The organism is Blautia sp. MSJ-36 (genome assembly GCF_018917985.1).
Lineage (GTDB): Bacteria > Bacillota > Clostridia > Lachnospirales > Lachnospiraceae > Blautia_A.
The window spans coordinates 1-57671 of the sequence record NZ_JAHLPQ010000009.1; the positions used below are offsets into that span (position 1 = coordinate 1).

Consider the following 57671-nt stretch of genomic DNA (forward strand, 5'->3'; position numbering starts at 1 on the left):
CCTGTGATTTAATATTTGTGGTTTGCAGACCTACATTTATTTTAACACAGGAGATTACTTATATCTAAAGATCTTCCCTCCCCCTGCATAGCAGGGGGTTTATTTTTACTGTCACACAACAAAAAATCCCCTGCCGGAAGATCACCTCTTCCTGACAGGGGATTTACTGCCTGTTTTTTATTATACTGCTGCGATCACTTCTACTTCACAGAGAACATTCTTCGGGAGTGTTTTAACTGCGACGCAGGAGCGTGCCGGTTTGTTTACGAAATATTTCGCATATACTTCGTTAAATGCTGCAAAATCGTTCATATCTGCAAGGAAGCATACGGTCTTGACTGCGTTCTCATAGCTGGAACCTGCTGTCTCAAGAACTGCACCGAGATTCTTCATTACGCGGTCTGCCTGCTCCTCGATGGTTGTTCCCACAACTTCTCCTGTTGCCGGATCAACCGGGATCTGACCGGATGTGTAAAGAGTGTCTCCATGGATGATCGCCTGAGAATATGGTCCAATGGCTGCCGGTGCCTTGTCTGTATGTACTGTCTTCATAATAAAAATCTCCTTTCGTGAGCTTATAAAATCTTCCTGTTTCGGGTCAAACATTCAGATACTGCTCGGCTGATTTTCATTTTAGCTCACAAGTCAGTCCTGGTCAAGCTGCATATTCAGATAATTATAAACAATCCCGGAAATATCCCGAATGTGTGAAACTGCATCCCCGGATTTACAGTTCTCAGACATCACACAGAGAATGTAGGTTGTCTTCTCCCCGTATACAATAGCAATATCATGCTGGTCTGTATCTGTCTCCCCGGTCTTGTTGGCAATTTCCACAGAAGCGGAAATCCCACTTGGGATCTTGGTTGTCACCTGCTGGTTCAGAAGAAGGTTCAGCATAGCATCTGAAGCTTCCTTTGATACACATTCCCCTTTATAGATCCGGGAAAGAAGCTCCCCGCAGTCTTTTACAGAAGTGGTATTCCTTCCTCCCAGCCCCGCATCTTTGGATGCGGAAGGACTTAGGGTATGCTGTACCGATGTATCCGCGAACTGATTTTCCGCAAGGAAAGCATTCACTGCCTCCGCCCCGTCTTTAAAAACACCGGATGTTGTCTGCAGACGTACCAGTTCATTAAAAGATTCATTGTCACTGACTGTGATCATATTCCAGAGAAGATCATTAACTTTCGTCGCAACTGCCGGATCGGAAACATCTTTTTTCATTTTTGCAGCCTCACTCTGAAGAACGGTGTCCATACTGGCATAGGTCTGTGCCATGACAAATGCCTTGATCAGGCTGGCAGAGTATAAGGACTGGCTGCCAAGATCAAATTCTTGATCATTGGTAAGATCTTTTACATATACACTCCATGTACCGTCATAGGAACCAAGAAGTTCCGTAAGTCTGGTTTCCAGACCTTCCATGCCCAGATCCTTTGTTTCCACTTTTCCGGTTTCATCAACCGGAAAGCCCTCCGGTGTTGTTCCCTCTTCCTGTACCAGAACTCCGTTTTCTCCGCCAAAATAATAATAACCGTCAAACATCTGTCCTGCCGCGTTCATGTTAAGATAATGAATGCCGGGATCTGTAATCATCTTTCCATATCCGTCAAAATAATACAAACCATTGTAAGTGGTTTTATCCACCACCAGATTGTCCATATACCGTACCTGCGGCGAGGCACTGAGTTTTCCAAGGTTATTTACCATATAACATCCGTCAAAGGAAACTTCCGCACCACTTCCATCCGCGGCAGGAGCACTTAAGTTTTTGATCTGAACCATATGCGGATTCCCCGCCGCAAATTTACCATTTTCATCATGATAATAATATCCGTCAAACACCGTACCATCAATCACAAAATGATCAAAATAATGAACTGCCGGTGTATTTTCTCTAGTTCCATCTTCATTCAGGCAGTAAAAACCGCTGCTTTTTAAAATATATTTCCCACTTCCATCGGGAATCGGAAGTATCTGGGACTCCTCCGTAACAGAACCAAGGCTGCCCTGTGCACTCTGCTGCAGAGCCGCCGCTGATACCGGCTGAGTAAGCATTACTGTACTGAAACACACGGCCAGTACTTTTAATATTTTTTTCTGTCTCATATACTTCTTTCACTTTTCTTATCTTTGGATTTAACAGTTTCTGATTTTATTCCGGGAGTACTCTCCCCCTTTTCCCAGTGTGGATAAAGTCTCTATCAGTATACCGGATTTCTTCCGTCTGTCAAGTAAACGATCTCCAGAACCTGCTTACTGCCTCTTCCACGGTATTCAGCCTGCAGCTGCTCCGGTCTTTCCATTCCCTTGGAAAAATTTCTCCGTAATCCCGGCCCAGAAAACGGTCATCCAGAAGCAATATCACACCTTTGTCCTCTTTGGTGCGGATCACACGTCCGGCTGCCTGGAGAACCTTATTCATGCCAGGATAACGGTAGGCATAATCAAAACCGCTCTGTTTCTTTCTGTCATAATATTCTTTCAGGATCTCCCGCTCACTGCCGATCTGCGGAAGTCCGGTTCCCACTATGATCGCTCCGATCAGACTTTCACCTGTAAGATCAACCCCCTCGGAAAAAATTCCTCCAAGTACGCAGAAACCTACCAGTGTTCCTTCCCTGCTCTGAAATTCTTCCAGAAATTCCTCCCGTTCCCGTTCGGTCATATCAGAATTCTGCCGGATACAGCGCACCCAGTCTACCGAAAATTCCTCCTCATAAACCTGATATACATCTTCCATCAGACGATAGGAAGGAAAAAACACCATATAATTCCCCTGGCGCTGCCATACACACCTGGAAATATATTCCGCAATCTTACGGTACTCTGTATGGTTTCTTCTTGTATACCGGCTGCTTACATCGCTTCCAATGAGAATTCTCCTGTTTTTTGCCGAAAACGGGGACTGCACATAAATTCCATAAGCATCTGTTTCTGTTGTAAGAAGTTCCCGGTAATACAACATCGGAAAAAGTGTTGCGGAAAAAAATACCGCACTTCTTCCCTTTTTCAGGTATTCACTTAAGTTTGCAGCTGGATTCACGCAGAACAGGCGCAGCCGGAAATCATTTTCCCCAAAGCATTCCGTATAGACCACATAGTTCTCATCCACCAGTTCTGACACATTCAGAAAATCACGCACAACAAAATAAAATTCCAGGATCTCCTTTCGAAGCTCCTCTTCCAGATTTTTTTCTTCCAGAATTTCTTCCAGCTCACCGGAAATGGTAAGAAACGTAACCGGCAGTATACCTGGGTTGGAAAGCACCTGATACGGATTTTGGGATGCCTTAAGATCCTCTTCCAGTTCCAGCATCTGCCTGCTGGCTTTATCCAATGCCCTGGCGAGTTTTGGAAAATGTTTCCGGATTTTTTTCCGCAATGTAAAAAGTGTCTGTCTGGATATCTCCGCACTGTACATTTCTCTTCCGCGTTCTACCAGATTATGCGCTTCATCAATGAGAAAAATATAATCTCCGGAAATATTTTCCCCGAAAAAGCGTTTCAGATGGACATTGGGATCAAAGGCGTAATTATAGTCACAGATCACCCCGTCTACCCAGACGGAAAGATCCAGGCACATTTCAAAAGGACATACCTGCCATTTTTCTGCATGAGCACGGATCACTTCCCTGGAATATACCTCTTCGGTAGTCCAAAGTTCATAGACTGCATCATTCACCCGGTCAAAATGTCCTTTTGCATAGGGGCATTTTTCCGGCGTACACTCCGGTGAATCCAGAAAACAGAGTTTTTCTTTTGCGGTGATGGCTGTGACCTTAAATTTCAGTCCATTTTCACGCAAAGTATGGAACGCTTCCCAGGCAACCGTTCCTGTAATGGTTTTTGCGGTAAGGTAAAACAGTGTTTCGCCCTTCCCCTCCCCGATGGCACGTACCGAAGGAAAAATTGCGGACATGGTTTTTCCCACCCCGGTAGGTGCCTGGACAAACAACGTTTTTTTGCTGGAAACTGTATGATATACACCGCTGACAATCTCTCTCTGCCCTTCTCTGTAAGGAAACGGAAACTGCAGATCTGTCATGGATGCATTCCGTTCTTTTTTCCAGGAAAGTGAATAAGCAATCCATTTATGGTAAGCATCCAGAAGTTCCTGGTACCACTTTTTCAGTTCCTCCATGGAAAAAATTTCCCGGAATCTTCTGGTATCCTCTGTATCCAGATGGGAATAGGTCATCTGGATCCCGATTTGGGAAAGGCCTTCTTTTTCTCCGTAAATCCACCCGTAACACATTGCCTGTGCACGGTGGACAGGTACCGGCATCTCCATTGCCTGGAGATTTCCATAGGTTCCTTTGATCTCATCGATCCAGACCTCCCCGTCCTCTGTAAAAATTCCATCTGCACGACCTTCCACCTGGATGATCGTATCCTCGTATTCACTTTCTCTTTTCAGGGAAACTTCCGCCTGATAATTGCCTTTCATGCTTCTCTGGATCTTCCGGTGAAGCCTTCCGCCTTTTAACATGGCTTCTTTATCTCCGGATGATCCACGGCTGTTATCCAGGTCTCCGCTACGTAATATAAATTCCACCAGGTTTCTGACAGAAATCCGTACTTTTGGTTTTTCCATAATTTCACTCCTGCAGCTTTCAGAGCTCTTTCTCCAAAAGCTGCCCTTTTCTGCAATGCTGTATTTCAGATTATACCATAAAAACTACATACAAAAATCTTTTTGCAATCAAAAAAGACGCATGTTCTGCTTTGCTTCTCATGAACTGCGCCTTTTTATTACTTTTTTTCTTTATTCATATTTCTCAGCCTACCGCGTACTTGGAAAGAACCTGGTTAAAATTTTCATCCTCTCCGTAACACTTTACTGTCAGAGTCTTTGTCAGATCCAGACTAAGAAGTCCAAGGATCGACTTCGCGTCGATGATAATGCGGTTGTAAAATACATCAATATCAAAATTGCATCTGCTGGCTGCACTGACAAACTCCTGTGCGCTTTTTTCATCCAGTTTGATCTGTTTCTCCATTGCTGACCGCCTGCCTTTCTGAAGTTTTTGTATATGTCTGTTTTACACAAAAGTTAAGTTTTTGTCAATACTGTTTATTTCCTGTCAGACGTTTTTCGACACAATGTATAATATCTTTGTTTTTCTTTTAGAAATTTTGTCGAATTTATTTGGATTATTTTTAGGTAAACCATAGATTTTGGCCAAAAAATCCGCCACAGGACGGTATGTTACATGTCCTGCGGCGGATATAATACTTCCTGATTTAATTAAAATGGATATTTTTAGATCCGTGTCAGAACAAAAATATCATAGATCGCTCTGACAGCTTTTTCGAAATCGCGGTTCTCAACGCCGATGATGATATTCAGCTCACTGGAACCCTGGTCAATCATTTTTACATTTACATTTGCATGAGCAAGAGCAGAGAAGATTCTTCCTGCAGTACCTCTCTGGGATTTCATTCCACGGCCTACGACTGCGATCAGTGCAAGGTCGGATTCCATCTCCACGAAGTCAGGCTGTACCAGACGGTGGATGCCTGCGATAACCTGCTGCTCTTTCTCCTCAAACTCATCCTGGTGAACATATACGGTCATAGTATCGATTCCGGACGGTACATGCTCAAAACTGATTCCCTGATCCTCAAATACCTGAAGAACTTTACGGCCAAAACCGATCTCACTGTTCATCATGGATTTCTCGATATTAATGGAGCAGAAACCTTTCTTTCCGGCAATACCGGTAATTGTAAATTTCGGTTTTTTGCAGGTGCTCTCTACGATCAGTGTACCTTTGTCTTCCGGGCTGTTTGTATTACGGATGTTGATCGGAATTCCCTCTTTACGAACCGGGAAGATCGCATCCTCATGAAGAACGGTTGCTCCCATGTAAGAAAGCTCACGAAGCTCTCTGTATGTAATTGCCTCGATGGGTTCCGGATTGTGTACGATACGCGGATCGGTTACAAGGAAACCGGAAACATCAGTCCAGTTCTCATAGATATCTGCATGGATCGCTTTTGCAACCAGGGATCCGGTTACATCAGAACCACCTCTGGAAAATGTCTTTACCGTACCATCTGCACATGCTCCGTAGAATCCCGGGATAACCGCATGCTGGGATTTGCTGAGTTTCTTGGAAAGGAGTTTGTTGGTCTCCTCAGCTTCCAGATTACCGTCTTTGTCAAAACGGATTACAGTAGCCGCATCCACAAAATCATATCCAAGATATGCAGCCATGATCTTACCATTGAGGAACTCACCTCTGGATGCCGCATACTGGATTCCTGCCTGTGCACGGAAATCCTCATCGATCTTCTTGAACTCGTCTTCAAGAGAAAGGCTCAGTCCAAGACCTTTGATAATCTCATAATATCTCTCTTTGATGGCATTAAGCTTCTCAGTGATATCCTCACCTTTGGATGCTGCGTCATAGCATCCGTAAAGCATATCGGTTACTTTGATATCTTCGTCAAATCTCTTTCCCGGAGCTGACGGAACTACATAACGGCGGCTCTCATCGCTGCGGATGATATCGCCCACTTTCTGGAACTGCTCCGCATTTGCAAGGGAACTTCCACCGAATTTTACAACTTTTTTCATGATAACACCTCTCACCTGTAATTTCGACTTCCAGCGCTGCATATTCACGATTCACTGCAACACTTTACCACAGAAACCTACGGCTATTTTATTGAATAATTTATAATTTTGCAAGTCTTTCCGTTACATTTCCGCAAAAAAGTCAAATTATACAAGAGAAAAGTATCTCCTGACCTGTTTCTTATGCACAGTACTGTTTCAGAATGTTCTCAAGAGCTGCAGCGCTGCTTGTGTGACAGCGGCATACAGGGATGGATTTTTTCTTTGCTTCTTCTACCGCGCAGTTTACCATTTTGTGGGAAACGGTACTTGTGAACAGGATCATCAGATCCGGCACACCGATCTTTTTCTTCATAGCTCCTTTTTCCTTGGCAAAAACTTTCGCCTTACATCCGAACCCTTTACAGATATCCTCATACTGACATATCATTCTTTCATTACCGCCTACGATTACAACGCTCATAATTCACTCTCCTTTGATCTCTGAACTTTTTTTATATAACTGTTACTGGTTATCTTTGACTAACTCTTGGTTTAAAATATTGAGTTAGCATTTGCTAACTCGTTTATTATAATACCATGCCTTAAAAAGTTTGTCAAAGGTAATTTTAAATTTTGTCAGATTTTTTATATTCTGTGATCCCACATACAGTAAGTATGCCCTCTTTTACCTGGAAATGCACATCCATTCCCGCAAAAGGCATTCCGTATATCCGCTCCGGATCTTTCTGGTAGGCAGGCCTTGGATCTTCCTTAAGTACCCCTTCCAGCGCAGAAAGTTTCTCTTCCGGGATCTTTGCCTTCCATTCTTCGGGAATCTCCACTTTCAGGAAGTGCTGCTCCACTTTTGTTGCAAAACCGCCCAGGGCTTCCGGATGGCAGTCTGCAGCCGGCAGATATGGCTTGATATCATAGATGGGGGTTCCATCCATCAGATCTGCACCGGATACGATCAGTACAGGAGCTTCTTTACTCTCCAGATCGATCTTTTCCAGTTTCACGCAGGACAGCCCTACCGGATTGGGACGGAATGGGGATCTGGTGGCAAATACACCCATCCTTTCATTCCCGCCCAGACGTGGCGGACGTACCGTAGGTGACCAGTTCTCACGGATTGCCTTAGAAAATTCCCAGAGCAGCCAGATATGTGAAAAATCTTCCAGCCCCTTCACCGCTTCACGTACCCGGTATTCCGGTTCAAAAACAATACGGGCTGTCAGTTCTTCCACACGGCCGCTCTGGCGCGGGATTCCAAATTTTGTTGGAAAATCACTTCTGATCCTTGCAATTATTTTCATATTACTCTCCCAATGTTTCGTTCATGCTTCCTGTCCGGTAGCCTGTCAGATCCATTGTAACATAGGTAAAGCCATATGTCTTAAACTCTTTTGTGATCTTTTCCCGGTTTTCCAGAACTTTGGAAAATTCTGCCGGTTCCACTTCAATGCGGGCCATCATTCCGTGGATCCGAACACGAACCTGATGAAATCCCAGATCCAGAAGAAGCTGCTCCGCTTTATCCACCATGGAAAGTTTATCCCTTGTGATCTCTTCTCCATATACAAATCTGGAAGAAAGACATGCAAAGGACTGTTTATCCCAGGTAGGAAGTCCCAGATTTCTGGACAGGATACGAATTTCTTCTTTCGCAAGTTTGGAATGGCGCAGAGGGCTTGTTACCCCAAGTTCTGCCACTGCCTGAAGTCCTGGTCTGTAATCTCCGTTATCATCCATATTGGAACCCTCTGCAATATAGGCAATCTTCTGCTCCTTTGCGATGTTGATGATCTTCTCAAACAGCTCGTGCTTACAGATATAACAGCGGTTCTTCGGATTATGGGAAAATCCTTCGATATCCAGCTCCTCGGATTCACATACAAAATGACGGATGCCCTCTTTTTCGCAGAAACGGATCGCTTCCATAAGTTCTCTCTCCGGAAAAGAGCAGGACTTTGCGGTCACGGCGATCACCTGATCTCCAAGGGTATCATGTGCTACCTTAAGAAGGTAGGTGGAGTCCACACCTCCGGAAAAGGCAACGGCCACACTTTTTAACTGACGGAGATAATCTTTCAGATCTTCTTCTTTTTTTAATGCTTCCTGTAATTTTTTATCTTCCATTCTTCTCTTCACCTCTTAAAATTCTGTTTCATTTTTATTTCCGATTTCTGTAAGACGAATACTTCGATTTATATTTTGATAAAATATCATACTTTCCCCACTAAGTCAATATGAAATATAATTGATAATTGTATTTTCAGACCTTTTATGCTATTGTATAAGTAATAATATTTTATCAGGAGGTTTCATATGGGACAGAGACGTACCAAAGTAGAAGTACTGAACGAAAAAATTTCCAAAGTAGAGTCCAAGATTGCTGCCTACACAGAGAAGATCGCAGCTCTGGAAGATGAGAAAACTGCTCTTGCAGCACAGCTGGAAGAAATTCATAAAGCAGCCAAGAAAGCAGAAGAAGCCGCAGAGTTGAAACGTCTTCTTAAACTGATGCGTAAGAAAGACATTTCTGTGGAAGATCTGGAATCCATGATTTCCAAAGAAGACTGATTACAAAAAACCGGTTTCCGAAGAATTTTTTCTTCCAAACCGGTTTTTTATTTATAATCTTTTTATTTTATATCTTTTTATGATACGATCTGAATATTTCTGCAATCCTTATATTCTCTGGAACAGTTTTCCGTCAGGATCACCGCTCCATCAAACGAAAAGAATGTCACCGCACTGATCTGTCCGAATTTGGAACTGTCGGATACTACGTATCTTTCCAGGCACTGCTCCATAGCTGTTCGCTTTACCAGTGCCTCGTTGGCCTCCGGTGTAGTAAAACCTTCTCTTAGCGTCATTCCGTTTGTTCCAAAAAAACCCTTTGTAAAATGATAGTTCTTCAGCATCTGCATAGCCTGGCTTCCAATCACCGCTTCTGTGGAACCTTTTAGTTCTCCGCCGATCAGCAGCACACGGACTCCCATCTGAGCCAGAGTCCTGGCATGGGAAACACCGTTGGTCACAAACGTCGCCCTGGAGCCATTAAGATGTTCCAGCATATATCCGGTAGTCGTTCCCGCATCCAGATATACGAAATCTTCCGGCTGGATCAGAGATGCCGCATAGGCTGCGATCTTCTTTTTTTCCTCGATATTAAGCTCGGATTTTTGGGCTACGGTAGGCTCATAGGCATTGACTGTATGCTCCAGTGCCACTGCGCCGCCAAAAACTCTGGTCAGTTTTCCCGCCTTGTAAAGCGCTGTGATATCCCTGCGGACTGTAGATTCCGATGCATCCAGGATATCTTTCAGCTCTGTTACTGTGACACTGTTTTTTTCTCTGAGAAGGCCGAGTATGATCTCATATCTCTGCTCCGTCAGCATATTTTTCCTCCTTTAAAAAAGACACCCCGATCAGACGGACCGGGATGTCTTCTGTTTACTCATTCTGAGATTACAGGTTCTCCTGCATGAATTTGCTTACTGCCTCGTATGCTGCATCCTCGTCTGCACCATCGAATGTGAAAGTAACCTCATGGCCTTTCTTTACGCCAAGTCCCATAAGTGCAAGAAGTTTTCTGCACTCTACAGTCTTACCGTCTTTCTCGATTGTGATCTTGGACTCGAAACCTTTTACAAGTTTCACAAGCTCTCCTGCCGGACGTGCATGGATTCCTTCGTTATCTGTTACTACATACTTGAATTCTTTCATTTTTTTATCCTCCAGGTTTTTATTTTTAATTTTAAAAATTTAAGCAACTTTTTTCTTCAGTACACCGAGAAGTACGGCTGAGATCAGAGTTCCCACAACCAGTGCAACCAGATACATCAGTGCGTTACCTACAACCGGGAATACGAAGATTCCGCCGTGCGGTGCCATCAGTGTACAGTTGAAGAACATGGAGATCGCTCCGGCTACTGCGGAACCGACGATACAGGACGGAAGTACATGGATCGGGTCAGATGCCGCAAAAGGAATGGCTCCTTCTGTGATAAATGCAAGTCCCATGATAAAGTTGGTCGGTCCTGCCTCACGCTCTTCTTTTGTAAATTTGTCTTTAAACAGCAGGGATGCAAGTGCGATAGCACATGGAGGAGTCATGCCTCCTACCATAACTGCTGCCATAATGTCATAGTTACCTGCCGCAATGGCCGCTGTACCAAATACATATGCTGCTTTGTTGAACGGGCCTCCCATATCAATGGCCATCATGCCACCGAGAACCAGTCCTAAAATTACTTTACTTGAATTTCCCATGCCTGTCAAGGCATTATTTAATCCTGTATTAATGCCGCCCATGATCGGCTCTACAATAAATGTCATACAAAGTCCCATAAGAAGGACACCAACAACCGGATAGATCAGTACCGGTGCGATTTTTTCCAGAGCTTCCGGAAGTTTATCACAGACTTTACGAAGTCCCAGGATCAGATATCCTGCAAGGAAACCTGCAAGAAGAGCTCCAAGAAAACCGGATTTTCCGTTTGCTGCGATCATACCGCCTACAAGGCCAACTGCAAGTGCCGGTCTGTCACCGATAGCCATTGCGATAAAGCCGGCCAGTACAGGAAGCATGAACCCAAATGCGGTTCCACCAATATTTTTCAGAACAGCCGCTACCGGTGTGATGGTACCAAAGTTTGCTCTCTGGTCTGCCGGAAGGGAACTTAAATCTACGCTTAAACCATCGATCAGAAATGCAAGGGCGATCAGGATACCACCGCCAACAACCAGTGGAAGCATATGAGATACACCGTTCATCAGCTGCATGTAGATCTTGTGGCCTGCTCCGCCGCCTGCTTTTGCATTTGAGGAAGAACTCTGGCTGCCTGCTGCCGCATGATATATCGGAACATCTCCGGAAATGGCACGGTCAACCAGTTGGTCTGCCTTGCTGATTCCGTCGGAAACCTGACATTCGATGACTTTCTTTCCGTCGAAACGGTCCATGGGGACCTTGGCATCTGCTGCTACGATAATGCAGTCTGCTTCCTGGATCTCCTGATCCGTAAGTACATTTTTTGCTCCGCCGGAGCCTCTTGTCTCTATTTTAATGAAACAGTCTTTCGCCTTCGCTGCTTTTTCCAGTCCTTCTGCTGCCATGTAGGTGTGGGCAATACCTGTGGGGCATGAAGTAACTGCCAGCAGTTTGGCTCTGGCTCCTTCGGAACTTCCTGTATCTGCCAGTCTCTCGTCGATATCTTTTTTCTCATCATCTGCCTTGTCGATGATCTCCATAAATTCATCTACAGATTTCGCGTTACGTAAGGACTCTGTAAAATTATCATCCATCAGCATCACGGAAAGTTTGCTGAGTACATCCAGATGAATGTTGTCTTCTGTATTCGGTGCCGCGATCAGGAAAAGAAGGGTGACCGGTTCATCGTCCAGTGCCTCAAATTCCACGCCGTTTTTTACTACCATGGCAGCAAGTCCCGGTTTCTTTACCGCATCACATTTTCCATGAGGAATGGCGATTCCCTCACCGATTCCTGTTGTACTTTCTTCCTCTCTTAAATACACCTGTTTCCGATAAGCTTCCCGGTCGCTGATCTTTTCACTTTTTACCATAAGATCTACGGCCATATCCAGCGCTTCGGATTTGGTCTTCGGTGCTGCATCCAGCGATATGCTTCGTTTGTCAAGCAGATCTGTGATTCTCATCTTCCCTTCTCCTTTCTTATTTACCCCTCTGTTACCTGTTTATATACCGCCTGAATCTCTTCCTTTGTGGCAAGATTTTCAGAAAATGCACTTGCGCTTCCTGCGGAAATTCCCATATGGAAAGCGTATTCGTAATCCTGTTTTTCCATCCAGCCTGCCATAAAACCTGCCACCATGGAATCTCCGGCTCCCACACCGTTTACCAGTGTTCCCTTCGGTGCCGGTTTCTCAAATACCTGTCCGTCTTCTGCTACCAGGACAGCTCCTTCACCTGCCATGGAAATCAGCACGTTTCTGGCTCCTTTTTCCTGGAGTTTCTTTCCGTAAGGTATCACATCCTGACGTGTCTTAAGCTCGACGCCGAAGATTTCTCCCAGTTCATGGTTGTTGGGTTTCACAAGGAACGGATGATATTTCAAAACATTTACAAGAAGATCTCTTGTTGCATCCACAACGATCATCACGCCTCTTCCGTCCAGTCTCGCCATGATCTTCTCGTACATGTCATCCGGCATGGATGATGGAATGCTTCCTGCCAGGAAAAGCACATCTCCTTCTTTCAGTGTGTCAAGTTTCTCCATCAGCTCCTGAACTTTTTCTGCGCTGATCTTCGGTCCCATTCCGTTGATCTCGGTTCCGTCAATGGATTTCAGCTTCAGGTTGATTCTGGAAACGCCTTCCGGGATCTTAATAAAATCCGATTTCACTCCCATCTCCTCAAGCTTTCTTACAATCTCATCTCCTACGAATCCTGCCATAAAACCAAGTGCTGTATTCTCAATTCCAAGGTTCATCAGCACTGTGGAAACGTTGATTCCTTTTCCACCCGGAAGCATCAGCTCAGAACTGGTACGGTTGGTAAGTCCAAGCTTGAAGTCCTCTACGGAAACGATATAGTCCAGAGATGGATTAAAAGTAACTGTGCAGATCATTTCTTTCTCCTCCCCATATCTTTTATTCTGCGGGTTTCTGACCGCTTTTTGTTGTTCCTCATTTGTTTAACTTAGTATACTTCCAAATTCATTCAAAGTCAATCAAACTACTTCACAAAATTCATGACTGTTTTTGGTTGAGTTTGCACAAAAAAAGTGCATCAATCCTAGTTTTTCCAGGTTGATACACTTTTATCCCTGATTATCTCAGTCATTTTCATTCATTTCAGTCATGGTCATTCACAGAATCTGGCACTCCATATCGTTTCATCTGTCTTTCTTCTTATTTATCGTCTCCTGTACCATGTCCTGATATTTTCTCATCAGCTCCTTTGTCACTCGGTCTTCCTCAAACCGAATTCCCCCAATCTGACGCACTGGCATGATTCCCATCAGGGAATTGGTAACAAAACATTCCTGATACCGCTTCAGGTCCTGAACATAGATGTCTGTCTCTTCCACATCTTCTGTTTCACAGAGATACTCCCGAAGGATCCCCGGAAGAAGGCCGCAACTGACTTGTGGCGTACAGATCACGCCGTTTCTCACAAAAAATACATTACTTACCGTACCTTCAGAAACCTGTTCTTTTGTATTGAGAAACAGCCGCTCATCCATTCCTGCTGCCGTGGCATTTCTTTTTTCCAGGATACAGTCTCCGTAATTCATGGTTTTGTGATATACCAGCGGTGAGGTTTCATTTCGTTTTACCGCACTGATATCTATGAAAAAACATTTCTCATATTTTTCCGGTGTATAGTGATTGGCACGAAGAGAATAAACCATGTTTTCCTTGGTAAGCATGATCTTTAATGCACAGTGCTCCAGGTTTCCAAATTCATTTTGTACTTCTGTGCGCATTTTCTGTTCTTCCAGATATTTTTCAATCTTCCGTGCAGTGATCCCCCGTTCTGACAAGCTTCCCAGTTTCAGGAAATCTGCGGCACGTTCCAGTCTTTTCAGGTGTTTATCCAGCAGTATGGGAATTCCCTGTTCGATCCCTATGGTTTCAAATGCTCCCAGGCCAAACTGAAAACATTCATCTAATGTTACGTTCATCTCCATCCTCCCTTTTGCATCAGGTCTCCCGGCCCGTCTGCAGAATCTTTCTTAGTCTTCCGTTATTCCGTATGTCCCCTACTGCAGTGCATCCAGGATCGCTTTCGCTTTCTGCAGTGTTTCCTCATACTCAAATTCCAGATCTGACTCTGCCGTGATCCCGCCACCGACACCAAGATGATATTTCCCGTTTTTATGAAGGGCTGTACGGATCACGATGTTAAAATCGCAGCTGCCATCCAGTGTCAGATAGCCGATGGAACCGGTATAGAGATTTCTTTTTCCATGCTCCAGTTCATCAATGATCTCCATAGCGCGGTATTTCGGTGCACCGGTAATAGAACCACCGGGGAACGTAGCTTCCAGAAGGTCCATCACATTTTTTCCATCTTCCAGTGTTCCCTCAATATCCGACACCAGATGAAATACTGTGGCATATGCTTCCACTGTAAAAAGTTCAGTTACTTTCACGCTTCCCGGTGTACATACCCGGTTCAGATCATTTCGTTCCAGATCTACGATCATCAGAAGCTCACTTTTATCTTTGCCGGAATCTGCAAGTTCCTGGCGGAGCATTTCATCTTCCTCAGGCGTTGCGCCACGTTTTCGTGTCCCTTTTATAGGACGGGTGTTTACATGGCGGTCTTTCATTTTCAGGAAGCGCTCCGGAGAGGCACAGACGATCTGATAATCTCCGAAATCCAGATATCCGCCAAAAGGAGAGGGATTGTTTTTCCGAAGATCATAAAAAACATCCAGCGGCTGTTTTTCGCTTTCAATGGTCAGCTGCTGTGTCATATTGGCAATGTAGATATCACCTTCTATAATATACCGGATCATCCGGTCCACTGCCTGCTTGTATTCCTCTTTCTCAAAATTTGGATGAACCTGGATCTCAAATTTCTCACGGTGAGAATTTTCCGTGATCATCCCATTTCCGAATTTCTTTTTTTCTCCGATTTCCGGTTCTTCCGGTTTGCCAGCCTCTGCAGATTCCAGGATTGCTTTTTCCATTGCGCCGATCTGCGCCGCGGCATTTCCGCTGATTCCATTTGACACAAGATACGTCCTTTTTTCCTGACAGTCTTCCACAACAAAACAGTCATAAAACGTCAGAACTGCTTCCGGAATCGTCACGAGATCTTTTTCCCCGGAGGGTACTCCCATCTGTTTCCTTCCGTAATCATAGGAAAAATATCCTACGGCTCCGGATACAATAGGAAGTCCGCTGTCATTTTTATCCTCATGGGTATCCAAATATTCCCGCATGTAATCTTCAAAGGTTGTTTCTGTTTCCGGTTTTCCATTGATGGTAAAGGTCTTCCCGTCTTTTACCAGTTTCAGATAGGGGCACCTTCCGATCACGGAATAATGTCCCAGTTCATTCACAAGGGAGGAATCCAGAAATGCAGCTCCCGGCTCTCTCTCGTAGATCCGGAAAATCTCCACTGCCAGGATATATGGGGTCAGTTCTTTTATGATTCGCTGATTTTTGTACATGTTTTTACTCCTGTGTGTTCCCGGTTTTATCTGTGCAGTGAGCGGATCAGGTATCCTCACTGCACCCTGTAATATTCTTATGAGTGCAGGCGAGCTGCATTCATCTCCGGGTTATTTTTTGATCTAAGCAGTTTTCTCTTCTGCCAGTTCTTCTTCCCTCTCCTGATGAAATTCCTCTGCGATCTTACAGAAATTCTCAAGAAGCTCATGGCCATATTCCGTAAGAACAGCTTCCGGATGGAACTGTACGCCGTATAACGGCAGTGTCCTGTGGGAAATTCCCATAACAGCTCCGTCATCCGAAACTGCATCCACCTGATATTCCTCCGGGATGCTGTCTTCCCGGACAATCAGGGAATGATATCTTGTCACCTTATATTTCTCCGGCAGGCCTGCAAACACGCCGGTTCCGTGATTATGGATCTCTGTTACTTTTCCATGCATGGGGCGTACTCCCTTTTCCACTACTGCGCCTGCACAGTGGCCGATAACCTGATGGCCCAGACAGACACCAAGAATGGGGATCCTTCCCTGAAATCTTTTTACTGTATCTACACAAAGCTTCGCATCCCAGGGACGTTTCGGTCCCGGCGAAAGAATAATCCCTTCCGAATTCATCGCTTCCAGCTCGTCCAGAGTAATCTCATCGCAGCGTTTAACCAGGATATCTCTCCCCAGTTCCTGAAAATATGCCTTCAGATTGTATACAAATGAATCAAAATTGTCGATCATGACATACATGTTTTTTCCTCCATATATAAAAAAAGGGATAACGATGGCATGCCAAAAAGACATGCACAGTCGTTATCCCTTACGGTCCGTAATCTGTACGTTATAACGTTATAAGATCAGTGATAATACTGATTATTTCTGGTTCTTGGTTTCCTCATAGTGATGGATGTCTGCAAGTACTACGTTTACATCAAGTCCGTGTACCATGCATGCCTCCTCAAGAGATTCGCCGATAGAAGACGGGCAGCCGATGCAGTGCATTCCTTCCTGCATAAGAATGTATGCGATCTTCTCATCGTATGCAAGCATTTCGCCCATTGTTGTTTCCTTTGTGATTTCCATGATCTATATTCTCCCTTCTGGATCTGTAATCTTACCCGGAATCCCGGTTTCCTGGTTTTTTCCGCAGTTATAATATCATTATAACTGTATCTTCCATAATTGCAAGCCCAAATTTATTCTTTTCATTTTCTGTATTATACCCACTCAGGCAGCAGTTTCCTTTTTTCCCCTGCTCCACTTTTTCATCACATAAATATAATACGGGATCAGAGGGATCAGCGCTGCGATCCATGCGGCAGGATCCGCCAAACATACACCTGCAAAACTTGTTTTTCCTGCAACAAACATAACGATCGCACTTCTTGCCGCCAGTTCAAACACACCGCCCAGCATGGGAACCAAGCCATATCCCAGTCCCTGAAGTCCGTTTCTGTAGAGGAAGATACTTCCAAGGAACGGATATGCCCAGAATACCGTATGAAAATAAGTAACAGAAACATTAATAACATCCGTCTGGGATTTGTCAATAAATAACCAGGTCATGTACTTTCCGAAAAAGAACATAATGATCATAGTGATCACACTCCAGATCAGGATCATGATCTGGGTATATTTCATTCCTGCTTTTACACGGTCCATCTTTCCGGCGCCCCGGTTCTGTCCTACATAGGTTGCCATCGTCGCACCAAAAGCTACAAATACAGTTACAATGATATTCTGTATTTTTCCCGCAGCGGAAAATCCTGCCATATATACAGAACCGTAAATATTTACCGCACCCTGCACAATAATGGTTCCGATCGCTGTGATGGAAAACTGAAGTCCCATGGGAATACCAAGGGCCAGCAGATAACGGAAGCTGGTAAAAGAAACTTCAAAGTTTTCTTTCTTCAGATGCAGGATCGGGAACTTTTTGATAATATAGATCAGGCAGCAGACTGCGGAAATTGCCTGCGCGATAACCGTAGCATAGGCACAGCCTTCCACTCCCATCCCGATTTTTACAATAAACAGAATATCCAGGAACACATTGATCACTGCTGAAATGATCAGAAAATACAGCGGAGATCTTGAATCTCCCAGTGCTCGTAAAAACGCCGCCAGTGAATTATACGCCGCAGTTACCAGAAGGCCTGCATAAATGATTCCCATATATCCTTTTACAGATCCCATCAGATCTTCCGGCGAATTCATCAGCCGCAGGATCGGCTCATTCAGAGCCTCCAGCCCAATGGTCATCACAATGGCAAATGCTGCTGCCAGATAAATGGACATGGCCACATAATGGCGCATCTTATCATATTGTTTTGCACCAAACCACTGGGATACCAGAATGGCAAAACCACTACTCAGCCCGTTAAGCCATCCGGTAACAAAAAACATCAGCGAACCGGTACTTCCGATGGCTGCCAGCGCATCCACTCCCAGAAACTGTCCCGCAACAATGGAATCCGCAATGTTGTAAAACTGCTGGAAAACATTTCCCAGGCACATGGGGATCATAAACCGGATGATCAGGCTCACCGGATTTCCCACAGTCATATCATTGGTCTTATCTTTTGCCATTTTTTAACTCAACTCCTTTCTCGTAAATATAAACATTTTTTATTTTTTAAAAACAATTAATTTACTGATTATATAATTCAATACGATCACAACCACCTGAGCGATCAGCTTCACTGCCATGCTGTTAAATCCAAGCCAGGTAATGAATACTGCAAGGATCGCTTCTTCCACAACCAGAGTAAAGAGTCTTCCTCCGAAAAACGAAGCCATCTGCTTTAAAAATCCGGCTGCCGAATCTACCTGTCCGTCGAATACCCAGGTTCTGTTTGTAAAATACTGAAACAATACACAGACTACCCAGCAGATCACATTGGCGATCAGCGCATTTATTCCGAGCATGCCATCCAGCCATGCATACAGTGCTATGTTCAGAAAAAATGTGATCCCGCCAAAGAACAGATACATCAGAACTTCCTTATGTTTTTTATAAAAAGGTTCAAATATGTTCAATACAGGAAGATGCATCAGTCTGTCAAAAATGTCTTTCTTTTCCTCCATATTCCAATTCCTTTCTTCTCATCCGTACAAACTTATATACCATAGCAAAAAATATCCTGGATGTCAACGCATTCCAGGATATTTCTGTTTCTGTGTTTGTATCTGCATCAGAACTGCTTTTTTGCTCTTTACTTAAGCTTTCACAGCCCAGCGCATCTTGGTGGATCTGGCACGTCCGTTCTGGGCACATTCCTGTGCGGAAGGCCGGATCACATCTTTGGAATAATCGGAATAGATGCCTTCTTTGTAACCCTGTTTTAAGGCTTTCTTTACCAGCTTGTCTTCTCCGGAATGGAAGGTAAGGATTGCCACACGTCCGCCTGGTTTCAGGGCTCCGGGGAGTTTTTCCATAAAATCATAAAGAACTTCGAATTCCCGGTTCACATCAATACGCAGTGCCTGGAAGACTCTCTGGCATGTTTTTTTGACCGTGTCTTTTTTCTCTTTTTCCGGAAGGAAATCCAGAGTCTTTTCGATCACTTCCCGAAGTTTCGTGGTGGTATCTATGCGGTTGCCCTTACGAATCTCATCGGTGATGGCTTTGGCGATCTCCTCACAGTACGGCTCATCGGAATTCTCATCCAGCATTCCGGCAAGTTCTTCTCTGGAAATGGTATCCAGACGCTCCGCCGCACTGATTCCTGCCTCCTGATTCAGTCTTAAGTCCAGAGGTCCGTCCACTTTAAAGGAAAAACCTCTCTTTGGATTGTCAATCTGCATGGAAGATACGCCGAGATCCGCCAGGATAAAATCAAATCCCCCGATTTCTTTCGCGATCTCATCAATGGTACAGAAATTCTGGAGTTTAATTGTCAGGATATCTTCCCCGAAACCCTGCTCTGCCAGACGTTTTCTGGTCTTGGCGGATTCTTCCGGGTCCACATCTGTCGCATACATATGACCCTGGCCTTTCAGACATTCCAGCATGGCTCTGGTATGTCCACCATATCCAAGTGTGGCATCAAATCCAACCTGCCCCGGTTTGATCTCCAGAAAATCAATGATCTCTTTCACCATAATGGAAATATGCATTCCCGCCGGTGTATTCCCCTTGCTGATCACATGTTCAATGGTATCTTTATACTTCTCAGGCTGAAGCTCTTTATATTTCTCCTCGAATTTCTTCGGATATTTTCCTTTATATCGTACCCGCCTCTTATGCGGTGTCTGTGATTCCTGATTCATAAAATTCTCCTTATCCTCTGGCATGATCTGCCCTGTTTCTTTCATGATACCATGAATCCCTTTTTTCGTAAACTGCTGGAATCACCGCAGACGGAAAACTTCCAGCTATGCGGCAGAAAATCTCTCTGTATAATACTTCTCCAGATACTCATAAAAATGATCTCTGTCTATATGATATTCCTCCGGGACGTCAAAGAGGAGTTTTTCCAGCATCTCATCCATAATCCCTCTGGCTTCTTCCAGACTCATCCCTGCGTTCAGATGTTTTCCCAGATACATGTTGGAAATATAATCATAGATCGGGTAATATTTTTCCGGGTTCTCCGCTGTCTTTTCATCGTAGTAATCGTGGTACTGCTCATCCATCAACGTCAGGATCGTGGTTGCATAGTTGTCATCCTGATTATATTCATCCAGCTGTTTTGCGTAATATCCCAGACTGTGATTCACATAATCATCCAGAGAATAATTGTCCATACATTCGATCATTATTTTATGAGCATTGCTCTGCATCTGATAGGCAATATCCTTTTCCTCATAATCAAAAAGGCTGACCGCAAACAGGGAATTGATTGCCTCCGCATTGGGAACATCATAATAATTCAGTCCCGCAAACTGAATGTATACTTTGTTTCCGTCTTCATCTGTATAATGGCTGTCCCGCAGACAATGACTCAGTTCATGGAAGATCACCTGATAATCCCAGGTTCCTTCTTCGTATTCTTTATCTTTCAGCACATAAATCTTATTCTCTGATTTCACGTAACATCCGCAGGAATAAACATCCCAGCTGACTTTTAACAGTTCATCCTCTGTACATTCCACAACTTCCAGGCTCTGAAGATTCTGATAAAAAGGACGAAGTTCCACATCCGGATATTTTTCAAACACACATTTGCAGTATTCTTCCATAAGTGGTTTGAATTTATCCGGGATTTTCGGATTCTGCCTGATCACCTCCTCAAAATCCTGAAGGCTTTTTTTCTCAAAGGAAATGGCCTTTTCAATATAATCCATGTCGTAAATATACAACCGGTGAGTCATATCTCTGTGATCCAAATACGTATCCAGCTCAAACGCTTTCTTCTCTTCTTCCTCTGAAACTTCTTCGTTCTCCGCAGCTGGCTCATCTTCAGAATCTATCCCCGCAGAATCTGCCCCGGAATTGGCGGATGCATGAAAATCTTTTTCAAATTCTTTTACTGCCTGTCTGGTTCTGATCACGGAAGGCACGATAACTATTCCTGCCAGGATACACAGAATCATTCCTGTGATAATAAAAATTTTCTTTTTCATGGTTCTTTCCCCTGTATAAAAAAAGCTCCTGACAATCTGTATTTCTACAGACTGCCAGAAGCTTTCTATGCTTGATCAGGCTGAAGTTTCAGCCTTGAAGCAATATGAAGTTCTGCTTAGGCGTTCTTCTTAGCGATTGCTGCCTGTGCTGCTGCAAGACGAGCGATCGGTACACGGAACGGTGAGCAGGATACATAGTCAAGTCCGATCTCGTTGCAGAACTCTACGGAAGACGGATCTCCGCCGTGCTCACCGCAGATACCTACGTGAAGTTTCGGGTTAACCGGTTTTCCAAGCTGGATTGCCATCTTCATAAGTTTACCAACGCCAACCTGATCAAGTTTAGCGAATGGATCGTTCTCGAAGATCTTAGCATCATAGTATGCGTTAAGGAACTTACCAGCATCATCACGGGAGAATCCGTATGTCATCTGTGTAAGGTCGTTTGTACCGAAGCAGAAGAAGTCAGCCTCTTTAGCGATATCATCAGCTGTAAGAGCTGCTCTCGGGATCTCGATCATAGTACCAACCTCGTACTCAAGGTCAGAACCAGCTGCTTTGATCTCAGCGTCTGCTGTCTCTACAACGAATTTCTTAACATATTTAAGCTCTTTGATGTCACCAACAAGCGGAATCATGATCTCCGGTTTGATGTTCCAATCCGGATGATTCTTCTTAACGTTGATAGCTGCGCGGATAACAGCGCTTGTCTGCATCTTAGCAATCTCTGGATAAGTAACAGCAAGACGGCATCCACGATGTCCCATCATCGGGTTGAACTCGTGAAGGGAAGCGATGATTGTCTTGATCTGCTCTACAGTCTTGCCCTGAGCATCAGCCAGTTTCTTGATGTCCTCTTCCTCTGTAGGAACGAACTCATGAAGTGGCGGATCAAGGAAACGGATTGTTACAGGATTTCCTTCAAGTGCCTCATAGAGTTTCTCGAAGTCTCCCTGCTGCTCCGGAAGGATCTTAGCAAGTGCTGCTTCTCTCTCCTCTACTGTCTCAGAGCAGATCATCTCACGGAATGCATCGATTCTGTTGCCCTCGAAGAACATATGCTCTGTACGGCAAAGACCGATTCCCTCTGCACCAAGCTCACGAGCTTTCTTAGCATCAGCAGGAGTATCAGCGTTTGTACGAACTTTCATTGTTCTGTACTTGTCAGCCCATCCCATGATACGTCCGAACTCACCAGCGATCTTAGCATCTACAGTCGGGATAAGTCCGTCATAGATGTTACCTGTTGTACCATCAATGGAGATTGCATCTCCTTCATGGAACTCTTTACCAGCAAGTGTGAATTTCTTGTTCTCCTCATCCATAGCGATATCGCCGCATCCGGATACACAGCAGGATCCCATACCACGAGCAACTACAGCTGCGTGAGATGTCATACCACCACGAACTGTCAGGATACCCTGAGCAGCTTTCATACCTGTGATATCCTCTGGGGATGTCTCAAGACGAACAAGAACAACTTTCTCTCCTCTTGCAGCCCACTCAACAGCGTCCTCTGCAGAGAATACGATCTTACCGCAAGCAGCTCCTGGAGAAGCACCAAGACCTTTACCCATCGGTGTAGCAGCTTTAAGAGCAGCTGCATCGAACTGCGGATGAAGAAGTGTATCAAGGTTACGAGGATCGATCATTGCAACAGCCTCTTCCTCAGTTCTCATTCCCTCATCAACGAGGTCACAAGCGATCTTAAGAGCAGCCTGTGCAGTTCTCTTACCATTACGTGTCTGAAGCATATACAGTTTACCATGCTCTACAGTAAACTCCATATCCTGCATGTCTCTGTAATGTTTCTCAAGAGTCTCGCAAACCTGTTTGAACTGTACGAATGCTTCCGGGAACTTCTGCTCCATCTCGGAGATGTGCATAGGTGTACGAACACCAGCAACTACGTCCTCGCCCTGTGCATTGGTAAGGAACTCACCGAACAGACCGTTAGCACCTGTAGCAGGGTCACGTGTGAAGGCAACACCTGTACCACAGTCATCACCCATGTTACCGAATGCCATCATCTGTACGTTAACAGCTGTACCCCAGGAATATGGGATATCGTTGTCACGACGATATACGTTCGCACGTGGGTTGTCCCAGGAACGGAATACGGCTTTGATCGCACCTACCAGCTGCTCCTTCGGATCAGTTGGGAAATCAGAACCGATTTTAGATTTATACTCAGCTTTGAACTGGTCAGCAAGCTCATGCAGGTCAGCAGCTGTAAGCTCAACGTCCTGCTTAACACCTCTCTTAGCTTTCATCTCATCGATGAGCTCCTCGAAGTATTTCTTACCAACTTCCATAACTACGTCAGAGTACATCTGGATGAATCTTCTGTAGCAGTCCCAAGCCCAACGCTCATTGCCGGATTTCTCAGCAAGAGTGTTAACAACTTCTTCATTTAAACCAAGGTTGAGGATTGTGTCCATCATACCTGGCATAGATGCTCTCGCACCAGAACGAACGGATACAAGCAGAGGATTTTCTTTGTCACCGAATTTCTTACCGGTAACTCCTTCCATCTTGGTAATTGCTTCCATGATCTGAGCCATGATCTCATCGTTGATGGATCTGCCATCCTCGTAGTACTGTGTGCAGGCCTCTGTTGTGATTGTGAAGCCCTGCGGTACAGGAAGACCGAGGTTTGTCATCTCAGCAAGGTTGGCACCTTTGCCGCCCAGAAGATTTCTCATAGTAGCATTACCTTCTGTAAACATGTAAACCCATTTTGCCATTTTACATTTTCCTCCTAATTATTGTTCTTTAAAACATAAAAAATGTATGTTTTCTACGCACATAATTATTTTATAGATTTATCCTTCATTAGTCAAGGTTATTCTTCCAAAAAACAGCAATTTCTCTTGTGAAATATGACAGATTTTCCAGTTATATTTTTCACAGATTGTATTTTTCTCGTTATCATCTGAAAAATGTGCTAAAATAGAAAAAAACATGCAGCAATTCCAAGGTAATATTACCCGAATGCTGTCATACAGGAGGTTTATCATGACACGAACGATTGAAAACAGCTTTCTTAAGATTTCCGTTTCCGATCACGGTGCTGAACTCACCGGCATCTATGACAAGACTAATGACAGGGAGATCCTCTGGCAGGCAGATCCGGCTTACTGGAAACGCCATGCGCCTGTACTTTTTCCCAACGTGGGACGTAACTACAAAGATATCTGGCGTCTGAACGGAAAGGAATATCCTTCCAAACAGCACGGTTTTGCAAGAGACAGCGAATTTATCTGCACGGATATCACAGATACTTCCCTGACTTTTGTCCTGAAATCCTCGGAAGAAACCTTAAAAGTCTATCCCTTTGCTTTTGCCCTGAAGATCACTTATACTCTGAAAGAGCATGATCTGGACGTCTGCTGGGAAGTTGTAAATAAAGATTCTGAGACTATGTATTTTACCATCGGCGGCCATCCGGCATTCCGTGTTCCGGTACGTGAAGGCGAATCCCAGAGTGATTACCGTCTTGCTTTTGAAGGCCTGGACACTCTTACCTATCTCCTTATCGATACGTCTGTAGGAACAGTCCTTGCTGACGAACCACATACACTTTCCCTTGAAAACGGAACCTGTTCCATTGCTCCTCATATGTTTGATAAAGACGCTCTTGTTTTTGATAACGGCCAGATCCAAAAGGCCGGTATCCTCTTCCCGGACGGAACTCCATATCTGACACTTACCAGTGAGGGCTTCCCGAATTTCGGTATCTGGTCCGTACCCGGTGCTCCCTTCGTATGCCTGGAGCCGTGGATGGGACGCTGTGATGACTGTGGTTTTGAAAAGCCTCTTTCCGAAAAAGCAAATATCAATGTGCTGAAACCGGATGAGGAATTTATCAAGAGCTATCAGATCACCGTACACTGAGCTATGATAAAAAAGATCCGCCATACATCGGCTTTTTCAGCTGTCTGTATGACGGATCCTTTTATTTATCTTACTGTCTCAATACGCTCTTATTCTCTCACAAAATGATACTGATAAGCTCTGTACTCCCCAAACTCTGCAGGAAGCGGCATTCCACCATGCATCAGAGCAGCTCCGGAATAGATCCTGCCGGTAGTCTGTTCCTTATAAAGTGCACTCTCATCAAGGCCGCGAAGCTGCACATAATTCACAGTCATATTTCCATGGATCTCCTCCATGACAACATTGAGCAGAACTTCTTCCTGAGAATTTCCAACGATCTCCCATGCACAGACCTCACTCTTAAACGGATCTGTCAGGCGATAGTACCGTCCGTTCTGGATCAGTGGTGCATATTTACGGAATTCCCCGATCTGGCTGCGGACCTCGTCTTTTTCTTCCTCAGTCAACTTCAGAAGATCCAGCTCGTAGCCGAAGGTTCCGGACATTGCAACCACACCTCTGGTATGTAACGGGGTGATCCTTCCTGTCTGATGGTTCGGCACTGCAGACACATGTGCTCCCATAGCCGATACCGGATATCCGAAGGAAGTGCCATACTGGATCCGAAGCCTGTCAATAGCATCAGAGTTGTCGCTGCACCAGATCTGCGGTGTGTAATACAGCATGCCTGCGTCAAATCTTCCACCACCGCCGCTGCAGCCCTCGATCAGAAGATCCGGATAACGGTTCACCATACGGTCCAGAAAATCGTACAATCCCAGGACATAATCATACATTACACGTCCCTGTTCCTTTGTCATTACGGAAAATACATCCATCAGGCTTCGATTCATGTCCCATTTAACGTACTCAATATTGGCATTATCCAATACCGCACTGATCTGTCCGAAGATTCCGTCTACAACTTCTTTTCTGGAAAAATCAAGTACCAGCTGATTTCTGGATCTCACTGGTTTTCTTCCCGGAATCGTAAGTGCCCAGTCCGGATGCTCACGGTAAAGATCACTGTCCTCAGAGATCATCTCAGGCTCGATCCAGATACCGAATTTCACTCCGAGGTCATTGACTCTTTTTACCAGTCCGCCGAGAGTCTCTCCAAGCTTCTTCTCATTGACATACCAGTCCCCAAGACCACTGTTGTCATCGTCACGTTTTCCAAACCAGCCGTCATCCAGAACCAGCATATCGATACCAAGGCTCCTTGCCTCTTTTGCCAGATTATATAAAGTCTCCCCTGTAAAATCAAAATATGCTGCCTCCCAGCTGTTTACCAGCACCGGACGGACCTCTGTCTTATATTTACCACGGCAGATATGATGACGGATGCAGCTGTGCAGATTCTGGGAAAGACGGTTCATTCCCTGATCTGTATAGCTTAAGATCACCTCAGGTGCATAGAAGGTCTCCCCGGCTTCCAGCGGATACCGGAAGCACTCCTCCTGTACACCAAGGAGCATTCTTGTCTGATTGTACTGATCTTTAAGAACCTCACCCTGAAAATTTCCACTGTATACAAAGGACATAGCATAGCAGCCTCCATGATCCTCTGTTGTGTCCTTCTCTGCCAGGATCATCATCGGATTATACTGATGGCTGGATGTGCCACGGACACTGCCGATCATCTGACTTCCATGAGCCACCGGTACTCTCTGCAGATTCCGCTCCATGGCATGTCTTCCGTAAAAAGTAAGCAGGTCATAATCTCCGTAAAGAAAATCCAGTTCTGCGGACATCACCTTGTTCACATAGATCTTCTCACTGCTCTGATTGCGGATATAGACGCTTCTTGTAATGATATCCAGCTCCGGAAGTACACCGTAAAGAAGCATGGCCTCCACGCCGGTAGCCGGATCCTCCAGTACGATCTCCAGAGTCTGTGCCTCATCATTATCCGCATAAACAGCCGGAAGCCCCGGAAGGCTGTATTTGCCGTCACGGATAGTATAGTTCTTGTAACGCATATCACAGCTCATGCTTCCGTCACCGTTTTCCAGCATCAGTGATGCACTGCGGAAATCTCCGTTTCCGTAGCAGGAAAGCTCCTGTGGAAGAGAGTCCATGGAATAGGTTCTGTCTGTTCCCGCATCATAGGGATTTCCGGAAAATCCTCTGTCATAGTAGGTCAGAAGATAATCCATGCAGCCTTCTGCCTTTTTACCATAATAGAGATGAAGAAGAAATCCGTACTGATCCACCTGCATCTGATATGTAGTTTCTTTTGTCTGCAGGGTAAACGTTCTGTCTTTCTCGCAGTAGATGATTCCCATATGTGAATCCTCCTTTTTCTTGTGTTTTTATTTTACGGCACCGTTTACAACACCATTTAAAATGTGCTTCTGGCAGATCAGATAAAACAGAAGGATCGGAAGCAGTGCCAGCAGATAAGAGGCAAACGCAAGGTTATAGTTTGTTCCGAACTGAGTCTGGAAATTCAGCTGTGCCAGGGGCAATGTGGTTCCACCCGTAGATCCGGACATGATAACCAGTGGAGTCATAACATCATTCCAGGTTCCAAGTGCTGTCAGAACTGCCACTGTGGCATGCATCGGCTTCATGATCGGAAAGATGATCTTCCAATATGTTTTCCAGGTGCTGGCTCCATCCACACAGGCAGCCTCCTCAAGGGCCATTGGAATGTTTGTCAGATATCCGGAATAAAGAAGCACGTTCATAGGCATATAAAATACCGTATAAAGAATGATCACACCGACTTTGTTATCAAGGCCCATCTCAGCAGTCTGCTTTACAAGCGGCATCATCAGGATAGCAAACGGAACAAACATACCGCTCACTACATAGAGATAGATAAATTTATAAAATTTACTTCTCTTGTTTCTGGCTATAGCATAACCTAAAAGTGAATGAATTACAATAGCAAGAACCACTGTGATCACAGTGATCAATACACTGTTTCCAAGAGAATGCCAGAAGTCTGTTACCTCCATAGCTTCCCTGAAATTGGCAAGACTGAATTTCTCTGGCAGAGACAGGATCCCGGCTACACTGTTGGTCATCTCTGTCGGCTGCTTGAATGCGATCACAATTGTCATATAAAGCGGAAATACCACTGTGATAAGGCCAAGGATCAGAAGGATCGTTATCGGCCAGTTCGCTTTTTCTCTTACTTTCGTTTTCATTACAGCTGCTCCTCCTTTTTCCCTGTGATAGTCAACTGCATTGCAGAAATGATCACGATCACAATAAAGAATATAACCGCATTGGCACTCTGGAATCCAAACTGACCGCCACTCATACCATTGTTATAGATCAGATAGGAAATGGATTCCGTACTCTGTGCAGGACCACCCTTTGTCAAAGCCATGATCTGATCAAATACCATCAGGAAGTTTTTCACACAGAGAACCATGTTGATGCTGAAAAACGGAACGATCAGCGGGAATGTCAGGTAACGGAACTTGCTGAATCCGGTAGCACCATCAATAGCGCCTGCTTCGTATACATCCTCCGGCACTGTCTGAAGACCGGAAATGTAGATGATCGTATTCATTGCAATGGACTGCCATGCACACACGATCACGATGGCAACCCATGCCAGGCTCGTACTGGAAAGCATGCTGGAAGACAATGTTTTATTTCCGATCATCTTTCCGAATGCAGGCAGGATATATGTAAAGAAATAATTGAAAATATATCCTACGACCAGTGCGCCAAGTACATTAGGAATAAAATAAGCTCCACGCAGTGCACTCTTGAAACGGATCTTGCTGTTCAGTCCAAGTGCCAGGATCAGGCTGAGTACATTCGTTACGATAGTTGCCACGATGGCCAGCTTAAAGGTAAACAGATAGGAACCGCCAACACGGCTGTCTGTAAAAAGATCCTTATAGTTTCGAAGTCCTACCCAGTCATAGCTTCCATAGCCTTTAAAGTTCGTAAAGCTGTAGATCACACCCTTGATCAGAGGCAGTGTGTTAAAGCAGAAAAATAATGCCACGATTGGAATGGTGATCAGAAGAAAGGTCAGCTTTCTTCCACTCATAGATTTTTTTCCCATGATCAGTTCTCTCCTTCCCCGTTCTTCTCCTCATAGTCCTGTACTTTACGGATAATGTCACGGTTATATCTTGTCCAGTCTGTATCAAATTTTTTCAGGAATGCATCTTTATCCTTTTTCATCAGGAAGGTCTGGATCTGTGCATCCACAGCCATCTCTGTAGGATAATAATGATCCTGGTAGTCGGCCATCCTTCCCTCTTCTATGTATTCCTTCATACCATCCAGCGTAGATGGAAGTGTGAAATCACCCTCTTTACAGGGAACTGCCTTCTGGTCATCCAGATATGTCTGTATATTCTCATCCTCAAGAAGGAAATCCAGCACTTCATATGCAGCTTCCTTATTCTCACAGTCATCCATCACACAGAACTGAAGGTCAACTCCGGAATTCAGTTTGTTTTCTGACGGATCATTGCTTGCCGGTGTTACAAAAGAATCAATATCCATATCCGGATTTACACTCTGGATCTGCGGGATCGCATAGCTTCCGATGGGATACATGGCAGCCTCCCCTTTTGCAAAAGCGGTGCAGGCTCCATTGTAATCATAGGCAAAGGGATCATCCGGTCCATACTGGATAAGCTCCAGCATACGGTCTGCTACTTCCTTATACTCTTTTGCAAAAGTAGTGTTTCCCTGGTTTACCTGGCGGCATACATCGGCTGGTGCAAGATCTACCGCAATAGAATTCCACGGTGCAAGACAGGTCCAGGTATCTTTAAATCCGAAATAAAGCGGCTGGATACCTGCATCCTGAATTTCCTGGCAAAGGCTCATAAATTCATCCCATGTAGTCGGGATCTGCCAGCCATGCTCCTTGAAAAGCTCACGATTGTAAAGGATTCCGGCGGCATTGGCCACGTAAGGAACCGCATAGACTCCGTCTTCCGGAACGAATTCCAGCGCTTTATCAATTTCTTTATATGCATCTTTGATCGAATCCAGTCCCTGATAATCGGAAATATCCATCAGCATATCAGAATCAATAAAATTGGAAAAGTTAACATCGCCTCCGATTCCAATGATATCCGGATTATCCTCACGGATAAATCTTGTCTTCAATACAGTCATAGCATCGTTTGGTGATTCGATGGTAAGATGGATATCATCATGAGTGGCATTGAATTTTTCTTCCAGTTTTTCAAATGCCTTAACCGCTTCCGGTTTATACTGCACAAGTTCGATCTCTGTCTTTCCACTGTCCTTTTTACCTGTGCCGCATCCGCTCAATGTAACGGAAGCTGCCATGGTAAAGGCAAGTCCCATACAGAGGATCCATTTACTTCTGTTGCGCATCTTGTAATGCTCCTTCCTTTTCCTTTTATTTGATAAGTTGGATATCACCCATTTAACTGATATGGCTATCCGGGTTCTCCAATACTTATTCTTTGGTTTCTTTTTTTCTGAAAGCTATTTTAACATAGCTTTATGCTTGCATAAATAGCAGTGTTTTTCTTGTTTTATATCAAAATGCAATTTTTCTCTGTCTTCATTAAAGTCCTCTAGCATTTTGATATATTTTACACCTATATCACTACTTTTATCTAAAATTAGTATATTCCAGATTTATCGAAAATCAATAAGTTTCTCGAGAAACTTAATTTTATCACAAAGTTTTATCGATTATCCTTCTCTTTTTTGTATATTTTACAGGCTGTTTTTGTAATTGCATTTTTATACATATGTTGAAGTTCCCTGCTGTTTTAATATATAATGTTACTGAAACCAGACAAAATCATACGCCTAAAGGATAAAAATATGAATGACCTTCTCTTCTCCGTTTTTCCAAATGAAAACTTTGTTGATATCGGACTATACCAATATGGCTGGGAGCACTGCGCTCCGGCACATTCATTCGGCCCGGCAGCACGAAACCATTATATTTTTCATTATGTGATCTCCGGTACAGGAACTCTGATGGCAGACAATTCCGCAGGAGAGACCATCACCTATCAGGTAAAAAGCGGCCAGGGTTTCATGCTTTTTCCCGGTCAGATCAACACCTACATTGCAGATACCGACTTTCCATGGGAGTACACCTGGGTGGAATTTGACGGGCTCCGGGCAAAAGAGATCGTGGAAACTGCAGGTTTAAGTCCGGACCATCCGGTCTATCACAGCCACTCTGCAGATCTCCGTCAGAAAATGATGGAGGAAATGCTTTATATCAGCCATAATTCCCAGGAATCACCCTTTCATCTTATCGGACATACCTGGCTTTTTCTGGATTACTTTATGCGCTCTACTGAAACTGTCCGCATGAAACAGGATGGAAGTATCCGTGATTTTTATATCAAGGAGGCGCTCTCTTTTATTGAACAGAATTTCCAGAATGATATTTCCATTGAGGATATCGCAGCCTGCTGCGGCCTGAACCGAAGCTACTTCGGTAAGATCTTCCACGACACCATCGGACGTTCTCCCCAGGAATTCCTGATCAGCTATCGCATGACCAAAGCTGCAGAACTTCTTAAGATCACAGCCCTGTCTATCGCAGATATCGGAAATGCAGTCGGATATCCCAATCAGCTGCATTTTTCCCGGGCTTTCAAAAATGTATACGGAATGTCGCCAAGAAACTGGCGAATGAAAAACAGACTTATTGAAAAAAAGCCTCCGGCCAGAAAATAGCCGGAGGTTTTTTATTAAAAAATGTATTTACTTAAAATGTAAATTTATCAGCAAAGTATGCATCAAGCTCATCGATCTTCACACGTACCTGCTCCATAGTGTCACGGTCACGGACTGTAACTGCACCGTCATTCTCAGACTCGAAGTCATAAGTGATACAGAACGGAGTACCGATCTCATCCTGTCTGCGGTAACGTTTACCGATATTTCCACGGTCATCGTACTCACAGTTGTACTTCTTGGAAAGCTGCTGATAGATCTTCTCAGCACCCTCGTTAAGCTTCTTGGAAAGCGGAAGCACACCGATCTTAACCGGTGCAAGCACCGGATGGAAATGAAGGACTGTACGGACATCGTTCTTCTCTGCATCCAGAACTTCCTCATCGTAAGCGCTGCAGAGGAAAGCAAGTACCATACGGTCTGCTCCAAGTGACGGCTCGATAACGTATGGGATATATTTCTGTTTCTTCTCATCGTCAAAGTATGTGAGATCCTGACCGGATACATTCTGATGCTGTGTCAGGTCATAATCTGTTCTGTCAGCGATTCCCCAGAGCTCACCCCATCCGAATGGGAAAAGGAATTCCACATCTGTGGTAGCCTTGCTGTAGAAGCTCAGCTCTTCCTTATCATGGTCACGGTAACGAACCTCATCATCCTTAAGTCCGAGAGCACTGAGCCAGTCAAGGCAGAACTTCTTCCAGTATGCAAACCACTCAAGATCTGTATCCGGCTCACAGAAGAACTCAAGCTCCATCTGCTCGAACTCACGGGTACGGAATGTGAAGTTACCTGGTGTGATCTCGTTACGGAAGGATTTACCGATCTGGCCGATACCAAACGGGATCTTTTTACGGGATGTTCTCTGTACGTTCTTGAAGTTTACGAAAATACCCTGTGCTGTCTCAGGTCTTAAATATACAGTATTCTTGGCATCCTCGGTAACACCCTGGAATGTCTTGAACATCAGGTTGAACTGACGGATATCTGTGAAGTTGTGCTTACCACAGCTCGGACATCCTACCTCGTGCTCTTTGATGAAGTCCATCATCTTCTCCTGGGACCATGCATCTACGCTTCCCTCAATGGCAATGTCATGCTCTGCACAAAAGTCCTCAATGAGCTTATCTGCACGGAAACGCTCGTGGCACTCTTTACAGTCCATAAGAGGATCAGAAAATCCGCCAAGATGTCCGGAAGCGATCCATGTCTGCGGGTTCATAAGGATCGCACAGTCAACACCTACATTGTACGGAGACTCCTGAATGAATTTCTGCCACCATGCACGTTTTACGTTATTTTTAAGCTCTACACCGAGATTTCCATAATCCCATGTGTTTGCCAGGCCGCCGTAGATCTCGGAACCCGGGTAAACAAATCCTCTGGCTTTTGCAAGAGCTACGATCTTTTCCATTGTCTTTTCCATGATTTCTCTCCTCTTGACTTGCAGCTGTTCCGCCAAATGCGTCCGGAAAGCTCCGGAAAAAGCTGCTTTTTTACATTTTTGGTCTTATTATACTAGTATCCTCATGATTTTTCAAGGATATTTCCATTTGCATTGCTTCCTGTCCTGCTTTTGAAAAATAAATCGTTACGGTTATTCCGCAGCCGGCAGTGATCTATCTCATCAATTCCAGGATCTCCAGACTTTTAAACCGCTTGTCTGTATTCAGCTCCGTATACCGGTAAATGTGGCGTTCCAGTTCCCGCAGCACATCATCCCGCACTGTAAACGTATACAGCTTTGCCAGGGGGGACACGGCTATGTAGCGCATGGCATACAGGGCTGCCTCTGAGATCCGTTTCCGGTCCATGGCCATCCTGCTGCAGTCCGCACACAGGATCCCGTGCTCATCCTGGGAGAAAAAAAGCTCTCCATTTTCTTCTTCCGTAAGCTCTCTCCCGCAGTCTGCACACTGAAACAGCTGCGGCATCACGCCCTGGATCACCATGGTCCGCAGTTCATAGATACAGCGCACCAGCCGGTCTTCAATATGGGGATTCAAAATGGCTTTGATGGTCACATAGAGAAGATTCATCATCTCCTTCTCGTCTGTTCCCTCTTTACCAAAATAATCCGCCAGTTCCAGGAAATAATATCCGTAGTAAACTCCCGGCTGCTGGGTGGCCAGTTCCACAAAATGATGCTGTACGCTGACCTGGTTGAGATTATAACTTGTCCTTCCCTCATAAAGGGTAAAACTTCCGAATACAAACGGATTGGCTGCTGCCATAAACGGACTGTTCTGCCGCCTTGCTCCCTTGGCAAAGGCGGAAATCTTTCCCCTCTCTCTTGTGAGAAGGACGATCCGCTTGTCATAGTCGCCTACCGGCATGGCAGAAAGCACCACTCCCTGTACGGTAATCAGATCACTCATTTTCAGATTTCTTTCTTATCATATCCAAAGTTCTTGATCAGGAAATCACTGTCTCTCCAGTTCTTAGTCACCTTGACCCAGAGCTTTAGGTTTACCTTTGCTTCCAGCATACGCTCCAGCTCATAGCGGGCATTGCTTCCGATCTTTTTCAGCATGGCACCCTGTTTTCCGATGATGATGCCTTTGTGGGAATTACGCTCGCAGATGATGGTCGCATCAATATCTATGATGTTGCTTCTTCCCGGACGTTTCTTCATCCGGTCGATGGCAACGGCGATTCCGTGAGGGATCTCCTCATCCAGTGCATGCAGAGCCTTCTCACGGATGATCTCTGCGGCGATCTGGCGCTGAGGCTGGTCGGTAACTGTATCCTCATCATAGAACATCGGTCCGTACGGAAGATATTTGAAAATACTTGGAATGATATCCTGTGTGTTTTTTCCGCGGAGGGCAGAGCAGGGAATGATCTCTGCAAAATCACAGATCTTACGGTAGGTATCGATTGCAGGAAGAAGCTCTTCTTTTTTTACCGTATCGATCTTGTTGATGATGAGAATCACAGGAACTCCAACCTTCTGTAGCTGCTCGGCAATGTGGCGCTCTCCCGCACCTACGAATGTGGACGGCTCCACCAGCCACATAATGGCATCTACTTCCTTCAGGGTTCTCTCCGCAACCTGTACCATGTATTCTCCAAGCTTGTTTTTTGCCTTGTGGATACCTGGTGTGTCCAAAAATACGATCTGTCCCTCATCACAGGTATATACGGTCTGTATCTTGTTTCTGGTTGTCTGTGGCTTGTTTGATGTGATGGCGATCTTCTGTCCGATAAGATGATTCATCAGCGTGGATTTTCCAACATTCGGTCTTCCGATGATCGCAACAAAGCCTGATCTAAAATTATTATCCATTCTTTATCCTCTCATAATCCTTTCACAGCCTGCTATCCCATTTAACGGACAGCAGGCTTTGTTTCTCATCAGCCGATCAGTGGCTTCACTTCCATGAATACATCTTCCGCCTTCTCTATTGCAGTCTCACTTCCTACTACGCAGATCTGATCATCGGAAAGTATTGCTTCTACAAGAGCTGCCAATTTCTGGATATCCTCCTTCTGCGCTCCGAGGATCTGATTTCTTTCCTTCTGGAGCATATCCTCTGTAACATTGGAGAAATATGCGGTTTTTGAGATACTTCCCTGCATCTGCGGAGTTCTCGGCACATCCTTGTTGCTGATCGTTCCGATGATATATTTTGTCATCTCACGCTCGTCTGCCTCAAAGGCACGGATATAATCCGGCACTCCCTGGTATACTTCCAGGGTTCTCTTTAGATGGGGATCACGGTAGGATACCAGGAAGCTCTCTCCGTTTCTCTTAAAGCCGCTCATGCAGCCATACGCTCCACCCTTTACACGAAGGTTGATCCAGAGATAATCGTAGCTTAAGATCACTTTCAGGATCTCCAGTGCACCGGTATACTCCAGGCCTTTTTTGCGGAAGTTTCCGTTCTGTGCCACATACTGGACCTGGCCGGAGGTCTTGAAGGCTTCGTTTTTCTTTATGCAGGGGGCCTGCTTCACAGACTCCGGCTTCTGTCCGTTAAACAGGACTTTTTTGATCCCGGCAGCCTGTGCTTTCACTACGTCCAGAGATTCTCTTTCTCCGGTATAGCTTACACAGAAATTCTCCGGACGAAGAACCTCCTCCATCACTTTGCGGAGATTTTTTACGATCTCGTCCTTGCAGCTGTCAAAATCTTTTTCCAGTTTTTCGATAAACTGATAATATCCGATCCCTGCCATCTCATCCTGGAAGGCAGCCATCGGGGATGCATAGGAAGCACCGCGGAGAACGGCTGTGGAATGGCCTGCACTTGCAAGGCTGGCCTGGGCTCTGGATTTCACTCTGGCAATGATCTCATAGAGACGTTTGGTGTCTGTAAGTTTGGAAATTGTAAGAACTTCACGGATCATGGAGAACATGAAATCCATCTCCGGATACAAAGCTTTGCCTCTTACAGCAAACATGGCACGGAACGCATCGGTATCCTGCGCATCATCAAAAACTTCGATTCCATAGGAAATGCCGCCGGTTCTTGCATTCACCTCATTGAACAGTTCACCATAACTGTAGTTTTCTGTATCCACTGCTCCAAGCACAAATTTTAAAAGTCCCAGATAATGGACAGTATTTACATCAAAGTCATGGATCTCAAAAAGAAGATCTGCATAACCGATTCCATTGGTGCATACATCATGATACAGAAACAGGCTGTCATCTACGTAATGTTCCTCATTTGTCAGTCCTGTGATCTCTTTTTTGATATCTTCTCTGGAAAGCATCGGGATACAGGTCAGTGCTTCCGGATCTTCCTCGGATTCCTGATAAGCTTCCAGGGCTTTTGTATTCTCTACCATCCGGGTAAGCTCTTCATCAGAAAGGCTCTTTCTGTAATTCTCCAGTTTTTCTTCCAGTTCTTTGTCTCTCTTAGCAGCAAGGCCTTTCTCCGGTACCAGGGAAAGGATCGCGCCATGGGTATTATCCAGAAGATATTTACGGATCAGATCCTCAAAATATCCCTCTTCCAGAGCTTTTTTGAGGAACTCAAATCCCTCAAGAAGCTGTACTTCACAGAACGGCTTTGTATCGTCATAAAGCCAGCTGCTTAAAATATCCAGGCCATACATCAGTCCCTTCGGATAGGAAGAGAAATCTGCCTCACGGAAACGGAATTCGTAGTAGTTGATTCCGGCTGTTACTGCCTTCTTGTCGATACCTTCCTCCATGATCTTTGTGAGGGTGTCACGGATCACTTTTACAAATTCCTCTTTCTGGCTTAAGTTGGCTCCCTTTGCCACAATGGAGAAATAGGTCTGTTTGATTCCATCCTCAAAGGAGCCATAGATATCCTTGCCGATCTTTGCATCCAGAAGTGCCTGTTTCAGCGGTGCACCCGGTGCGCTTAAAAGTGCGTAATCCAGGACTTCGAAAGCAAGACTTAAGTTGATATCTGCTGCCTCGCCCACAACCATATTGTAGGAAAGATAGGTATTATCCTCTTCTCCTTCGTCCTCTGATACCGGATAATTTTTCTGGATATCTTTTACCTGGGCAAAAGCTTCCTGATCCCGGATCTCGGAATCAATGGCAAGGGAATCAAAGGCAGACAGATAATGGCTGTCAATAAACTCCAGTTTCTCCTCCATATCCATGTTTCCATAGAGATAGATAAAACTGTTGGACGGATGATAGTACTGTCTGTGGAAATCCAGGAATTCCTCGTAACTGAGATCCGGGATATTTACAGGATCTCCGCCGGACTCACAGCCATAGGTTGTATCCGGGAACAGCGAATTCATGATCTCTCTCTCCAGAACATCATCCGGTGAGGAAAAAGCACCCTTCATTTCATTGTAAACGACACCGTTGTATTTCAGCGGACCTTCTTTTTTCTCCAGATGGTAGTTCCAGCCTTCCTGACGGAAGATCTCTTCTTTTTTGTAAATATTCGGATAGAATACCGCATCCAGATATACATGCATCAGATTCTGGAAATCCCGGTCATTACAGCTTGCTACCGGGTAGCAGGTCTTATCCGGATAGGTCATGGCATTAAGGAATGTATTAAGAGATCCTTTTACCAGCTCCACAAAAGGATCCTTCAGCGGAAATTCCCTGGAGCCGCACAGTACGCTGTGTTCCAGAATATGAGCAACACCTGTGCTGTTTTTGGGCGGTGTGCGGAATGCAATATTAAAAACCTTATTCTCATCACTGTTCTCGATGAGCATCACTCTGGCTCCTGTTTTTTTGTGTCTCAGAAGCCATCCTTTTGAATGAATATCCTGAAGATCTTCTTCCTTCAGGACTTCATATGCGTTCAGATGATTGGGATTCATAAAATAGTAACCTCCTGAATGTTTCTCTTCACACCCGACATGGATCTTCGTTGAAAAAATCTCAGAATATTTTATCGGATGCATGGCAACAAAAGGCTGCCTGAGTATTCAGACAGCCTGAAACGGAAAGCTCATTGCCTCCTAAATGTTTCCTTCGTTGGGATAATACTGCCTGTAGATCTCTCTGGCAGCTCTTGTGATGATTCCAAGCTCAGCTTCCATTCCAAGATTAGCCGGAAGCTCCACAGCTGTTTCCCTGATGTCTCTCTGGACCTTGGCCTTCGCACTGTCCTCCTTGATGTGGATCAGTCCGAAAATCGTTGTGTTATAGGATTTATCTGTCTGACAGAGATCCATGTAGACCAGAACCAGATGACAGCATTCCCGGTAAAGAAGCTCCTCATAAAGGCCGCCCCTTTCCTGGAGCTCCTGAAATTTCAGCTTCTTAAGATACTTACCTATCTCTTTCTTCGCACTTCTTGTGCCAAAGAATCTGGAAGCGGAATTCCGGTTAAACTCCATGGTCATCCAGAGTCCGAGATAACCGTCTGCCCTGGTATCACCAGTCTCGGATTTATCGCTGTAACGGATATCCCAGAGTTCCTTACGGATCTTATTTTCTTCCGGTTCTTCTCCTGCTGCAATGGACTGCTCCAGAAGCTTCAGACGCTCCATGGGATCTTTCTCTCTATAGTATTTCGCAATTGTTGGTGTATCCATTCATTCTTCCTCCTGATATCTGAATATTATATCAGACAACCTGCCAAAAATACACCCCTATCTGTGATTTCGAAGCTTTTTCCCAGAGCTTTTCACTTTTTTTCCGCGGTTATCACATAGATATACATTGCGGATATACCACAGGGTCTTATCCTCTCCGTATTTATCCAGGATCCGGAGAAGTCCCTCCAGCTCTTTCTTTGTCTGTGGGTGGATAAACCACAGCTTCTCCTTGCTTTTCAGAAAATACTGTAATGGTTCATGATAGGTATATTCCTCTCCCAGATAGTTTCTGGAAGCACTGATCCGGTCCATGACCATTTCCGCCACATATTTTCTGGGCATTCTGGCTCCCATGATCACATGCTCACCGTCAAGGGAATAGTCTACCCAATGTTCAAAATGGTGCCGGTTTCTTCCCTTATGGTGCAGCCAGGACATGGATACGCCGGTTGCCTCACGTTCTGCGTTGTTGGGACTTCTTGTTCCCTGATAATATTTACAGCCTACCAGAAATTCCGTCGGGGAATATTTGGACAGGTCATGAAGTAACCCCTGCTTATATAACCCGATACGAAAACAATATTTCATCACCAGAAGCTTATGCCTCGTGATGGTCCTGAAGTGCAGCCACGGGTGCCATGATCGCATCTTTATCCGCCTCCTGTCTGCCCAGCAATACCACAATGGCGCGGGGGCCTATTTCGATTGATTTTTTATATTCTTCTTCCTCCTCCAGACAGAATCCTGTTCCGTGAAGAGAGGTATCTGCGATTTTTTTCCAGCACATGCCTTCCGGGAGATTGGGCAGAGCAAGGCTCCGGTTTTCCCAGTGGAAATTATAGCCGATGTAAATAAAATCATCCTCTGCAGCTTCCAGATCCTCTTTTTCCCTTGCATAGGCTCCGTAGTACATCATACCGAGAAGCCTGCTGGTATTCTCATAGCTCAGATACCAGGCACGTTCCCCGTGAAGAGACACGTCCGGGAACCCCTTGGTCAGATAATCTACCCCTTTCAGTTCCACCGGCATATGAAGAACGGGATGGGCTTTACGAAAAGCAATGGCATCCTTTATGAATTCCCTCAGTCCCTGGTTTCTGGAAAGGCCCTTCCAGTCTGTCCAGCCGGTAGCATTATCCTGACAGTAGGCATTATTGTTTCCACTCTGGGAATTGCCGAATTCATCGCCGTGATAGATCATGGGCACACCCTGACTCAACAGCATCATCAGAAAGGCATTTTTAATCTGGCGCTCCCTCATCTGACGGACGGAAACCTTACGGGTAGGGCCTTCCACACCACAGTTCCAGGAATAATTATAGCTGCTTCCGTCCTGATTGCCCTCGCCATTGGCCTCGTTATGTTTATAATTGTAACTCACCAAGTCATTCATGGTAAATCCGTCCTGGCACACCATGTAATTGATTACTCCATGATTCTCGCTGTTATGACGGATATGCCATGCTGCAGCCTCCACCATACCTTCATCGCTTTTCAGGAAACGGCGCATATCCTGGAGAAAATTCATATTGCTCTCTGCTCCGCAACGTCTGGCCGGAAGCTTTCCTCTGTAAAAATGATCAAAATCAAAGCCCTGGAAGATCAGTTTTGCTCCGGAAAGGATTCCATCCCGAAGAAGCATCTCCCGGTTAAAGCCCTCTCCCAGCACATGAAATCCATCTACATGGTAAAAATCTCTCCAGAACTGCAGGGCCCGAAGAGCCATCAGGCTGTCTGTTTCCTCCGGAAAATAGAATTCCATGATACAGGCAATGCCGTTCCTGTGCAGCTCCCGGATCAGATACCGAAATTCCTGCTCCGGTTCTCTGGTACTGCAGTAAGCACTCTTCGGGCTGAAATAAAAGCCGGAAGCATAGCCCCAGTAATTCACTACATTTTCCTTTCGGCGGGTCTTGATGTGTTCACTGCCTTCCTTCGGTTTACTGATCGGAACCTCACAGAATTCATAGGCAGGCATCAGTTCAATGGCATTGATCCCCAGCTCTTTCCAGTAAGGGATCATCTCTGTCAGGCCAAGGAAAGTTCCCTTATGGGAAACCATCTTTCTGGCAAGCTTCGTATAACCACGGACATGAAGCTTGTACAGGATCATATTTTCGTATTCTACTGCCGGCGCAGTTTCATTTTCCCAGCCGGAAACATTCTCATTAAGGAAGCGGCAGCGAACCTCCTTTTCCGGATCGTAAGGTACTCCGAAATGTTCTCTCCCGTGAAGTCCGTATGCATACGGATCCTGCACGATCTCACCGTCTATTTTATAATTATATTCAAAATCCTTCAGAGAAGCACTGCACAGTTTCAGTGCCCACACACGTCCTGTATGGAAATCCTTCGGAAAAACGATCTCCACCGGTGCGGCAGCTCCTCTTTTTTTATATAAAAGCAGGGACACTTCGGAATCTTCCGATGCCTCCACTGCAAAATTATAACCGCCCTCCAATTTATTGGCTCCAAGTATCAGCGGCTGACCTTTTTCCACTCGACCTAATCTGCGGCTTGCCAAGGCAACTCCTCCTTTTCTCTTTTTATTATTGAAATCCATGGAAATCCGTTTCACCAGATCCGTCACAGATCAATATCCAGCTCAACCGGGCAATGATCGGATCCCATGATCTCTCCGTGGATCTTCGCATCCTGAAGCTTTTCTTTCAGAGAGGGGGAAACAAGGAAATAGTCGATACGCCAGCCGGCGTTCTTCTCTCGTGCACGGAAACGGTAGGACCACCAGGAGTAAACACCCTCTTTATCCGGATAAAAATAGCGGAATGTATCAATAAAGCCACTCTCAAGAGCTCTGGTAAAGCAGGCTCTCTCTTCATCCGTAAAGCCTGCATTTTTGCGGTTGGTCTTCGGGTTCTTGAGATCGATCTCCTGATGTGCCACATTAAGGTCGCCACAGCAGATCACCGGTTTCTTCTCCTGCAGTTTCAGGAGATAAGCCAGAAAATCCTCTTCCCATTTCATACGGTATTCCAGACGGCGGAGCTCGCTCTGGGAGTTGGGAGTATATACAGTCACAAAATAATACTCTTCAAATTCCAGCGTGATGACACGTCCTTCTTTGTCATGCTCCTCTATCCCGATCCCGTAAGCCGCAGACAACGGCTCCCTCTTCGTAAAAATGGCTGTACCTGAATAGCCTCTGCGATTTGCGTAGTTCCAGTACTGATGATATCCGGGAAGCTCCAGCTTCACCTGTCCCTGCTGGCATTTCGTCTCCTGCAGACAGAAAATATCCGCATCCAGCTCATGAAAGCGTTCCTCAAAGCCCTTGGTGATACAGGCCCGGATCCCATTTACATTCCAGGAAATAAATTTCATATTTTTATATTTTCTCCTCATTTTTTCGTCATATTTTTATTATATCTCACATTGTCGGATTAAGCAAAAAATATTTTGAAAGTTTTCTCAGGCTCTCAAATATTTTGTTGCTGTTCTACGTCATATCTGTTAAAATGTTCTTTATATCATGCAGAGCTGCCTTCTTATTCACAGGCAGTAGCAGAACGGAGGATTTCTTTTATGAGTGATGAATTTAACAAAAGCGGATGCACACCAAGTGACTGCGCTTCCTGCACAGCCAACTGTGAAAGTAAGGTAGACGAGGCACACCATACTATTACCCTGACTATGGATGATGATACAGAGGTAGAATGTGCCATCCTTACTATTTTCCCTGTAGAGAACAAAGAATATATCGCACTTCTCCCACTGGATGAGAACGGCCAGAATGAGACCGGTGAGGTTTATCTCTACAGCTTCTCCCGCACAGCAGACGGCGATCCGATGCTGGCAAACATCGAAGATGATGAAGAGTACGATGCTGCCGCAAATGCCTTTAACGCAGTCGTGGAAAAAGCACGTGCAGACGAGGAATCAGACGCACCTCTCAGCTAAACAAGGCATTTACCAAAAACAGTACTTACACAAAACAAGCCCGGAAATCGGATGTATGTGATCATCACACCTCCGCCCTCCGGGCTTTCGTTTTATTTTGTGGTACTTCCGAAGCCGCCGTTTCTTACTGCATCTGCATCGTCATCCACGGTGATCCCGTATTCCACAAAGATCCCCTGCATAAAACCGGTTCCTGCCGGGATCTGGATCGTTTTATCTTCTCTTGTATCATTAGTCAGCTTGGCAAAGATATGGCCTTCGTTGTCAGAAAAGAAGTAATCGCTGTCAATGATCCCCACTGTGTTATTGAGCTGCAGCCGGAATTTAAATCCCAGTCCGCTTCTCGGATAACATTTCAGGACCCAGCCTTCTTCCATCTCTACACGGATACCGGTTGGTATCTTTACGATCTCACCTGGCTTCATGGTCACATCCACAGGTGCATAAAAATCATATCCTGCACTTCCGGTCGTAGCTCTCTTCGGAAGCTTCAGACTGTCGTAGATATTCCGGATCTCCTCCTCTGAATACTGTTCAAAGGTATCTCTCCAGTCCTTTGCAAACTGTTCAAAACTTACCTTGTGAAATTTCGCAATTCTTTTCATTTTTCGTTCCACTCCCAATAGGTAATTTCAGAAAAAACCTCTGATCACTCCGCATACAGAACCACGCGGTTCTCACGAAGTGACGCCTGTACATCGATCACCCTCTGATTTGAGGAGCCTTTCCATTTCAGAAGAACTTCTTTCTTATCCACCTGAAATTCCCCGTCCACACATACATCCAGATAATGGATGATCTCGTACTGCTGGATCTCTTCCCAGAGAGAACCCGTATACAGCCAAATCGTCTTATCCGGATACTTCTCTCTGATCTCTCTTGCAAGAGCTGTTACCTCAGCGATATTGGAAGGATGCAGGGGATCTCCTCCTGAGAATGTGATCCCGCTGATATAATCCTTGTCCAGCTCTGCAAATATCTCAGCTCGCTCGCTGTCCGTAAATGGGAGACCTCCGTTCGGATCCCAGGTAATGGGATTCTGGCACTCCCGGCAGCCGTGTGAACAGCCGGCCACCCAGAGTACTACACGAAGTCCGTCTCCGTTTAACATATCGTCCTTGGTAATATTGTGATATCTCATAACTTATGCTTCTTCCGGTACATCCTTCATGCTGAAGCTGATTCTTCCCATCTTGTCCTTGCCAAGGCAGATAACTTTAACCTTGTCACCAAGTGTGAGAACATCCTCAACACGGTTGATTCTCTGTTTGGAGATCTTGGAAATGTGTACCATTCCCTCCTTGCCCGGTGCAAACTCAAGGAACGCACCAAACTCTTTGATGCTGACTACGCGTCCTGTAAAGATCTGTCCTGCCTCAAACTCGGTAGTGATGATCTCGATCATACGTTTTGCCTCATCCATACCCTTCTGGTCTGTTCCGCAGATGGAAACTGCACCGTCATCTGTGATGTCGATCTTCACACCTGTACGCTCGATGATGGTGTTGATGGTCTTTCCTCTCTGACCAACTACGTCACCGATCTTCTGCGGGTCGATCTGGATCTGGATGATCTTCGGAGCAAACTCGCCAACGCTTGTACGAGGCTTGTCGATGCATTTCTCCATAACTTCTGTGAGGATATACTCTCTTGCCTCTTTTGTTCTGCGGATTGCTTCCTCAACGATCGGTCTTGTAAGACCATGGATCTTGATATCCATCTGGATCGCTGTGATTCCATCATGTGTTCCGGCTACCTTGAAGTCCATATCTCCGAAGAAGTCCTCAAGGCCCTGGATATCTGTAAGAACGATGTAATCATCGTCTGTCTCGCCTGTAACAAGTCCGCAGGAGATACCTGCAACCGGTTTCTTGATCGGTACACCGGCAGCCATCAGTGACATGGTAGATGCACAGATACTTGCCTGGGATGTGGAACCGTTGGACTCAAATGTCTCAGATACGGTACGGATTGCATACGGGAACTCCTCTTCTGTAGGAAGTACCGGTACCAGTGCTCTCTCAGCAAGTGCTCCGTGGCCGATCTCACGACGTCCCGGTCCTCTGGAAGGCTTGGTCTCACCTACGGAGTAGGACGGGAAGTTGTAGTGATGCATATATCTCTTAGATGTCTCAAACTCATCCAGTCCGTCAAGACGCTGTGCCTCTGTAAGAGGAGCCAGTGTGGTAACGGTACAGATCTGAGTCTGTCCTCTTGTGAACATGGCAGAACCGTGAACTCTCGGGATAATGTCTGTCTCAGCTGCCAGCGGACGGATCTGTCTGATCTCACGGCCATCCGGACGTTTGTGATCTTTGAGGATCATCTTGCGGACAGTCTTCTTCTGGTACTGATATACAGCCTCACCAAGAACGGCAAGCCACTCTTCGTTATCTGCAAAAGCTTCTTTCAGCTTGTCTGTGATCTCGCTGATGTTATTCTCACGTGTCTGTTTGTCATCGGAGAATACGGCAACCTCCATCTCTTCCGGAGGAACGATCTTCTTGATCTCATCAAAGAGCTCCTGCGGTACTGCACAGGACTCATAGGAGTGTTTCTCTTTTCCGCACTCAGCCACGATCTGGTCGATGAATTTGATGATCTCCTGGTTTACTTCGTGAGCCTTGTAGATGGCTTCGATCATCTTGTCTTCCGGAATCTCGTTGGCTCCGGCCTCGATCATGATAACTTTCTCTCTTGTGGAAGCTACGGTAAGCTGAAGGTCAGAAACTGCTTTCTGTGCAAGTGTCGGGTTGATGATAAACTCGCCGTCGATCATACCAACCTGTGTGGTTGCACACGGGCCGTCGAACGGGATATCGGAAATACAGGTAGCAATGGAAGAACCAAGCATAGCCGGGATCTCCGGGTTGCACTCCGGATCAACAGACATAACCATGTCTACCAGTGTTACGTCATTTCTGTAGTCCTTCGGGAACAGCGGACGCATCGGACGGTCGATAACACGGGATGTAAGGATGGCATGCTCGCTTGCCTTGCCCTCTCTCTTGTTGAATCCTCCCGGGATCTTTCCTACTGCGTACATTTTCTCCTCATACTCAACGCTTAACGGGAAGAAATCGATTCCTTCTCTTGGCTCTTTGGATGCGGTAGCAGTAGCAAGAACTGTGGTATCACCGTAGTGCATAAGAGCGGCACCGTTGGCCTGTTTTGCAACACGTCCGATATCTACAGTCAGTGTTCTTCCTGCAAGTTCCATGGAATAACTTTTGTACATGTTCGTTCTCCTTTTCTATAATATATTGAATTTGACAGGAGCCCGAAACAACTGAAAAGACCACTTCCTTTGGGAAAAGATCTCGACCGGAAATGGGCTTTTCAGTAGTCTCGGAAATCACTCCTGCGGTAATTCCGTCTGTGTTTGTCACACATGTTAAAATGGGGCGGATGGAATCATCCGCCCCTCCCGTAGCAATTATTTTCTTAAACCTAATTTCTCAATCAGTGCACGGTATCTTTCGATGTCTGTTTTCTTAAGATAAGCAAGAAGGCCACGTCTCTGACCTACCATTTTCAGAAGACCTCTTCTGGAATGATGATCTTTGTGGTGTGTTTTAAGGTGCTCTGTAAGCTCCTGGATTCTTGCTGTAAGAACTGCAACCTGAACCTCCGGTGAACCTGTGTCACCCTCTGTTCTTGCATACTCTTTCATGATTGCTGCTTTCTTCTCTTTAGAAATCATTGTTGTTTCCTCCTTGAAATTTTAATTAAACGCCGGGTATTAAGAAGTGGTCGGAGTCTCCGGCTTCTGAATACTGGCTTTTTTCACCTCGAACAGTATAGCACACGGTTCCTGACCTGTAAACTGTTTTTTTGAAAAGTTTTTACCGGAAATTTTTACTTTTCGAAGCTTTGAAAATAAGCCTTGCCTTTTTCCGCGTCTTTCATAAGCTGTTCTTTCAGAGCTTCTATGGAAGAAAAACGTTTCTCCGGTCTGGAATAATGAAAGAATTCCACTCTGCATGGTTCCCCGTAAAGGTCTTCCTCACAGTCAAAGAGATACGTCTCAACACCCAGGAATTTCTCCCCAACCGTAGGTTTGTATCCTACATTGGTGATTCCCTTAAGGCTTCTGTCCTTAAAATGGGACACTGTATCGTAGACCCCGTTAGGAGGCATCAGCTTTTCTTTCGCCGGAATAATATTGGTTGTCGGAAGAAGGAATTTATGTCCCATTCCTCTTCCATGCTCGATCACTCCATCCACAAAAAACGGAAATCCAAGAAGATCATTAACCTTTTCCATATTGCCTCTTTTTAATTCTTCACGGATAAAGGTACTGCTGATCTTTCTCTTTCCTTCCATTTCTTTTGGGATCACATCCACCGAAAAGCCAAGCTTCTTTCCCATCTCCCGGAGAAGTTCCGGATTTCCTTTGCGTTCATATCCGAACCGGAAATCTTCTCCTACGGCAACGTGTTCTGCCTGAAGGTCCCCCACCAGGATCTCTTTAATAAAAGTATCTGCTTTCATGTGGCGGATCCTGGCATCCAGCGGGCATTCGATCAGAATATCCACACCTGCATCCTCGAGGATCCTGCATCGTTCTTCTTTTGTAAAGATCATCTGGCTTCCGATTCCCAGGGAAAAGAGAACTGTCTGAAGTCCCTTTTCTTTCTGCTCCAGAATTCTTTCCACCAGTTTCCGGTGTCCACGGTGTATGCCGTCAAATTTTCCAAGTGTTACCGCACTCCCTGACAGGCGCGGAAATTCTCCGTCAATCTTCAAGTATTCCATATCTGCTCCTGCAAGTTTTTGTAAAAAATCTATACAAAGAACATGCGGACGGGAACATATTTCTGTTTTCTCTCATCCCAGCCGTATATTCCTGTGAAGTTTCCGCTGCTTTTATACATCCGGACTTTTTCTTCCCTGTTGCCGCCCTGTACCAGTTCTTCCGAAACCGGATTTCCATTACCAAGAAGTCTGTCTCCTTCCGGTGTACAGGTAAGTGCCGGATACATGGAAAGTACATCTTCAATAGAAACGATTTTTTCGCCGATGGTTCCGTCGGCAACCGCTTCTTCCACCTGGGAAAGTGCCATGCTCTCTTCCAGTGTGAAATTCCCGGATCTGGTCCGAAGAAGCTCTTTCATGGCACCGCCACAGCCTAATTTTTCTCCGATATCATTGCAAAGTGTACGGATATAAGTTCCCTTGCTGCAGGTAACGCTGATACGTACCAGCGGGAGATCCATATCCAGTATCCTTATCTCATAAAAAACCACAGGGCGCGGTTTGCGCTCTATGGTTTTTCCTTCTCTGGCCAGCTCGTAAAGCTTCTTTCCACCCACTTTCAGAGCGGAATACATCGGCGGAACCTGCATCTGTTCTCCCACAAAAGAAGCAACCGTTTCCCGGACTTCCTCCTCTGTAACCGTTACCGGTTTCTCGGAAAGAATTGTTCCTGTCATGTCCTGGGTATCTGTGGAAACGCCCAGCCTTAAGACTGCCTCGTATGTTTTTTCTTTCTCTGTAAGAAGCTCTACCAGACGGGTTCCCCTTCCAAGAGCAACAGGAAGCACTCCCTCTGCTGCCGGATCCAGTGTTCCCGTATGGCCAATCTTTTTCATGTGGAGAATTCCACGCAGCTTTGCAACTACATCATGAGAGGTATAACCTTTTTCCTTTCGGATCACAAGTATTCCGTCCATGATCTGTTTCTACTCCTCTGCAAGCTGTTTTTCGATCTCAGCGGTAAGGTTGTTAATCACATCGTACATGGAACCCTGCATGTCGCAGCCGGCTGCACGCACATGTCCGCCGCCTCCGAAGAATACGGCAATTTTGCTCACATCCACCTTTCCGTTGGAACGGAGAGATACTTTAAAGAGCTGCGTCTCCATCTCATAGATAAAGATCGCAACCTCCACGCCTGCGGTCAGACGGAGCTGGCTTACGATTCCCTCCAGATCCTTTCCTTCCACACCGTAGAAATCCATCTCTCGTCTTTTCAGATATCCGACTACGCATTTGCCATCCTGAAGCAGAATGCTTTCTGCCAGCACACGGCCCATAACCTGATTCTGAAGGTATGTTTTCTGGTAAAAGGACTCATCGATGATCCTGCTGAAATCAAATCCTGTTTTCATCAGTTCACCGGCGATCCTCATGGTTTCCGGTGTTGTGGAAGAATACTGGAATACGCCGGTGTCATGTGCCATTCCCGTATAAATCGGAACCGCAATGGAACGGTCGATCTTATCTGCATCCAGAAGTCCGTAAAGAACTTCACATGCGGAACTGACGTCGCCCCTTACATGATTGACATCCGCAAACCCCTTATTGCTTACATGATGGTCAATGCATGCGGTCTTTTTTGCCGTGTCAAAATACTTTCCGGCAACAGCAAGGCGATCCAGTGCGCTGACATCACAGGTGATAAAAAGATCATACTCTTTCTCTTCTTCTGCTTCTGTCTTAACCTCATCCATTCTGTCGATGTAATCAAATATAGGCTTCGGCTGTTCCAGATAGACATCTGCCTCAATATCCGGAAAATATTCCCGGATATAAAGGTACAGAGCCATACAGGAACCGATACAGTCTCCATCCGGACGGATGTGGCCGCCAATGCCTACAGTTTTTACATTTTCCAGTATTTCTGAAATGTTTTTCATTTTTTCCACCTATTCCTCTGTTTCCATCCCACTCATTACGTCATTGATCTTCTTTGACATATTTACGCCATATTCGATGGACTCATCCAGAACAAAACGGATCTCCGGCGTATTGCGAAGGTTCAGTCTTCTGGCCAGCTCTCTCCGGATATAGCCCTCTGCGTTCTTTAATCCACGGATGGTGGAATCTTTGGCCTGCTTTTCGCCAAGTACACTGATGTAGGCTTTGCAGGTTTTAAGATCCGGTGCCACCTCCACGGCTGTCACAGAAGTCATCGGATGAATTCTGGGGTCCTTGATCTCGCTGTGTATGATGGTGCTGAGTTCTTTTTGAACCGCACCATTCACACGTGTATTTTTAATGCTGTTTTTTCTCATTACAAGTCACTCCTATCTTGGTACCTCTACCATGATATATGCTTCGACTTTATCTTCTTCTTTAACATCGTTGAAGTCGTTGAATACAAGACCACACTCATATCCTGCACGGACTTCCTTAACGTCATCTTTAAATCTCTTCAGGGATGCAAGCTCACCCTCAAAGATCTGGTCCTCACCTCTTGTGATACGAACCTTGCAGTTACGCTGGAATGTACCATCCAGTACATAGCTTCCTGCGATGGTTCCCACACCAGATGCCTTGAACAGCTGACGTACTTCTGCGTGGCCGATAACTTTCTCCTCGAATACCGGATCCAGCATACCTTTCATGGCTGCCTCCACATCCTCGATTGCCTGGTAGATAACCTTGTAAAGTCGAAGGTCAACGCCCTCCTGCTCAGCAAGCTGTTTTGCTGTGGTATCCGGACGTACGTTAAATCCGATGATGATGGCATTGGATGTTGCGGCAAGGCTGACATCAGACTCATTGATGGCACCTACACCTCCATGGATCACCTTAACGATAACTTCCTCGTTGGAAAGTTTGGTAAGGCTCTGTTTTACAGCCTCAACAGATCCCTGTACATCGGCTTTGACAACGATCGGAAGCTCTTTAAGGTCGCTTGCCTGGATCTGATCAAACAGGTTATCCAGAGAAAGTTTGCCCTTGGTCTCCTCAAGAAGACGGCTCTTGTTCTCTGTAACGAATGCGCCTGCAAAGTTCTTGGCTTCTTTGTCGCTCTCGAAGGACATCAGGATCTCACCTGCATTTGGAACGTCGCCAAGACCAAGGATCTCAACCGGAGTGGACGGGCCTGCCTCTTTAACACGGCGTCCCTTGTCATCCATCATTGCACGGACTTTACCGTTGCATGCACCTGCTGCAATGAAATCTCCTACATGGAGAGTACCTTTCTGAACAAGGATGGTAGCAACCGGTCCTTTACCTTTATCAAGCTGAGCCTCGATAACAAGACCTCTTGCCTCACGGTTCGGGTTCGCTTTCAGCTCGGAAACCTCAGCAGTAAGAAGAATCATCTCAAGAAGGTTCTCGATTCCCTCTCCTGTATGTGCGGATACCGGAACGAAGATGGTGCTTCCACCCCAGTCCTCAGGAATCAGTTCATACTCGGAAAGTTCCTGTTTTACACGCTCTACATTTGCGCTTGGTTTATCAATTTTGTTGATGGCAACGATAATCTCAACACCTGCAGCTTTTGCATGGCTGATCGCCTCTACCGTCTGCGGCATGACACCATCATCTGCAGCAACAACCAGAACTGCGATATCGGTAGCGTTGGCACCACGCATACGCATAGCTGTGAACGCCTCATGTCCCGGTGTATCCAGGAATGTGATCTTCTGGCCTTTGATGTTTACCACGTAAGCACCGATGTGCTGTGTGATTCCGCCGGCCTCGCCTCTGGTTACGTTTGTATTACGGATGGCATCCAGAAGAGATGTTTTACCATGGTCAACGTGACCCATGACGCAGACTACCGGAGGTCTTGGAACCATATCGTCCTCATCCTCTTCATCCTCTTTGAGGAGTTCTGCGATTACATCTACTTTTTCTTCTTTCTCGGCAATGATATCAAATCCAAGTGCGATCTCCTCTGCCTTGTCAAAGTCGATCTCCTGGTTTACGGTTACCATGACACCTTCCATGAAAAGTTTCTTAACGATCACAGATGGCTGCATTTTCATAGCGTCCGCAAGCTCACGGATGGTAAGCTTCTCAGGAATGGTGATCTCCTTGATCTCAGGTTTCTTCTCTTCCTGCTTCGGCTGTGGATTCGGTTTCTGAAGTGCTTTCGGGATTCTGGAATTCGGTCTGCGTCCACCCTGATTTGGTCTGCGTCCGCCCTGGCCGCCTTTCTCGAAATCTTTCTTCTTGTTCTTATTCTCCCTGTCACGCTCACGCTTGCTGTCCTTGGATGTCTTGGTCAGCTCCGGAGTAAATACGGAATCGGAAGAACTGCTTCTTCTCTGTCCCGGACGTGCTCCGCCCTGGCCACCGCGGTTCTGACCGCCGAAACGGTTATCTCCGCCTCTTCCGCCTTCAGAACGTCCACCCTGGCCGCCCTGGCCACGGTTTGCTCCGCCGCCAAAACGGTTGCCGCCATCTCTGCCTTCGAAGCGTCCGCCCTGACCACGGTTTGCTCCACCGCCGAAACGGTTTCCGCCTCTTCCGTCGTTCTGACGTGGTCCTCTGTTTCCTTCGCCCTGTCTTGCCGGACGTCCCTCACCATTCTGGGAACGGTTGCCGCCAAAACGGTTGCCGCCGTCTCTTCTTCCTTCGAAGCTTCTTCCGTCACGGTTGCCGTCTCTTCTTCCTTCCGGACGGTTACCCTGCGGTCTTCCGCCCTGAGTACGGTTTGCTCCACCCTGAGAGTTTCTCTGCTCGCCGGACTCATTATTTCTTGTGCCCTGGCCTGCCGGACGCTGTCCGCCGTTCTGGGAACGTACCGGGCCTTTTTTCTCGCCTGCTGCCGGTTTTCTTCTTCCTTTACCGCCGTCGCTGGCATTCTGTGCATGGAATACACGGATGATATTTTTTTTCTTTTTCGGTGCCTCAGACTTGTTACCCTCTGCGTTCACCGTTGTTGTCTTTTCTTCTGTTTTTGGAGTATCCAATTGTCTATATTGCTCCTTTCCCGATCTGCTGAATTTATCTTTTATCATTATTATCGTCAAACCTCCTTACAGACGCCTGTATCATGCAGGTTATCTGCCGGATTCTTTTTCCAGCTCCTTCATGATCGCCTTTGCAAAATTTTCGTCCTGCACGGCAAGGCTGGCACGGAATTCTTTGCCCATTGCTCTGCCCAGGCTCTCTTTGTCTGAAAGGAAATATAACGGAACTTCGTAATAGGTACACATATTCCGAAATTTCTTTTTTGTGTTTTCGGAGGCATCATCTGCCACCAGTGCCAGGAAACCTTTTCCTGTTTTTACGGATTTCTCTGTGGAAAATTCTCCGCTCACTGTTTTTCCTGCTTTTGTCGCAAGTCCGATGAGTGATAAAACCTTACTGTTTTTCAATTGACTCAAACTCCTTCTTGAGGTTCTGATACACTTCATCCGGAACTGCCATTTTCAAGGAACGCTCCAGGCCGTGGTTTTTGATGGCCTTTTCCAGGCATTCCTCTGAGAAACAAAGGTATGCGCCGCGTCCGTTTTTCTTACCTGTAGCGTCCAGGATGATCTCATTCTCTGATGTTTTGAGAACTCGTATCATTTCCTTTTTGCTTTTCATTTCCCTGCAGCCGGTACACTGACGCATGGGAATCTTGGTTCTCGTTTTCATTATTCTTCGGCATCTCCATCTGCTGTTTCTTCAGCTTCTGTTTCTGTCTCTTCTGTATCTTCCTCTGTTTCCGGAATTTCTTCGGAAACAGCCTCTTCTGTCATTTCGTCCTCTGCTTCTTCGTGTTCCTCATCGTAATCATCGTAGAAGTCACCGGACTCTCTTGCCTGTGTCTCGCTCTTGATGTCGATCTTGAATCCTGTAAGTCTTGCAGCAAGACGTGCGTTCTGTCCCTCTTTACCGATGGCAAGGGAAAGCTGATAATCCGGAACTACAACCAGTGCAGTCTTCTCATCCGGATCTGCCATAACTGCGATAACTTTTGCAGGGCTTAATGCGTTCTCGATAAGGATTGCCGGGTTCTCATCCCAGTTGATGATATCGATCTTCTCACCGTGAAGTTCGTTGACAACCGCACCTACACGTGCGCCGTTCATACCGACACATGCTCCCACAGCATCTACATCCGGATCGTTACTCCATACAGCGATCTTGGTACGGGAACCTGCCTCACGGGCAATGCTCTTGATCTCAACGGTACCATCTCTTACCTCTGCAACCTCGGACTCGAAAAGTCTCTTTACAAGGCCAGGATGTGTTCTGGAAACAAGGATACGTGGTCCCTTCGGTGTATCCTTTACCTCAAGGATGTAAACCTTTACTCGCTCAGTTGGCTGGAATGTCTCGCCTTTTACCTGCTCGTTCTCTGTAAGGACTGCGTCTGCCTTACCGAGGTTGATGCTGACATTCTTGCCCATTACTCTCTGAACAATACCGGTTACCACTTCTTTTTCGATTCCGTAGTACTGATCGTAGAGAACTTTACGCTCTTCCTCACGGATTTTCTGAAGAATGACGTTCTTTGCGTTCTGGGTTGCGATACGTCCGAATTCCTTGGACTGGATCTCAACTTTCATAACATCACCGATCTCTGCGTTGGTGTTTGTTTTCTGTGCATCCACCAGAGAAATCTCAAGGGCCGGGTCCTCCACATGCTCTACAACAGTTCTGTCAGCGTAAACACTGAAATCACAGGTCTCCGGATCGATCATAACGTGAACGTTATCTGCCTTTCCGAAATGATTCTTACATGCCTGGATCAGTGACTGCTCAATTGCCTCCAGCAGTGTATCCTTACTGATGTTTTTCTCTTTTTCGAGAACGTCCAGCGCGTCTCTTAAATCTCTGCTCATTTTCCTTTTTTTCCTCCTGAATTTTTACAGATTCGATTCTCTTTTAGAATTCGATCGCAAGACGAATCAGGGCGATATCTTTTTTATCAAAAGTGCGTTCTGTGCCGTCTTCATCGATTGTCACACTGTTACTATCATATGCATTTAAAATACCGCAGAATTCTTTCTGCTTCTCGATCGGCCGGTAGGTACGGATCTCCACCAGCTTGCCAAGGCTTCTCTTAAAGTCTTTCTCTTTCTTAAGAGGCCGGTCAAGTCCCGGAGAACTGATCTCCATAATGTAGCTGTCTTCGATGAAATCCTGCTCATCCAGGATATCGCTGAATGCACGGCTTACGTCCTCGCAGTCATTGACTGTGATTCCGCCCGGCTTGTCGATATAACCTCTGAGATACCAGGTTCCAGCTTCCTTGACATACTCCACATCTACCAGCTCAAAGCCCCTGGACTCCACGATCGGTGTAAGGATCGCCTCTGCTTTCTGTTCATATTCTTCCCGTCTGCTCATGCTTCCCACCTGCCTTTCCTATTTCTGCCTGTTTCTGAACAAATTCCTTCTCAGCAAATAGGAGCGGGCTCTCGCCCACTCCTATGCCAACAAGTTCTTAGTTTCGTTCATTGTAACACCAATATCTGTTAATTGCAAGTATTATTTCTTTTCTTCCTGTTTCCATTCCTCTTCCGCTTCCTGAAGTTTTTCCTGCAGGGTCTTTTCCAGTTCCCCAAAAGCCGGAATGAAACTGTCCCGGATCAGAAGGATCATTTCGTCGATTTCTTCTTCATTGTATATGTGGACTGATGTGTTCCGCTTCTTCAGCATAAGCAGCCACACTGACGCATCACTTACAAATCCCAGTTTATATCCCAGCTGCAGGATCTCCCGGGGTGAGCCTGTCTCTGCGCCTGCTGCACCATGCAGCTTCAGAACTTCCTGCAGTGCCTTCCAGGCAAGTTCAAAGGTAAGATTAAACTGTCCGATGACGCCGGTCCTGTATATCTCATTACTATCTGCCAGTTTAAAATCAGCATTCTTCAGTACGGTAAGGCAATTCGAAAAATTATCAAGCTTTTTCATAAATCACAATCCCATCCTTTTTAATTTCGTTCTTCAGTTCTTCAGAAATATGTCCATCTGCTTCCACAACATCAAACATCAGAAGCGAATGTACCTTTTCTTTTATATCCCAGTAGAAAGAATCAAAGTCCCCGCCATATACGGCAATATCGATATCGCTTCTCTCTGTATGATCTCCTCTTGCACGGGACCCGAAAAGAATAACTCTTTCAACCGAATGTTGCCGGGCAAATGAACAGACCTCTCTCAACACTCTTTCCGGAAGATTATATTTCATTGATCACATCGCCCCCTGTTTTGATAAGCATATCACACTTCCCTCTTCTTAACAATATACGAACCCCGAAAACCTTCAGCTCTCTGTCAGCAGCCTTACACAGAACTTTCCGTTTCCCAATTATACAAACTGGAATTTATATTTTCATTTTTATTCTTTTTTACGAAATTCCTTCAAATTTAATTCACGTTTCAATTCTTCCTCTGACGGTAAATAAGTGAAGTATTTAGATGCAAATATCTGGTGATTATCTTCAGGGAGTGTATATTTTACAATGGAATCTCCTTTATCTGCACAAAGCACTATCCCAATAGGCTGCGTGTCTCCCTCATTCATCATTTCACGAGTATAATAATTCACATACATCTGCATCTGTCCCAAGTCCTGATGGGTCAGTTTACCCATTTTCAAGTCAATGAGAACAAAGCATTTTAAAATATAATTGTAAAATACCAGATCAATGAAAAAGTCCTGTCCATCCAATGTAAACCTTTTCTGACGTGCTACAAATGAAAATCCTCTTCCAAGCTCTAAAAGGAAATGCTGAAGATGATCAATCAGTGCCTGTTCCAAATCTCCTTCATACACATGAGTGTCCGGCTGAATTTGCAGAAATTCTATAACATAAGGATCTTTCACTATTTTCTCATACTCTGGTTTTGGCTCCGTTATTTGAATTTCTTTTGCAACTGCTGTCTTATCCTGACTTGCTAAAATACGCTGATAATACATCGTATTAATCTGCCGTTCCAGTTGGCGGACACTCCACGCTGCTTTTGCACACTCCTCCATATAAAATGTTCTTGCCTGTTCATCATTTATACGCATCAAAACACGATAATGCGACCAGCTCAATTCAGGACACAGTGTGTCTCGAATTGGGAAAGTGCAATAAAACTGCCGCATCTTACGAAGATTCGATTTATCAAAACCTTTTCCAAACTCTGCGGTCAACTGCTCAGAAAGATATTCCAATAATCTCTTTCCATATTCTGCACGATCATTTTCTCCACATCTGCTGACTATCCGTAATTCAATTCCAAATTCCTCACATTTTGTCTTAAGTTTTGTGCGAAATTCGTAAAATTTCTGTGACGCAACTGCTTTTGAAAGATGCCGGTTCTTCATCATACCGGATACATTCAGATCCTCAACCGTTATATGAGATGGCTTGGTTTTTACAATCTCAGATATCGTCTTATTGATATAATCTGTACGGATGTTTTCCAGACGCTGATGAAGCTTCTGTACTTTAAGCTTTTGTTTACGTATATTTGCTTTTTGAGTGGGCTCTCCTTTCTTTAAATTTTCATATTTACGGGAAAGCTTTCGCTGTTCCCGTCTTAATTGTTTTTCAAGTTTTCTTATTCGTGCTGTTTTATTAATATTTCTATAGACAGTTCCATTTGATATGATGGCAAGATTTTTCAAACCCAGATCGATCCCTACACCATCGCTAAAACAGCTGTTTCTCTCCGGATCTGTCACTTCTACCAGTGCAGAAACATAATATCTGCCGGCTTTCATAGAAATAGTTCCGCTTTTGACTATATATCCATCCCTGGATGTTGGGATGTAACCTTTCTCTTTCAGCCTTACCCATCCAAGCGTCGGAATCTTAATCCGGTGTCTTTCGCAAAAACAGTCTTTGGGATTATTTCTTACAAAATACATTTTTACATTCGATCGTCCTTTTTTCTTATACCGCGGAAAACCACTTTGATGATGAAAAAATCTTGAAAAAGCTGTACAGACATCTTCAATCGAATGTTTTACCGATTTGGAACTGACTTCCCTGATCCAGGAATATTCCTGATGATTCGGAAGATAGTCATTATTCAACCATACACTGAACGATTTACCGCTCATAAATTTTTTACCCAAAGTATAAAGTTCTTTATTATGAAACAGGTAAAAATTATAGATATATCTGCATGTGCCGATTGTCTTATGTATTTTAATCTTCTGCTCTTCTGTAGGATTGATCTCTGTTTTGAAACTTTTTAGCAATCTTATCATC

At 45.2% G+C, this 57671-nt stretch carries 53 protein-coding genes and 1 pseudogene; 4 read left to right on the forward strand and 50 right to left on the reverse strand.

Annotated features, from left to right (window positions below; all coding sequences use genetic code 11):
* Positions 1-180: 180 nt before the first annotated feature.
* From KQI39_RS08370 to larE, 8 genes are all read right to left on the reverse strand, one after another.
* On the reverse strand, positions 181-552 hold the full coding sequence (locus KQI39_RS08370) for a RidA family protein (protein WP_253293123.1): 372 nt from the start codon (positions 550-552) through the stop codon (positions 181-183).
* Positions 553-645: 93 nt separating this feature from the next.
* Entirely contained in the window at positions 646-2112 is a 1467-nt protein-coding gene (locus KQI39_RS08375; RefSeq protein WP_253293124.1) for a serine hydrolase, read from the reverse strand.
* 121 nt (positions 2113-2233) lie between these two features.
* Complete coding sequence (locus tag KQI39_RS08380; RefSeq protein ID WP_216417767.1) at positions 2234-4600, reverse strand: ATP-dependent DNA helicase; 2367 nt, start codon at positions 4598-4600, stop codon at positions 2234-2236.
* Between the two features lie 184 nt (positions 4601-4784).
* A complete protein-coding gene (locus tag KQI39_RS08385; RefSeq protein ID WP_021977558.1) occupies positions 4785-5006 on the reverse strand; it encodes an HPr family phosphocarrier protein in 222 nt (73 codons plus the stop codon).
* 263 nt (positions 5007-5269) lie between these two features.
* Positions 5270-6589: an aspartate kinase gene (locus tag KQI39_RS08390; protein ID WP_173762117.1), complete on the reverse strand. Its 1320-nt coding sequence runs from the start codon at positions 6587-6589 to the stop codon at positions 5270-5272.
* A 181-nt stretch (positions 6590-6770) separates the two neighbouring features.
* Complete coding sequence (locus KQI39_RS08395; RefSeq protein ID WP_174095722.1) at positions 6771-7052, reverse strand: DUF2325 domain-containing protein; 282 nt, start codon at positions 7050-7052, stop codon at positions 6771-6773.
* A gap of 145 nt (positions 7053-7197) precedes the next feature.
* A complete protein-coding gene (gene tsaA, locus KQI39_RS08400) occupies positions 7198-7887 on the reverse strand; it encodes a tRNA (N6-threonylcarbamoyladenosine(37)-N6)-methyltransferase TrmO (protein WP_174095721.1) in 690 nt (229 codons plus the stop codon).
* 1 nt (position 7888) lies between these two features.
* Complete coding sequence (gene larE, locus KQI39_RS08405) at positions 7889-8710, reverse strand: ATP-dependent sacrificial sulfur transferase LarE (RefSeq protein ID WP_216417769.1); 822 nt, start codon at positions 8708-8710, stop codon at positions 7889-7891.
* 189 nt (positions 8711-8899) lie between these two features.
* On the opposite strand from larE, the gene KQI39_RS08410 reads away from it, so the two are divergent.
* On the forward strand, positions 8900-9154 hold the full coding sequence (locus KQI39_RS08410) for a hypothetical protein (RefSeq protein ID WP_173762115.1): 255 nt from the start codon (positions 8900-8902) through the stop codon (positions 9152-9154).
* 77 nt (positions 9155-9231) lie between these two features.
* Here the strand turns inward: KQI39_RS08410 and KQI39_RS08415 are convergent, their stop codons facing one another.
* From KQI39_RS08415 to ppdK, 13 genes are all read right to left on the reverse strand, one after another.
* Entirely contained in the window at positions 9232-9975 is a 744-nt protein-coding gene (locus KQI39_RS08415) for a DeoR/GlpR family DNA-binding transcription regulator (RefSeq protein ID WP_216417771.1), read from the reverse strand.
* A 70-nt stretch (positions 9976-10045) separates the two neighbouring features.
* A complete protein-coding gene (locus tag KQI39_RS08420) occupies positions 10046-10303 on the reverse strand; it encodes an HPr family phosphocarrier protein (protein ID WP_015525831.1) in 258 nt (85 codons plus the stop codon).
* Between the two features lie 39 nt (positions 10304-10342).
* Complete coding sequence (locus KQI39_RS08425) at positions 10343-12256, reverse strand: PTS fructose transporter subunit IIABC (RefSeq protein WP_216417773.1); 1914 nt, start codon at positions 12254-12256, stop codon at positions 10343-10345.
* Positions 12257-12276: 20 nt separating this feature from the next.
* On the reverse strand, positions 12277-13188 hold the full coding sequence (gene pfkB, locus KQI39_RS08430; RefSeq protein WP_118071153.1) for a 1-phosphofructokinase: 912 nt from the start codon (positions 13186-13188) through the stop codon (positions 12277-12279).
* Between the two features lie 267 nt (positions 13189-13455).
* Entirely contained in the window at positions 13456-14247 is a 792-nt protein-coding gene (locus tag KQI39_RS08435) for an aminotransferase class IV (RefSeq protein ID WP_216417774.1), read from the reverse strand.
* Between the two features lie 78 nt (positions 14248-14325).
* The gene (gene pabB / locus KQI39_RS08440; RefSeq protein WP_216417776.1) at positions 14326-15747 is read right to left on the reverse strand and encodes an aminodeoxychorismate synthase component I; all 1422 of its coding nucleotides are present in this window, start codon (positions 15745-15747) and stop codon (positions 14326-14328) included.
* Between the two features lie 123 nt (positions 15748-15870).
* On the reverse strand, positions 15871-16488 hold the full coding sequence (locus tag KQI39_RS08445; RefSeq protein WP_216417778.1) for an anthranilate synthase component II: 618 nt from the start codon (positions 16486-16488) through the stop codon (positions 15871-15873).
* A gap of 123 nt (positions 16489-16611) precedes the next feature.
* Entirely contained in the window at positions 16612-16821 is a 210-nt protein-coding gene (locus tag KQI39_RS08450; RefSeq protein WP_216417781.1) for a DUF1858 domain-containing protein, read from the reverse strand.
* A gap of 144 nt (positions 16822-16965) precedes the next feature.
* Complete coding sequence (locus KQI39_RS08455) at positions 16966-18327, reverse strand: MATE family efflux transporter (protein WP_216417783.1); 1362 nt, start codon at positions 18325-18327, stop codon at positions 16966-16968.
* A 39-nt stretch (positions 18328-18366) separates the two neighbouring features.
* A complete protein-coding gene (locus tag KQI39_RS08460) occupies positions 18367-18825 on the reverse strand; it encodes a GtrA family protein (RefSeq protein WP_216417785.1) in 459 nt (152 codons plus the stop codon).
* 132 nt (positions 18826-18957) lie between these two features.
* The gene (gene rsmH / locus KQI39_RS08465) at positions 18958-20010 is read right to left on the reverse strand and encodes a 16S rRNA (cytosine(1402)-N(4))-methyltransferase RsmH (RefSeq protein ID WP_216417787.1); all 1053 of its coding nucleotides are present in this window, start codon (positions 20008-20010) and stop codon (positions 18958-18960) included.
* Positions 20011-20115: 105 nt separating this feature from the next.
* On the reverse strand, positions 20116-21306 hold the full coding sequence (locus KQI39_RS08470; protein ID WP_216417789.1) for a hypothetical protein: 1191 nt from the start codon (positions 21304-21306) through the stop codon (positions 20116-20118).
* Between the two features lie 116 nt (positions 21307-21422).
* Positions 21423-24053 (reverse strand): pyruvate, phosphate dikinase, encoded by a 2631-nt coding sequence (gene ppdK, locus KQI39_RS08475; RefSeq protein ID WP_059085207.1) that lies wholly within the window; start codon positions 24051-24053, stop codon positions 21423-21425.
* 271 nt (positions 24054-24324) lie between these two features.
* On the opposite strand from ppdK, the gene KQI39_RS08480 reads away from it, so the two are divergent.
* Positions 24325-25203, forward strand: a complete 879-nt coding sequence (locus tag KQI39_RS08480) for an aldose 1-epimerase family protein (protein ID WP_216417791.1) — start codon at positions 24325-24327, stop codon at positions 25201-25203.
* 89 nt (positions 25204-25292) lie between these two features.
* Here the strand turns inward: KQI39_RS08480 and KQI39_RS08485 are convergent, their stop codons facing one another.
* From KQI39_RS08485 to KQI39_RS08500, 4 genes are read right to left on the reverse strand one after another with little or no spacing between them, the layout of a single operon-like run.
* Positions 25293-27473, reverse strand: coding sequence for an alpha-galactosidase (locus tag KQI39_RS08485; protein ID WP_092069384.1), 2181 nt, complete (start codon positions 27471-27473; stop codon positions 25293-25295).
* 27 nt (positions 27474-27500) lie between these two features.
* Positions 27501-28343: a carbohydrate ABC transporter permease gene (locus KQI39_RS08490; RefSeq protein WP_021651004.1), complete on the reverse strand. Its 843-nt coding sequence runs from the start codon at positions 28341-28343 to the stop codon at positions 27501-27503.
* Complete coding sequence (locus KQI39_RS08495) at positions 28343-29221, reverse strand: carbohydrate ABC transporter permease (protein WP_114001452.1); 879 nt, start codon at positions 29219-29221, stop codon at positions 28343-28345. The genes KQI39_RS08490 and KQI39_RS08495 overlap by 1 nt, the downstream gene beginning before the upstream one ends.
* A 2-nt stretch (positions 29222-29223) precedes the next feature.
* Positions 29224-30519 (reverse strand): ABC transporter substrate-binding protein, encoded by a 1296-nt coding sequence (locus tag KQI39_RS08500; RefSeq protein WP_015525814.1) that lies wholly within the window; start codon positions 30517-30519, stop codon positions 29224-29226.
* Positions 30520-30981: 462 nt separating this feature from the next.
* On the opposite strand from KQI39_RS08500, the gene KQI39_RS08505 reads away from it, so the two are divergent.
* A complete protein-coding gene (locus KQI39_RS08505; RefSeq protein ID WP_022426301.1) occupies positions 30982-31854 on the forward strand; it encodes an AraC family transcriptional regulator in 873 nt (290 codons plus the stop codon).
* 31 nt (positions 31855-31885) lie between these two features.
* On the opposite strand, the gene KQI39_RS08510 is transcribed toward KQI39_RS08505, so the two are convergent.
* From KQI39_RS08510 to KQI39_RS08545, 8 genes are all read right to left on the reverse strand, one after another.
* Positions 31886-33280 carry a glycine--tRNA ligase gene (locus KQI39_RS08510; protein ID WP_015525811.1) on the reverse strand — a complete coding sequence of 465 codons (1395 nt, stop codon included), beginning with the start codon at positions 33278-33280 and terminating at the stop codon, positions 31886-31888.
* Positions 33281-33473: 193 nt separating this feature from the next.
* Entirely contained in the window at positions 33474-34232 is a 759-nt protein-coding gene (recO, locus tag KQI39_RS08515) for a DNA repair protein RecO (RefSeq protein WP_216417793.1), read from the reverse strand.
* Positions 34233-34234: 2 nt separating this feature from the next.
* Complete coding sequence (gene era / locus KQI39_RS08520) at positions 34235-35143, reverse strand: GTPase Era (RefSeq protein ID WP_015525809.1); 909 nt, start codon at positions 35141-35143, stop codon at positions 34235-34237.
* A gap of 68 nt (positions 35144-35211) precedes the next feature.
* Positions 35212-38133, reverse strand: coding sequence for an insulinase family protein (locus KQI39_RS08525; protein ID WP_216417795.1), 2922 nt, complete (start codon positions 38131-38133; stop codon positions 35212-35214).
* 141 nt (positions 38134-38274) lie between these two features.
* Entirely contained in the window at positions 38275-38853 is a 579-nt protein-coding gene (locus KQI39_RS08530) for a DUF6553 family protein (protein WP_216417797.1), read from the reverse strand.
* 57 nt (positions 38854-38910) lie between these two features.
* On the reverse strand, positions 38911-39504 hold the full coding sequence (locus KQI39_RS08535; protein ID WP_330654006.1) for a DUF5662 family protein: 594 nt from the start codon (positions 39502-39504) through the stop codon (positions 38911-38913).
* Positions 39455-41380 (reverse strand): Type II secretory pathway, pullulanase PulA and related glycosidase, encoded by a 1926-nt coding sequence (locus tag KQI39_RS08540; protein ID WP_216417799.1) that lies wholly within the window; start codon positions 41378-41380, stop codon positions 39455-39457. Before KQI39_RS08540 ends, KQI39_RS08535 begins: the two co-directional genes overlap by 50 nt.
* Before the next feature lie 62 nt (positions 41381-41442).
* Positions 41443-42198 (reverse strand): exodeoxyribonuclease III, encoded by a 756-nt coding sequence (locus KQI39_RS08545; RefSeq protein ID WP_178004229.1) that lies wholly within the window; start codon positions 42196-42198, stop codon positions 41443-41445.
* Between the two features lie 201 nt (positions 42199-42399).
* On the opposite strand from KQI39_RS08545, the gene KQI39_RS08550 reads away from it, so the two are divergent.
* Positions 42400-42774, forward strand: a complete 375-nt coding sequence (locus KQI39_RS08550) for a DUF1292 domain-containing protein (RefSeq protein WP_173762101.1) — start codon at positions 42400-42402, stop codon at positions 42772-42774.
* Between the two features lie 92 nt (positions 42775-42866).
* On the opposite strand, the gene KQI39_RS08555 is transcribed toward KQI39_RS08550, so the two are convergent.
* The 17 genes and pseudogenes from KQI39_RS08555 to KQI39_RS17705 all read right to left on the reverse strand — a co-directional run.
* Positions 42867-43379, reverse strand: a complete 513-nt coding sequence (locus KQI39_RS08555; RefSeq protein WP_216417801.1) for a deoxyuridine 5'-triphosphate nucleotidohydrolase — start codon at positions 43377-43379, stop codon at positions 42867-42869.
* Between the two features lie 44 nt (positions 43380-43423).
* Positions 43424-43915: an anaerobic ribonucleoside-triphosphate reductase activating protein gene (gene nrdG / locus KQI39_RS08560; protein WP_118513778.1), complete on the reverse strand. Its 492-nt coding sequence runs from the start codon at positions 43913-43915 to the stop codon at positions 43424-43426.
* 3 nt (positions 43916-43918) lie between these two features.
* On the reverse strand, positions 43919-46012 hold the full coding sequence (locus KQI39_RS08565) for a polyribonucleotide nucleotidyltransferase (RefSeq protein ID WP_114001447.1): 2094 nt from the start codon (positions 46010-46012) through the stop codon (positions 43919-43921).
* A gap of 198 nt (positions 46013-46210) precedes the next feature.
* Complete coding sequence (rpsO, locus tag KQI39_RS08570; protein ID WP_114001446.1) at positions 46211-46477, reverse strand: 30S ribosomal protein S15; 267 nt, start codon at positions 46475-46477, stop codon at positions 46211-46213.
* 155 nt (positions 46478-46632) lie between these two features.
* Positions 46633-47532, reverse strand: a complete 900-nt coding sequence (locus tag KQI39_RS08575; RefSeq protein ID WP_177290615.1) for a bifunctional riboflavin kinase/FAD synthetase — start codon at positions 47530-47532, stop codon at positions 46633-46635.
* A gap of 29 nt (positions 47533-47561) precedes the next feature.
* Entirely contained in the window at positions 47562-48452 is an 891-nt protein-coding gene (truB, locus tag KQI39_RS08580; RefSeq protein WP_442860759.1) for a tRNA pseudouridine(55) synthase TruB, read from the reverse strand.
* A 6-nt stretch (positions 48453-48458) separates the two neighbouring features.
* Positions 48459-49415 carry a DHH family phosphoesterase gene (locus KQI39_RS08585; protein WP_216417805.1) on the reverse strand — a complete coding sequence of 319 codons (957 nt, stop codon included), beginning with the start codon at positions 49413-49415 and terminating at the stop codon, positions 48459-48461.
* Between the two features lie 9 nt (positions 49416-49424).
* A complete protein-coding gene (rbfA, locus tag KQI39_RS08590; protein ID WP_118062598.1) occupies positions 49425-49793 on the reverse strand; it encodes a 30S ribosome-binding factor RbfA in 369 nt (122 codons plus the stop codon).
* 12 nt (positions 49794-49805) lie between these two features.
* Positions 49806-52481 (reverse strand): translation initiation factor IF-2, encoded by a 2676-nt coding sequence (gene infB, locus KQI39_RS08595; RefSeq protein ID WP_216417807.1) that lies wholly within the window; start codon positions 52479-52481, stop codon positions 49806-49808.
* A gap of 42 nt (positions 52482-52523) precedes the next feature.
* Positions 52524-52841 (reverse strand): L7Ae/L30e/S12e/Gadd45 family ribosomal protein, encoded by a 318-nt coding sequence (locus tag KQI39_RS08600; RefSeq protein WP_021977121.1) that lies wholly within the window; start codon positions 52839-52841, stop codon positions 52524-52526.
* The gene (gene rnpM, locus KQI39_RS08605) at positions 52828-53106 is read right to left on the reverse strand and encodes an RNase P modulator RnpM (RefSeq protein ID WP_021977122.1); all 279 of its coding nucleotides are present in this window, start codon (positions 53104-53106) and stop codon (positions 52828-52830) included. Before rnpM ends, KQI39_RS08600 begins: the two co-directional genes overlap by 14 nt.
* The gene (nusA, locus tag KQI39_RS08610; protein ID WP_118062601.1) at positions 53106-54299 is read right to left on the reverse strand and encodes a transcription termination factor NusA; all 1194 of its coding nucleotides are present in this window, start codon (positions 54297-54299) and stop codon (positions 53106-53108) included. The genes rnpM and nusA overlap by 1 nt, the downstream gene beginning before the upstream one ends.
* A 43-nt stretch (positions 54300-54342) precedes the next feature.
* A complete protein-coding gene (gene rimP / locus KQI39_RS08615) occupies positions 54343-54807 on the reverse strand; it encodes a ribosome maturation factor RimP (RefSeq protein WP_216417809.1) in 465 nt (154 codons plus the stop codon).
* Positions 54808-54948: 141 nt separating this feature from the next.
* On the reverse strand, positions 54949-55374 hold the full coding sequence (locus KQI39_RS08620) for an HI0074 family nucleotidyltransferase substrate-binding subunit (protein WP_173762098.1): 426 nt from the start codon (positions 55372-55374) through the stop codon (positions 54949-54951).
* A complete protein-coding gene (locus tag KQI39_RS08625; protein ID WP_173762097.1) occupies positions 55361-55651 on the reverse strand; it encodes a nucleotidyltransferase family protein in 291 nt (96 codons plus the stop codon). Before KQI39_RS08625 ends, KQI39_RS08620 begins: the two co-directional genes overlap by 14 nt.
* A 150-nt stretch (positions 55652-55801) precedes the next feature.
* Positions 55802-56383 carry a PDDEXK nuclease domain-containing protein gene (locus KQI39_RS17895; protein ID WP_256443733.1) on the reverse strand — a complete coding sequence of 194 codons (582 nt, stop codon included), beginning with the start codon at positions 56381-56383 and terminating at the stop codon, positions 55802-55804.
* A pseudogene (locus tag KQI39_RS17705) lies at positions 56381-57670 on the reverse strand (RNA-guided endonuclease TnpB family protein); the annotation flags it as partial. The gene KQI39_RS17895 and the pseudogene KQI39_RS17705, both read right to left, overlap by 3 nt.
* Between the last annotated feature and the right edge of the window lies 1 nt (position 57671).

What these genes read in the sequence shown, in the direction of transcription:
- KQI39_RS08370 (WP_253293123.1), bottom strand. Translation starts at nt 552, where the DNA reads ATGAAGACAGTACATACAGACAAGGCACCGGCAGCCATTGGACCATAT.
- KQI39_RS08375 (WP_253293124.1), bottom strand. Translation starts at nt 2,112, where the DNA reads ATGAGACAGAAAAAAATATTAAAAGTACTGGCCGTGTGTTTCAGTACA.
- KQI39_RS08380 (WP_216417767.1), bottom strand. Translation starts at nt 4,600, where the DNA reads ATGGAAAAACCAAAAGTACGGATTTCTGTCAGAAACCTGGTGGAATTT.
- KQI39_RS08385 (WP_021977558.1), bottom strand. Translation starts at nt 5,006, where the DNA reads ATGGAGAAACAGATCAAACTGGATGAAAAAAGCGCACAGGAGTTTGTC.
- KQI39_RS08390 (WP_173762117.1), bottom strand. Translation starts at nt 6,589, where the DNA reads ATGAAAAAAGTTGTAAAATTCGGTGGAAGTTCCCTTGCAAATGCGGAG.
- KQI39_RS08395 (WP_174095722.1), bottom strand. Translation starts at nt 7,052, where the DNA reads ATGAGCGTTGTAATCGTAGGCGGTAATGAAAGAATGATATGTCAGTAT.
- tsaA (WP_174095721.1), bottom strand. Translation starts at nt 7,887, where the DNA reads ATGAAAATAATTGCAAGGATCAGAAGTGATTTTCCAACAAAATTTGGA.
- larE (WP_216417769.1), bottom strand. Translation starts at nt 8,710, where the DNA reads ATGGAAGATAAAAAATTACAGGAAGCATTAAAAAAAGAAGAAGATCTG.
- KQI39_RS08410 (WP_173762115.1), top strand. Translation starts at nt 8,900, where the DNA reads ATGGGACAGAGACGTACCAAAGTAGAAGTACTGAACGAAAAAATTTCC.
- KQI39_RS08415 (WP_216417771.1), bottom strand. Translation starts at nt 9,975, where the DNA reads ATGCTGACGGAGCAGAGATATGAGATCATACTCGGCCTTCTCAGAGAA.
- KQI39_RS08420 (WP_015525831.1), bottom strand. Translation starts at nt 10,303, where the DNA reads ATGAAAGAATTCAAGTATGTAGTAACAGATAACGAAGGAATCCATGCA.
- KQI39_RS08425 (WP_216417773.1), bottom strand. Translation starts at nt 12,256, where the DNA reads ATGAGAATCACAGATCTGCTTGACAAACGAAGCATATCGCTGGATGCA.
- pfkB (WP_118071153.1), bottom strand. Translation starts at nt 13,188, where the DNA reads ATGATCTGCACAGTTACTTTTAATCCATCTCTGGACTATATCGTTTCC.
- KQI39_RS08435 (WP_216417774.1), bottom strand. Translation starts at nt 14,247, where the DNA reads ATGAACGTAACATTAGATGAATGTTTTCAGTTTGGCCTGGGAGCATTT.
- pabB (WP_216417776.1), bottom strand. Translation starts at nt 15,747, where the DNA reads ATGTACAAAAATCAGCGAATCATAAAAGAACTGACCCCATATATCCTG.
- KQI39_RS08445 (WP_216417778.1), bottom strand. Translation starts at nt 16,488, where the DNA reads ATGTATGTCATGATCGACAATTTTGATTCATTTGTATACAATCTGAAG.
- KQI39_RS08450 (WP_216417781.1), bottom strand. Translation starts at nt 16,821, where the DNA reads ATGGAAATCACAAAGGAAACAACAATGGGCGAAATGCTTGCATACGAT.
- KQI39_RS08455 (WP_216417783.1), bottom strand. Translation starts at nt 18,327, where the DNA reads ATGGCAAAAGATAAGACCAATGATATGACTGTGGGAAATCCGGTGAGC.
- KQI39_RS08460 (WP_216417785.1), bottom strand. Translation starts at nt 18,825, where the DNA reads ATGGAGGAAAAGAAAGACATTTTTGACAGACTGATGCATCTTCCTGTA.
- rsmH (WP_216417787.1), bottom strand. Translation starts at nt 20,010, where the DNA reads ATGAATCAGGAATCACAGACACCGCATAAGAGGCGGGTACGATATAAA.
- KQI39_RS08470 (WP_216417789.1), bottom strand. Translation starts at nt 21,306, where the DNA reads ATGAAAAAGAAAATTTTTATTATCACAGGAATGATTCTGTGTATCCTG.
- ppdK (WP_059085207.1), bottom strand. Translation starts at nt 24,053, where the DNA reads ATGGCAAAATGGGTTTACATGTTTACAGAAGGTAATGCTACTATGAGA.
- KQI39_RS08480 (WP_216417791.1), top strand. Translation starts at nt 24,325, where the DNA reads ATGACACGAACGATTGAAAACAGCTTTCTTAAGATTTCCGTTTCCGAT.
- KQI39_RS08485 (WP_092069384.1), bottom strand. Translation starts at nt 27,473, where the DNA reads ATGGGAATCATCTACTGCGAGAAAGACAGAACGTTTACCCTGCAGACA.
- KQI39_RS08490 (WP_021651004.1), bottom strand. Translation starts at nt 28,343, where the DNA reads ATGAAAACGAAAGTAAGAGAAAAAGCGAACTGGCCGATAACGATCCTT.
- KQI39_RS08495 (WP_114001452.1), bottom strand. Translation starts at nt 29,221, where the DNA reads ATGGGAAAAAAATCTATGAGTGGAAGAAAGCTGACCTTTCTTCTGATC.
- KQI39_RS08500 (WP_015525814.1), bottom strand. Translation starts at nt 30,519, where the DNA reads ATGCGCAACAGAAGTAAATGGATCCTCTGTATGGGACTTGCCTTTACC.
- KQI39_RS08505 (WP_022426301.1), top strand. Translation starts at nt 30,982, where the DNA reads ATGAATGACCTTCTCTTCTCCGTTTTTCCAAATGAAAACTTTGTTGAT.
- KQI39_RS08510 (WP_015525811.1), bottom strand. Translation starts at nt 33,280, where the DNA reads ATGGAAAAGACAATGGAAAAGATCGTAGCTCTTGCAAAAGCCAGAGGA.
- recO (WP_216417793.1), bottom strand. Translation starts at nt 34,232, where the DNA reads ATGAGTGATCTGATTACCGTACAGGGAGTGGTGCTTTCTGCCATGCCG.
- era (WP_015525809.1), bottom strand. Translation starts at nt 35,143, where the DNA reads ATGGATAATAATTTTAGATCAGGCTTTGTTGCGATCATCGGAAGACCG.
- KQI39_RS08525 (WP_216417795.1), bottom strand. Translation starts at nt 38,133, where the DNA reads ATGAATCCCAATCATCTGAACGCATATGAAGTCCTGAAGGAAGAAGAT.
- KQI39_RS08530 (WP_216417797.1), bottom strand. Translation starts at nt 38,853, where the DNA reads ATGGATACACCAACAATTGCGAAATACTATAGAGAGAAAGATCCCATG.
- KQI39_RS08535 (WP_330654006.1), bottom strand. Translation starts at nt 39,504, where the DNA reads ATGCGATCATGGCACCCGTGGCTGCACTTCAGGACCATCACGAGGCAT.
- KQI39_RS08545 (WP_178004229.1), bottom strand. Translation starts at nt 42,198, where the DNA reads ATGAAATTTATTTCCTGGAATGTAAATGGGATCCGGGCCTGTATCACC.
- KQI39_RS08550 (WP_173762101.1), top strand. Translation starts at nt 42,400, where the DNA reads ATGAGTGATGAATTTAACAAAAGCGGATGCACACCAAGTGACTGCGCT.
- KQI39_RS08555 (WP_216417801.1), bottom strand. Translation starts at nt 43,379, where the DNA reads ATGAAAAGAATTGCGAAATTTCACAAGGTAAGTTTTGAACAGTTTGCA.
- nrdG (WP_118513778.1), bottom strand. Translation starts at nt 43,915, where the DNA reads ATGAGATATCACAATATTACCAAGGACGATATGTTAAACGGAGACGGA.
- KQI39_RS08565 (WP_114001447.1), bottom strand. Translation starts at nt 46,012, where the DNA reads ATGTACAAAAGTTATTCCATGGAACTTGCAGGAAGAACACTGACTGTA.
- rpsO (WP_114001446.1), bottom strand. Translation starts at nt 46,477, where the DNA reads ATGATTTCTAAAGAGAAGAAAGCAGCAATCATGAAAGAGTATGCAAGA.
- KQI39_RS08575 (WP_177290615.1), bottom strand. Translation starts at nt 47,532, where the DNA reads ATGGAATACTTGAAGATTGACGGAGAATTTCCGCGCCTGTCAGGGAGT.
- KQI39_RS08585 (WP_216417805.1), bottom strand. Translation starts at nt 49,415, where the DNA reads ATGAAAAACATTTCAGAAATACTGGAAAATGTAAAAACTGTAGGCATT.
- rbfA (WP_118062598.1), bottom strand. Translation starts at nt 49,793, where the DNA reads ATGAGAAAAAACAGCATTAAAAATACACGTGTGAATGGTGCGGTTCAA.
- infB (WP_216417807.1), bottom strand. Translation starts at nt 52,481, where the DNA reads ATGATAAAAGATAAATTCAGCAGATCGGGAAAGGAGCAATATAGACAA.
- rnpM (WP_021977122.1), bottom strand. Translation starts at nt 53,106, where the DNA reads ATGAAAACGAGAACCAAGATTCCCATGCGTCAGTGTACCGGCTGCAGG.
- nusA (WP_118062601.1), bottom strand. Translation starts at nt 54,299, where the DNA reads ATGAGCAGAGATTTAAGAGACGCGCTGGACGTTCTCGAAAAAGAGAAA.
- rimP (WP_216417809.1), bottom strand. Translation starts at nt 54,807, where the DNA reads ATGAGCAGACGGGAAGAATATGAACAGAAAGCAGAGGCGATCCTTACA.
- KQI39_RS08620 (WP_173762098.1), bottom strand. Translation starts at nt 55,374, where the DNA reads ATGAAAAAGCTTGATAATTTTTCGAATTGCCTTACCGTACTGAAGAAT.
- KQI39_RS08625 (WP_173762097.1), bottom strand. Translation starts at nt 55,651, where the DNA reads ATGAAATATAATCTTCCGGAAAGAGTGTTGAGAGAGGTCTGTTCATTT.
- KQI39_RS17895 (WP_256443733.1), bottom strand. Translation starts at nt 56,383, where the DNA reads ATGTATTATCAGCGTATTTTAGCAAGTCAGGATAAGACAGCAGTTGCA.